General features: G+C 70.6%; 49 protein-coding genes, 5 tRNA genes and 2 pseudogenes (2 of these 56 running past the window's edge). 34 read left to right on the top strand and 22 right to left on the bottom strand.

Annotated features, from left to right (window positions below; translation table 11 throughout):
* Both ACZ5AJ_RS04130 and tdh read right to left on the bottom strand, forming a co-directional pair.
* On the bottom strand, positions 1-156 hold the 5' portion of the coding sequence (locus ACZ5AJ_RS04130; RefSeq protein WP_464137346.1) for a glycine C-acetyltransferase. It extends 1,047 nt beyond the left edge of the window; 156 of the gene's 1,203 nt are visible here — the first part of the coding sequence; its start codon is at positions 154-156; its stop codon lies off the left edge, out of view.
* Positions 157-189: 33 nt separating this feature from the next.
* Entirely contained in the window at positions 190-1,254 is a 1,065-nt protein-coding gene (tdh, locus tag ACZ5AJ_RS04135; RefSeq protein ID WP_464138687.1) for an L-threonine 3-dehydrogenase, read from the bottom strand.
* Positions 1,255-1,425: 171 nt separating this feature from the next.
* On the opposite strand from tdh, the gene hrpA reads away from it, so the two are divergent.
* The 3 genes from hrpA (at position 1,426) to ACZ5AJ_RS04150 (ending at position 8,171) form a co-directional block, all read left to right on the top strand.
* Complete coding sequence (gene hrpA, locus ACZ5AJ_RS04140; protein WP_464137348.1) at positions 1,426-5,418, top strand: ATP-dependent RNA helicase HrpA; 3,993 nt, start codon at positions 1,426-1,428, stop codon at positions 5,416-5,418.
* A 386-nt stretch (positions 5,419-5,804) separates the two neighbouring features.
* The gene (locus ACZ5AJ_RS04145; protein ID WP_464137350.1) at positions 5,805-6,500 is read left to right on the top strand and encodes a hypothetical protein; all 696 of its coding nucleotides are present in this window, start codon (positions 5,805-5,807) and stop codon (positions 6,498-6,500) included.
* A 213-nt stretch (positions 6,501-6,713) separates the two neighbouring features.
* Complete coding sequence (locus ACZ5AJ_RS04150) at positions 6,714-8,171, top strand: NAD-dependent malic enzyme (RefSeq protein WP_464137352.1); 1,458 nt, start codon at positions 6,714-6,716, stop codon at positions 8,169-8,171.
* Here ACZ5AJ_RS04150 and ACZ5AJ_RS04155 read toward each other — a convergent pair.
* A complete protein-coding gene (locus ACZ5AJ_RS04155; protein ID WP_464137353.1) occupies positions 8,155-8,706 on the bottom strand; it encodes a VanZ family protein in 552 nt (183 codons plus the stop codon). The genes ACZ5AJ_RS04150 and ACZ5AJ_RS04155 overlap by 17 nt on opposite strands.
* A gap of 112 nt (positions 8,707-8,818) precedes the next feature.
* Here ACZ5AJ_RS04155 and ACZ5AJ_RS04160 point away from each other — a divergent pair, with 112 nt between their 5' ends.
* Both ACZ5AJ_RS04160 and ACZ5AJ_RS04165 read left to right on the top strand, forming a co-directional pair.
* Positions 8,819-9,196: a DUF3039 domain-containing protein gene (locus tag ACZ5AJ_RS04160; RefSeq protein WP_464137355.1), complete on the top strand. Its 378-nt coding sequence runs from the start codon at positions 8,819-8,821 to the stop codon at positions 9,194-9,196.
* Positions 9,197-9,269: 73 nt separating this feature from the next.
* On the top strand, positions 9,270-11,087 hold the full coding sequence (locus tag ACZ5AJ_RS04165) for a DEAD/DEAH box helicase (RefSeq protein ID WP_464137356.1): 1,818 nt from the start codon (positions 9,270-9,272) through the stop codon (positions 11,085-11,087).
* Between the two features lie 64 nt (positions 11,088-11,151).
* Here ACZ5AJ_RS04165 and ACZ5AJ_RS04170 read toward each other — a convergent pair whose 3' ends face one another.
* The gene (locus ACZ5AJ_RS04170) at positions 11,152-12,531 is read right to left on the bottom strand and encodes a nicotinate phosphoribosyltransferase (protein WP_464137358.1); all 1,380 of its coding nucleotides are present in this window, start codon (positions 12,529-12,531) and stop codon (positions 11,152-11,154) included.
* A gap of 159 nt (positions 12,532-12,690) precedes the next feature.
* On the opposite strand from ACZ5AJ_RS04170, the gene clpS reads away from it, so the two are divergent.
* From clpS to rdgB, 6 genes are all read left to right on the top strand, one after another.
* Positions 12,691-13,014 carry an ATP-dependent Clp protease adapter ClpS gene (clpS, locus tag ACZ5AJ_RS04175; protein WP_464137359.1) on the top strand — a complete coding sequence of 108 codons (324 nt, stop codon included), beginning with the start codon at positions 12,691-12,693 and terminating at the stop codon, positions 13,012-13,014.
* Positions 13,014-13,646, top strand: a complete 633-nt coding sequence (locus ACZ5AJ_RS04180) for a DUF2017 family protein (RefSeq protein WP_464137362.1) — start codon at positions 13,014-13,016, stop codon at positions 13,644-13,646. The genes clpS and ACZ5AJ_RS04180 overlap by 1 nt, the downstream gene beginning before the upstream one ends.
* Positions 13,647-13,745: 99 nt before the next feature.
* Positions 13,746-14,561, top strand: coding sequence for a glutamate racemase (gene murI, locus ACZ5AJ_RS04185; protein WP_464137363.1), 816 nt, complete (start codon positions 13,746-13,748; stop codon positions 14,559-14,561).
* Positions 14,558-15,355, top strand: coding sequence for an MBL fold metallo-hydrolase (locus ACZ5AJ_RS04190; RefSeq protein WP_464137364.1), 798 nt, complete (start codon positions 14,558-14,560; stop codon positions 15,353-15,355). The genes murI and ACZ5AJ_RS04190 overlap by 4 nt, the downstream gene beginning before the upstream one ends.
* Before the next feature lie 79 nt (positions 15,356-15,434).
* Positions 15,435-16,193, top strand: coding sequence for a ribonuclease PH (rph, locus tag ACZ5AJ_RS04195; protein ID WP_464137366.1), 759 nt, complete (start codon positions 15,435-15,437; stop codon positions 16,191-16,193).
* Positions 16,190-16,840 (top strand): RdgB/HAM1 family non-canonical purine NTP pyrophosphatase, encoded by a 651-nt coding sequence (gene rdgB, locus ACZ5AJ_RS04200; RefSeq protein WP_464137368.1) that lies wholly within the window; start codon positions 16,190-16,192, stop codon positions 16,838-16,840. Before rph ends, rdgB begins: the two co-directional genes overlap by 4 nt.
* Positions 16,841-16,906: 66 nt before the next feature.
* Here the strand turns inward: rdgB and ACZ5AJ_RS04205 are convergent, their stop codons facing one another.
* The 4 genes from ACZ5AJ_RS04205 to ACZ5AJ_RS04220 all read right to left on the bottom strand — a co-directional run bounded on the left by ACZ5AJ_RS04205 (position 16,907) and on the right by ACZ5AJ_RS04220 (position 19,468).
* On the bottom strand, positions 16,907-17,443 hold the full coding sequence (locus ACZ5AJ_RS04205) for an NUDIX hydrolase family protein (protein ID WP_464137369.1): 537 nt from the start codon (positions 17,441-17,443) through the stop codon (positions 16,907-16,909).
* 62 nt (positions 17,444-17,505) lie between these two features.
* Positions 17,506-18,162, bottom strand: a complete 657-nt coding sequence (locus tag ACZ5AJ_RS04210; RefSeq protein ID WP_464137370.1) for a histidine phosphatase family protein — start codon at positions 18,160-18,162, stop codon at positions 17,506-17,508.
* A 159-nt stretch (positions 18,163-18,321) separates the two neighbouring features.
* Entirely contained in the window at positions 18,322-19,227 is a 906-nt protein-coding gene (locus ACZ5AJ_RS04215) for an SDR family NAD(P)-dependent oxidoreductase (RefSeq protein ID WP_464137372.1), read from the bottom strand.
* Between the two features lie 159 nt (positions 19,228-19,386).
* Positions 19,387-19,468 (bottom strand) — tRNA-Leu (locus ACZ5AJ_RS04220).
* An 86-nt stretch (positions 19,469-19,554) separates the two neighbouring features.
* On the opposite strand from ACZ5AJ_RS04220, the gene ACZ5AJ_RS04225 reads away from it, so the two are divergent.
* Both ACZ5AJ_RS04225 and ACZ5AJ_RS04230 read left to right on the top strand, forming a co-directional pair.
* Positions 19,555-20,319, top strand: coding sequence for an SDR family oxidoreductase (locus tag ACZ5AJ_RS04225; RefSeq protein ID WP_464137373.1), 765 nt, complete (start codon positions 19,555-19,557; stop codon positions 20,317-20,319).
* Positions 20,320-20,433: 114 nt separating this feature from the next.
* The gene (locus tag ACZ5AJ_RS04230; protein ID WP_464137375.1) at positions 20,434-20,799 is read left to right on the top strand and encodes a hypothetical protein; all 366 of its coding nucleotides are present in this window, start codon (positions 20,434-20,436) and stop codon (positions 20,797-20,799) included.
* A 166-nt stretch (positions 20,800-20,965) separates the two neighbouring features.
* Here ACZ5AJ_RS04230 and ACZ5AJ_RS04235 read toward each other — a convergent pair whose 3' ends face one another.
* The gene (locus ACZ5AJ_RS04235; protein WP_464137377.1) at positions 20,966-21,403 is read right to left on the bottom strand and encodes a YchJ family protein; all 438 of its coding nucleotides are present in this window, start codon (positions 21,401-21,403) and stop codon (positions 20,966-20,968) included.
* A gap of 43 nt (positions 21,404-21,446) precedes the next feature.
* Here ACZ5AJ_RS04235 and ACZ5AJ_RS04240 point away from each other — a divergent pair, with 43 nt between their 5' ends.
* Together ACZ5AJ_RS04240 and ACZ5AJ_RS04245 are read left to right on the top strand one after the other, a co-directional pair.
* Positions 21,447-21,899 carry a GNAT family N-acetyltransferase gene (locus tag ACZ5AJ_RS04240; RefSeq protein WP_464137380.1) on the top strand — a complete coding sequence of 151 codons (453 nt, stop codon included), beginning with the start codon at positions 21,447-21,449 and terminating at the stop codon, positions 21,897-21,899.
* Between the two features lie 124 nt (positions 21,900-22,023).
* On the top strand, positions 22,024-22,611 hold the full coding sequence (locus ACZ5AJ_RS04245; RefSeq protein WP_464137382.1) for a sugar O-acetyltransferase: 588 nt from the start codon (positions 22,024-22,026) through the stop codon (positions 22,609-22,611).
* A 7-nt stretch (positions 22,612-22,618) separates the two neighbouring features.
* On the opposite strand, the gene ACZ5AJ_RS04250 is transcribed toward ACZ5AJ_RS04245, so the two are convergent.
* Complete coding sequence (locus tag ACZ5AJ_RS04250; protein WP_464137385.1) at positions 22,619-23,515, bottom strand: NAD-dependent epimerase/dehydratase family protein; 897 nt, start codon at positions 23,513-23,515, stop codon at positions 22,619-22,621.
* 222 nt (positions 23,516-23,737) lie between these two features.
* Here ACZ5AJ_RS04250 and ACZ5AJ_RS04255 point away from each other — a divergent pair.
* From ACZ5AJ_RS04255 to ACZ5AJ_RS04300, 10 genes are all read left to right on the top strand, one after another.
* Positions 23,738-23,811, top strand: a tRNA-Lys gene (locus tag ACZ5AJ_RS04255).
* Between the two features lie 205 nt (positions 23,812-24,016).
* Positions 24,017-24,991, top strand: a complete 975-nt coding sequence (locus ACZ5AJ_RS04260) for an endonuclease/exonuclease/phosphatase family protein (protein WP_464137386.1) — start codon at positions 24,017-24,019, stop codon at positions 24,989-24,991.
* A gap of 329 nt (positions 24,992-25,320) precedes the next feature.
* A complete protein-coding gene (locus tag ACZ5AJ_RS04265; RefSeq protein ID WP_464137388.1) occupies positions 25,321-26,373 on the top strand; it encodes an extracellular solute-binding protein in 1,053 nt (350 codons plus the stop codon).
* A 43-nt stretch (positions 26,374-26,416) separates the two neighbouring features.
* Positions 26,417-27,619, top strand: coding sequence for an ABC transporter ATP-binding protein (locus ACZ5AJ_RS04270; RefSeq protein WP_464137391.1), 1,203 nt, complete (start codon positions 26,417-26,419; stop codon positions 27,617-27,619).
* On the top strand, positions 27,616-29,436 hold the full coding sequence (locus ACZ5AJ_RS04275) for an ABC transporter permease (RefSeq protein WP_464137392.1): 1,821 nt from the start codon (positions 27,616-27,618) through the stop codon (positions 29,434-29,436). The genes ACZ5AJ_RS04270 and ACZ5AJ_RS04275 overlap by 4 nt, the downstream gene beginning before the upstream one ends.
* A gap of 65 nt (positions 29,437-29,501) precedes the next feature.
* Positions 29,502-30,434 (top strand): glycerophosphodiester phosphodiesterase family protein, encoded by a 933-nt coding sequence (locus tag ACZ5AJ_RS04280; RefSeq protein WP_464137394.1) that lies wholly within the window; start codon positions 29,502-29,504, stop codon positions 30,432-30,434.
* Positions 30,431-31,585, top strand: a complete 1,155-nt coding sequence (locus tag ACZ5AJ_RS04285) for a LacI family DNA-binding transcriptional regulator (protein WP_464137397.1) — start codon at positions 30,431-30,433, stop codon at positions 31,583-31,585. Before ACZ5AJ_RS04280 ends, ACZ5AJ_RS04285 begins: the two co-directional genes overlap by 4 nt.
* On the top strand, positions 31,582-32,514 hold the full coding sequence (locus ACZ5AJ_RS04290) for a phosphodiesterase (protein WP_464137399.1): 933 nt from the start codon (positions 31,582-31,584) through the stop codon (positions 32,512-32,514). The genes ACZ5AJ_RS04285 and ACZ5AJ_RS04290 overlap by 4 nt, the downstream gene beginning before the upstream one ends.
* Positions 32,511-33,422: a Cof-type HAD-IIB family hydrolase gene (locus ACZ5AJ_RS04295; protein ID WP_464137401.1), complete on the top strand. Its 912-nt coding sequence runs from the start codon at positions 32,511-32,513 to the stop codon at positions 33,420-33,422. Before ACZ5AJ_RS04290 ends, ACZ5AJ_RS04295 begins: the two co-directional genes overlap by 4 nt.
* A 58-nt stretch (positions 33,423-33,480) precedes the next feature.
* Positions 33,481-33,554, top strand: a tRNA-Lys gene (locus ACZ5AJ_RS04300).
* Positions 33,555-34,130: 576 nt separating this feature from the next.
* Here the strand turns inward: ACZ5AJ_RS04300 and ACZ5AJ_RS04305 are convergent.
* Both ACZ5AJ_RS04305 and ACZ5AJ_RS04310 read right to left on the bottom strand, forming a co-directional pair.
* Positions 34,131-34,640, bottom strand: a complete 510-nt coding sequence (locus ACZ5AJ_RS04305; protein WP_464137403.1) for a GNAT family N-acetyltransferase — start codon at positions 34,638-34,640, stop codon at positions 34,131-34,133.
* Positions 34,641-34,695: 55 nt separating this feature from the next.
* On the bottom strand, positions 34,696-35,442 hold the full coding sequence (locus tag ACZ5AJ_RS04310) for a TetR/AcrR family transcriptional regulator C-terminal domain-containing protein (protein WP_464137405.1): 747 nt from the start codon (positions 35,440-35,442) through the stop codon (positions 34,696-34,698).
* Positions 35,443-35,578: 136 nt separating this feature from the next.
* On the opposite strand from ACZ5AJ_RS04310, the gene ACZ5AJ_RS04315 reads away from it, so the two are divergent.
* Both ACZ5AJ_RS04315 and ACZ5AJ_RS04320 read left to right on the top strand, forming a co-directional pair.
* Positions 35,579-36,082, top strand: coding sequence for a hypothetical protein (locus ACZ5AJ_RS04315; protein ID WP_464137407.1), 504 nt, complete (start codon positions 35,579-35,581; stop codon positions 36,080-36,082).
* Positions 36,079-37,206, top strand: coding sequence for a serine hydrolase domain-containing protein (locus tag ACZ5AJ_RS04320; protein ID WP_464137409.1), 1,128 nt, complete (start codon positions 36,079-36,081; stop codon positions 37,204-37,206). Before ACZ5AJ_RS04315 ends, ACZ5AJ_RS04320 begins: the two co-directional genes overlap by 4 nt.
* Positions 37,207-37,262: 56 nt before the next feature.
* On the opposite strand, the gene ACZ5AJ_RS04325 is transcribed toward ACZ5AJ_RS04320, so the two are convergent.
* Entirely contained in the window at positions 37,263-38,036 is a 774-nt protein-coding gene (locus ACZ5AJ_RS04325) for an ABC transporter ATP-binding protein (RefSeq protein WP_464137411.1), read from the bottom strand.
* 228 nt (positions 38,037-38,264) lie between these two features.
* Here ACZ5AJ_RS04325 and ACZ5AJ_RS04330 point away from each other — a divergent pair, with 228 nt between their 5' ends.
* Positions 38,265-38,549, top strand: coding sequence for an antibiotic biosynthesis monooxygenase family protein (locus ACZ5AJ_RS04330; protein WP_464137414.1), 285 nt, complete (start codon positions 38,265-38,267; stop codon positions 38,547-38,549).
* A 115-nt stretch (positions 38,550-38,664) separates the two neighbouring features.
* On the opposite strand, the gene ACZ5AJ_RS04335 is transcribed toward ACZ5AJ_RS04330, so the two are convergent.
* The 3 genes from ACZ5AJ_RS04335 to ACZ5AJ_RS04345 form a co-directional block, all read right to left on the bottom strand.
* Positions 38,665-39,849, bottom strand: coding sequence for a cytochrome P450 (locus ACZ5AJ_RS04335; RefSeq protein WP_464137416.1), 1,185 nt, complete (start codon positions 39,847-39,849; stop codon positions 38,665-38,667).
* Positions 39,850-39,973: 124 nt separating this feature from the next.
* Complete coding sequence (locus ACZ5AJ_RS04340) at positions 39,974-40,933, bottom strand: GTP pyrophosphokinase (RefSeq protein WP_464137418.1); 960 nt, start codon at positions 40,931-40,933, stop codon at positions 39,974-39,976.
* A gap of 96 nt (positions 40,934-41,029) precedes the next feature.
* Positions 41,030-41,929, bottom strand: coding sequence for an NAD-dependent epimerase/dehydratase family protein (locus ACZ5AJ_RS04345; RefSeq protein WP_464137419.1), 900 nt, complete (start codon positions 41,927-41,929; stop codon positions 41,030-41,032).
* 165 nt (positions 41,930-42,094) lie between these two features.
* Between ACZ5AJ_RS04345 and ACZ5AJ_RS04350 the strand changes: the two genes are divergently transcribed.
* The 3 genes from ACZ5AJ_RS04350 (at position 42,095) to ACZ5AJ_RS04360 (ending at position 43,672) form a co-directional block, all read left to right on the top strand.
* Positions 42,095-42,167 (top strand) — tRNA-His (locus tag ACZ5AJ_RS04350).
* A 480-nt stretch (positions 42,168-42,647) separates the two neighbouring features.
* Positions 42,648-43,037, top strand: a complete 390-nt coding sequence (locus tag ACZ5AJ_RS04355) for a thiamine-binding protein (RefSeq protein ID WP_464137421.1) — start codon at positions 42,648-42,650, stop codon at positions 43,035-43,037.
* Positions 43,034-43,672: a DUF6630 family protein gene (locus tag ACZ5AJ_RS04360; protein WP_464137422.1), complete on the top strand. Its 639-nt coding sequence runs from the start codon at positions 43,034-43,036 to the stop codon at positions 43,670-43,672. The genes ACZ5AJ_RS04355 and ACZ5AJ_RS04360 overlap by 4 nt, the downstream gene beginning before the upstream one ends.
* Before the next feature lie 133 nt (positions 43,673-43,805).
* Here the strand turns inward: ACZ5AJ_RS04360 and orn are convergent, their stop codons facing one another.
* A complete protein-coding gene (gene orn, locus ACZ5AJ_RS04365) occupies positions 43,806-45,707 on the bottom strand; it encodes an oligoribonuclease (RefSeq protein WP_464137424.1) in 1,902 nt (633 codons plus the stop codon).
* A 175-nt stretch (positions 45,708-45,882) separates the two neighbouring features.
* On the opposite strand from orn, the gene ACZ5AJ_RS04370 reads away from it, so the two are divergent.
* Entirely contained in the window at positions 45,883-46,410 is a 528-nt protein-coding gene (locus ACZ5AJ_RS04370) for an acyl-CoA thioesterase (protein ID WP_464137426.1), read from the top strand.
* Between the two features lie 87 nt (positions 46,411-46,497).
* Here the strand turns inward: ACZ5AJ_RS04370 and ACZ5AJ_RS04375 are convergent, their stop codons facing one another.
* The gene (locus ACZ5AJ_RS04375; RefSeq protein ID WP_464137428.1) at positions 46,498-47,103 is read right to left on the bottom strand and encodes a TetR/AcrR family transcriptional regulator C-terminal domain-containing protein; all 606 of its coding nucleotides are present in this window, start codon (positions 47,101-47,103) and stop codon (positions 46,498-46,500) included.
* Positions 47,104-47,220: 117 nt separating this feature from the next.
* Between ACZ5AJ_RS04375 and ACZ5AJ_RS04380 the strand changes: the two genes are divergently transcribed.
* Both ACZ5AJ_RS04380 and bioB read left to right on the top strand, forming a co-directional pair.
* Positions 47,221-47,895: a biotin transporter BioY gene (locus tag ACZ5AJ_RS04380; protein WP_464137429.1), complete on the top strand. Its 675-nt coding sequence runs from the start codon at positions 47,221-47,223 to the stop codon at positions 47,893-47,895.
* A complete protein-coding gene (bioB, locus tag ACZ5AJ_RS04385) occupies positions 47,895-49,055 on the top strand; it encodes a biotin synthase BioB (RefSeq protein ID WP_464137430.1) in 1,161 nt (386 codons plus the stop codon). The genes ACZ5AJ_RS04380 and bioB overlap by 1 nt, the downstream gene beginning before the upstream one ends.
* A 401-nt stretch (positions 49,056-49,456) precedes the next feature.
* Here the strand turns inward: bioB and ACZ5AJ_RS04390 are convergent.
* From ACZ5AJ_RS04390 to ACZ5AJ_RS04405, 4 genes and pseudogenes are all read right to left on the bottom strand, one after another.
* Positions 49,457-50,017: pseudogene (locus ACZ5AJ_RS04390) on the bottom strand (alkyl sulfatase dimerization domain-containing protein); the annotation flags it as partial.
* Between the two features lie 250 nt (positions 50,018-50,267).
* A pseudogene (locus ACZ5AJ_RS04395) lies at positions 50,268-51,185 on the bottom strand (MBL fold metallo-hydrolase); the annotation flags it as partial.
* A 304-nt stretch (positions 51,186-51,489) separates the two neighbouring features.
* Positions 51,490-51,562, bottom strand: a tRNA-Arg gene (locus tag ACZ5AJ_RS04400).
* 120 nt (positions 51,563-51,682) lie between these two features.
* Positions 51,683-55,558, bottom strand: partial view of an Lhr family helicase gene (locus ACZ5AJ_RS04405; protein ID WP_464137431.1) — the 3' portion only. Its footprint extends 1,041 nt past the window's final position; 3,876 of the gene's 4,917 nt are visible here — the last part of the coding sequence; its start codon lies off the right edge, out of view; the stop codon is at positions 51,683-51,685.

Raw genomic sequence — 55,558 nt, forward strand, 5'->3', positions numbered from 1 at the left:
ATAGTCGTTGGCGCAGAAGTTCAGCACCTCGTCGCCGCCGACGGTCGCGACGACCGCGCCCTGGGGAGTGGCGAGGGCGCGCTCCTTCTTGTAGGTCCCGCTGCGCCTGATGCTGTCGAGCTCGGCGGCCAGCTGCTCCTTGAGGTGCGTGTACATGGGGTTCCTTCCGCTCGGGATGGTGGTCGCCGCTCAGCCGAGGTGCTCCCAGTCCAGCAGCACCTTGCCGCCGCTGCCGGAGCGCGCGATCTCGAACGCCTCCTCCCAGCGGTCGGCAGGCAGGACGTCGGTGACGGTCGCGAGGATGCGGTCGCGCAGCACCGGGCTGGTGGAGATCATCGCGCTCATCGCGTTCCAGGTCTCGTACATCTCCCGGCCATAGATGCCCTGCAGGGTGAGCATGTGAGTGATGACGGTGGTCCAGTCCAGCTCGAAGTGCCGGGACGGCAGGCCCAGCAACGCGATGCGTCCGCCGTGGTTCATGTTCGCGATCATCTCCTGCAGCGCGCTGGCCTGCCCGGAGATCTCCAGGCCCACGTCGAATCCCTCCTTGAGGCCGAGCTCGCGCTGAGCATCGGCGATCGAGGTGGCTGAGACGTCCAGGGCCAGGTCGGCGCCGCCCCGACGAGCCATCTGCAGACGATGCTCATGCACATCGGTGATCGCGATGTGCCGCGCACCTGCGTGACGGGCCACGGCGGCGGCCATGAGCCCTATCGGCCCGGCCCCGGTGATCAGCACGTCCTCTCCGACGAGCGGGAACCTCAGCGCCGTGTGGACAGCATTCCCGAAGGGGTCGAACAGGGCCCCCAGCTCGGGGGAGATCATCGCGGTGCGTCCGTCGTGCTCGTGGACCCACACGTTCAGATAGGGGATGACGACCTGCTCGGCGAAGGCGCCGTCCCGCTGGACGCCCACGCTGCGGGTGCGGATGCACAGCTGCTTGCGGCCCGCCCGGCAGTTGCGGCACGTCCCGCAGACGACGTGGCCCTCCCCGGAGACCCTGTCGCCGACCCGGATGTCGGGCACCTCGACTCCGACCTCCAGCACCTCGCCGTAGAACTCATGGCCGGGCGTGAACGGGACCGTGTCGCACATCGCGCGCGCCGTCTCGTCCCAGGACCGGATGTGCAGATCGGTCCCGCAGATCCCTGTGCGCAGCACGCGGATGCGCACGTTCCAGGGGCCGCAGCCGGGCTGGGGCAGCTCGATCAGCTCCAGTCCGGGGCTGGGGCCCGTCTTGCGCAGTGCTCGCATCAGGGGCGCAGACATGGTTCCGTCTCCGTCGATCGGAGGCCCGGGATCTCCGGGCCGCGCCTGAAGTCTAGGACCGGCGCCGGGCGCTCCGCGGGCCGTTCGGCGAAGCCCGGCCGACGGTCCTCGAATGCAGGCGACGAGCGCGGCGTGCCCGCGTAGCATGGAGCGGTCATGACCACGCCCTCCTCCGACACCGCAGCCTCTTCGTCCGACGCCGCCGACTCCTCGTCGGACGCCGCAGCCTCCGCCAGCACGGCCTCCTCCGAGAGCGGCACCTCCGGCACCGCCCCGTCGGGCGGTGCGTCGGCGGGACTGCGCATCTCCTATCCGTCGGACCTGCCGGTCTCGCAGCGACGCGAGGACATCCAGGCGGCGATCCGCGAGAACCAGGTCGTCGTGATCGCGGGCGAGACGGGGTCGGGCAAGACCACGCAGATCCCGAAGATGCTGCTGGAGATGGGCTTCGGTGCGAAGGGCCGGCTGATCGGGCACACCCAGCCCCGCCGGATCGCTGCGCGCTCCGTCGCCCAGCGCATCGCCTCAGAGCTGGGGCAGAAGCTCGGTGAGGGAGCAGTCGGCTTCCAGGTCCGATTCACCCGCGAGACCTCGCGGGATGCGCGGCTGAAGCTGATGACCGACGGCATCCTCCTGGCGGAGATCGGCCGGGACCGTCTGCTGAAGCGCTATGACGCGATCATCATCGACGAGGCTCACGAGCGATCGCTGACGATCGACGTCATCCTGGGCTACCTGCGTCAGATCCTGCCCGAGCGGCCGGACCTGAAGGTCATCATCACCTCCGCGACGATCGATCCGGAGCGCTTCGCCGAGCACTTCGGCACTCGTCTGCCGTCCGGGGAGGTCGAGCCGGCGCCGATCATCGAGGTCTCCGGGCGCACCTATCCGGTGGAGATCAGGTATCGGCCCCTCGTGCTCGAGTCCGCTGTCGAGCCCGGCGAGGAGGACGATGAGCTCGAGGACATCCACTCCGTCGAGCGCGATCTCACCCAGGCGATCACCGATGCCGTCGACGAGCTCGCCGCCGAGGGCCCCGGTGACATGCTCGTCTTCCTCCCTGGTGAGAGGGAGATCCGCGAGATCTCCGATGCCCTGTCCGCACATCTCTCCCGCGGGACGACGGGCCGCGGCGCGCTGCCGGTGGAGGTGCTGCCGCTGTTCGGGCGGCTGTCCGCCCAGGACCAGCAGAAGATCTTCTCGCCCCCGCCGTCCGGCACCTACCGTCGGATCATCCTGTCGACCAACGTCGCCGAGACGTCCCTGACGGTCCCCGGCATCACCTATGTGATCGATTCCGGGCTGGCCCGCATCTCGCGATACTCGCAGCGCACGAAGGTGCAGCGCCTGCCCATCGAGCCCATATCGCAGGCGAGTGCGAACCAGCGCTCGGGCCGCTCGGGCCGCACCGCCCCGGGCATCGCGATCCGCCTGTACTCCGAGCAGGACTTCGAGGGCCGCCCCGAGTTCACCGAGCCGGAGATCCTGCGCACCTCGCTGGCCTCCGTGGTGCTGCTGATGACCTCCCTGGGACTCGGCGACGTCGAGTCCTTCCCCTTCGTGGAGCCGCCGGCGAACCGGGCCATCGCCGACGGCGTCCGCCTGCTCGAGGAGCTCGGTGCCATCGAGGATGCTCCGCGATCCCCGGGCAGCCGCCGACTCACCCGCATCGGACGGACTCTCGCACGCTTCCCCCTGGACCCGCGGATGGCCCGCATGCTCATCGAGGCGGACAGGCTCGGGGCGCTGCGCGAGACGCTCATCATCGTCGCCGCGCTGTCGATCCAGGATCCCCGTGAGCGGCCCCTCGGACAGGAGGAGCAGGCCAAGCAGAAGCACAGGCGCTTCGAGGACGAGACCAGCGACTTCCTGACCTACCTGAACCTGTGGAACCACCTCCAGCAGCGGCGCAAGGACCTCTCCTCCTCCGCGTTCCGTCGTGAGGTGCGCGGAGATCACCTGCATTACCTGCGGATCCGCGAGTGGTGGGACCTGCATGCGCAGCTCAAGGACATGGCCAAGGACGTGGGCCTGCATGCGAACGACACCCCGGCGAGCCCGCTCGCGATCCACCAGGCGCTGCTGGCAGGTCTGCTCTCGCACGTCGGTCTCTATGACGAGCGCACTCGCGAGTACGCGGGCGCTCGAGGCGCCCGCTTCGCTCTCTGGCCGGGTTCCGTGCTCGCGAAGAGGCGGCCGGACTACGTGATGACCGCCGAGCTCGTGGAGACCTCCCGTCTGTGGGGCCGCACCGCGGCGCGCATCGATCCGGCCTGGGCGGAGGAGATCGGCGCGCACGTGGTCAAGCGCAGCCACTCCGCTCCGCACTGGTCCTCGAAGCAGGCGTCCGCCATGGCCCACCAGAAGGTGACCCTGTACGGGGTCCCGATCGTGGCCGACCGCGTCGTCGGATACGGCAGGGTCGACCCCGAGGCCGCGCGCGAGATCTTCATCCAGAACGCCCTGATCGAGGGCGACTGGCGCACCCGCCACCACTTCTTCCGCGACAACCGGGCGCTCGTCGAGCGGCTCGAGGAGATGGAGGCCAAGACCCGTCGGCGCGATCTGCTGGTCTCCGACGAGCAGATCTTCCGCTTCTACGACCAGCGGATCCCGCGGAACGTGGTCTCCGGTCGTCACTTCGACACCTGGTGGAAGAAGCAGCGTCACGAGACTCCCGATCTGCTCACCCTCACCGAGCATGACCTGCTGGCTCCCGACGCCGACGTCGCCCACCTCGCGCAGGAGTTCCCCGATGCGTGGGTGCAGGGCGACATCACCCTTCCTCTGAGCTACAGCTTCGGCGAGGTCGGCGGCAGCGGCGCCGACGGCGTCACCGCGACCGTCCCGCTCGCGATCCTGAACCGGCTGCAGCCGCGCGGGTTCGACTGGCTGGTCCCGGGCATGCGCGAGGAGCTGGTCACCGAGCTGATCCGTTCCCTGCCCAAGCCGATCCGCCGCCATCTCGTGCCTGCGCCGGAGCGTGCCAGGGCCGTCGCCTCGACCCTCCACGACGACGACCCCGACAGCGGCGAGGCCTTCGTCGAGGCCGTGGCCGACGAGCTGGTCGCCCTGCCGGGGGTCCCTGAGGACCTCCCGCTGTACGGGCCCGAGTTCGACCTGTCCAAGCTGCCCGGTCATCTGCGCATGCACTTCCGGGTCGTCGACGCCAGAGGCCGGCAGATCGGCGCAGGCGACGACCTCGAGCAGCTGAAGACGAAGCTCAAGCGGCGCGTCGACGCCTCCGTCTCCTCCCAGGGGGACGACCTCGCCCGCAAGGATCTGCCCGGCTTCCCCGAGCAGGGCGTCCCCCGCGTCCACGAGTCCAGGGTCGGAGGGCTGAAGGTCACCGGCTACCCGGCACTGGTGGCGCGCCGAGGGAAGGACGGACGGCTCGAGAGGGTCGATCTCGCGGTTCTCGCGACCGCCGACGAACAGGCCCTCGCACACCGCGAGGGCGTCATCGCGCTGCTGGACCGCGCCCTCGGCACCGACCTGTCCGCGGTCCTGAACGCGCTGCCCAATCCCACCAAGCTCGCCGTGGCGGGCTCCAGCTACGGGTCCACGGCAGCGCTGCTCGCCGACGCCTCGCGCGCCGCGACCGAGCACCTCGCCGGAGAGGCCGACGTGCGCACGCGCGCCGACTTCGACGCCCTGCTGGAGACGGTCCGCGCCCACCACGACGAGCTCGCCGCGCAGGCCGTGAAGGACGCCGCCGCCGCGCTCGCGGTCAGCGCGCGCCTGCACAAGGAGCTCTCCCGAGGCACCTCCCTCGCGGTGCTGTCCCAGCAGACGGCGATCCGCGAGCACGCCGACTCGCTGCTGGGCGACGGCTTCATCTCCCGCACCGGACCCGAGCATCTCGCGGACCTGCGCCGCTACCTCGAGGCCGACCGCATCCGTCTGGACAAGCTCGCCGAGAACCCGTCCCGTGACGCGCAGCTCGCCTGGCAGATCGAGGACCTCACGAGCTACTGGCGCACGCAGCAGGCGAAGCTCACCCCGCGCCAGCGGACCCAGCCGGATGCACGCGAGATCGACTGGCTGCTCGAGGAGCTGCGCGTGAGCCTGTTCGCCCAGACCCTCGGGACACGGCAGACCGTCTCGGACAAGCGCGTGCGCAAGGCGATCGCTGCGCTCACCGCCTGAGCGACGCCTGTCGTCGCATCGGAGACGCAGTCCTCCCGTGCGCGGAGGATGAACAGCGGCGTGGCGTGGCGCACGCCCGCGCTGTGAAGGGCCTGTGGATCCCGAACCTTTACCTGACCTGCACGGCAGCCGTCTGCGGCAGGGTGGTGTCGCTGTGCATCCGCCGCGCAGCGGCAGTGCATTCGCGCATGACCGGCCACGACGTCCCGCCTCCGCCCCTGCGCGGAGCATCCCGATCCGGTCATGTCGAGGAAAAGTCGAGCGGAGGCGGTGCGACGCGGGGTATCGCAGGTCATATGCACTGCGTGATCGTCCCGTTACCTTTGCCGGGCTCGGGGCGCCCTGCGGCGTCCCTCCACGATCCCGCACCATGGAAGACCTTCCGCATGACGCTGTCCTCACCAGCCCGCGCCGATTCGTCGGCCCCCGCCCGCCGCACCACCGGGCCGACCCGCCGCAGGCTGCTCGCCGCCGGCACCGCTTCCCTGGGGGCGCTCGCCGCCGCCGTCATCGGCTCCACGTCTCCCGCCTCCGCCGAGGAGCTCACCGAGCAGGAGCAGTGGGCGCTCGCACGTCGCGCCGCCGCCCAGGAGACGCAGTGGGACGAGGAGTTCATGACGCGCGCGGAGAACCGTGAGGGCTTCGCGGTCGACGAGATGGACGAGTGGCAGATCCAGAACGCCAAGCTCATCCTCGCGGTGTGCAAGGCGAACGGCCTGGGGGAGGCCGGCTCGGTGGTCACCCTCATCACCGCCATCGTCGAGGCCTGGCTGTACAACTATGAGCCGGAGGTCGACGCCGACTCCGGCGGCATGTTCCAGCAGCGCCCCTCGGCCGGCTGGGGCACCTATGAGGAGGTCCGACACAAGCGGAAGGCGATCGAGGCCTTCCTCGGGGTCTCCGAGCACAGCGAGAACGCGGGGCTGACCCAGCTCGTCGGCGACCTCGACGCCTGGGACCCGGGAACGGCCGCGCAGGCCGTACAGGGCTCCGCCTTCCCGGACCGCTACGGCGAGCAGGTCGCCGCCGCTCAGGAGATCTGGCGGCGCTACGCCGAGGAGGTCGTGGCGCTCGCCGCCTGACATGCAGGTGCTCCTGCGAGTGCGAGCGCCCCATGCCCCGACCGCCGGCGGCACCGTCGAGCGGCATCGATCAGCGCCGTGGAATCCGCCCCCAGAGGTCCATGGCTCACGGTCCCACAGGGAGCGTGAGGCGGGCGACTCCGGGATGGGTGCTGCGGATGACCCGGGTCGTGTCGTCCGCCGCGCGCCCTCCGCCTCGCTAGGCTGTGTCCCATGTCACCGTCGCCATCCGTCAGCTACTCCATCACCATCCGCCTGGAGTTCGAGGCCCGCTCCGCCGCGGTCAGCGACATCACCAGTCGCATCGAGAATCGCGGTGCGACCGTCACCGCGCTGGACGTCTCCGCGTCGGGCCCTGAGCGCCTGAGAGCGGACATCACCGTCCTCACCACCGGGCACGACCATGCCATGGAGGTCGTCGAGGATCTCAAGGCGGTCCCCGGGGCCGAGATCGGCAAGGTCTCCGATCGCACGTTCCTCGCCCATCTCGGCGGCAAGCTGACGATCGAGTCGAAGGTCCCCATCCGCCACCGCGATGACCTCTCGATGGTGTACACGCCCGGCGTCGCCCGCGTCGTCAAGGCGATCGCCGAGAACCCCGACGACGCCCGACGGCTGACCATCAAGCGCAACACCATCGCCGTCGTCTCCGACGGATCGGCGATCCTCGGCCTCGGCGATCTCGGCCCGCTCGCGGCGATGCCCGTCATGGAGGGCAAGGCGGCGCTGTTCAAGCGCTTCGCGAACATCGACGCGTTCCCCATCTGCCTGGACGCGCACTCGGTCGACGAGATCGTCGCGCACGTCAAAGCCATCGCCCCCGTCTTCGCGGGCATCAACCTCGAGGACATCTCCGCGCCCCGATGCTTCGAGATCGAGGACCGGCTGCGTGCCGAGCTGGACATCCCCGTCTTCCACGACGACCAGCACGGCACCGCGATCGTCGTCGTCGCCGCGCTGCGCAATGCGCTGCGCGTGGTCGAGAAGGACATCGCCACCGCACGCATCGTGCTGTCCGGCGCAGGCGCGGCGGGGACGGCGATCCTGAGGCTGCTGCGGGCCGCGGGAGCCCGCGACATCGTCGTCACCGACATCGACGGCATCGTCCACGAGGCGCGTCCGCAGCTCGAGGGCCGCCTGCCATGGATCGCCGAGGTCACCAACCCGCGCGGGCTGACCGGCACGCTCCACGACGCGATCGCCGGGGCGGACGTCTTCATCGGCGTCAGCGCCGGCGACATCCTCTCGGCCGACGACGTCGCGACGATGGCGGATCGGTCGGTCGTCTTCGCGATGGCGAACCCGACCCCGGAGATCGACCCGGCCGAGGCGTCGAAGCACGCCGAGGTGGTCGCGACCGGACGCAGCGACTTCGCCAACCAGATCAACAACGTCCTCGCCTTCCCCGGGGTCTTCCGCGGCCTGCTGGATGCGCACGCCACCAAGGTCAGCGACCGCATGCTGCTGGCGGCGGCGAAAGCCCTGGCCGACGTCGTCACCTCCGAGGAGCTGAACCCGACCTACATCGTCCCCTCGGTGTTCAACGAGGCCGCCACCAGGGCCGTGGCGCGGGCCGTCGAGCAGGTCGCCCGCGAGGAGGCGGGGACCGTCGACACCATCACGGGTGCCATGCCGGCCGTGTACGCCGACGAGATCACTCTCGAGAGCTGAGGTCCGCTCCTGCGGTCCCTGCGGCTGATCGAGCGCCGGCCCGGCCGAGCTCGTCGTCGGCGCCGACGGGACCGGGTCCGGGGTCGTCCGGACCGACAGCGTCGTCGACGGCGCCGGGGACGGGTCGCAGGCGCCGCTCGAGCACCCAGGCACCCACGCCGAGGGCGATGCCGAGCGCACCCGCGAGCAGATCGCCGCCGTCGGCCGAGCGCTGCGGCAGGGCGAGTCCCTGGACGGTCTCGACCAGCCCGATGTGCACGAGCCCGACGATCACCACCCAGCCGATCGGGAACCGCCGGACCGGGGCGAGCAGTCGTCCGAAGGTCCAGACCGTCAGCGCCAGCACCAGCAGGTGATAGGCCTTGTCGGATCCCGGGATCCCCGTCCCGGGCACGCCTGCGGGCACGGAGGGCAGATAGAACCCGATGTTCAGCACGAGCGCGACGGCGGCGACGATGAGCCTCGCGGGCAGCGAGCCACCCGCACGACGGACCTCGTCGGGAAGTCGGGACATGTACAGGGCCGCAGCGTCCATGGGCGGCATTGTTGCAGTCCCCGGCCTCGCAGCGGGGGAGGCGTGGCCGCGCGAGGTCGACTACCCTCGGAGCATGCATGTCCATGGGCACCGATCCACCGAGGGAGCCGTCATGTCCTCCACCTCCGACCCGTCGCACACCGACCCGTACCGGGAGCAGCCCGGCTCCGCCCCCGGGTCCACCGCCGTCCTGGACCGCCAGGTCCAGGAGCAGGAGCAGCGCACGGACGACGGCGACCATGACCGCTTCGCGCACTACGTGCGCAAGGACCGGATCACTCAGGCCGCTCTCGACGGCACCCCCGTGATCGCCCTGTGCGGCAAGGTGTGGGTGCCCGGGCGCGACCCGAAGAAGTACCCCGTCTGCCCGGCCTGCAAGGAGATCTACGACGGCATCCGGGAGCCGAACGACGGCGGGGACGGCGACGGGAAGGGCGGCAGGAGCGGTCGGGGCGGCGGCTTCCGGGGTCTGTTCGGCGGGCGCCGCTGAGAAGTCGGCGCGACTTCCTCACATCGGACCTGTCCGCGAGGCGTCGCATCACGGCGGTACGGTGGAGCACGCTGTGAACACCACACCGTCGCTCTTCTCCACCAACGATCCCCGTCAGCCCTCCGAGGCGGCCGCGCGATCGCTGTCTCCCGCATACCCCGAGCGCGCGGCATGGGGGACCGTCCCCAAGCTGCGCGCCTGGCAGGCGGAGGCGCTCGAGCTGTATCGCCGCACCGCGCCCAAGGACTTCCTCGCGGTCGCGACCCCGGGGGCCGGCAAGACCACCTTCGCGCTCCAGATCGCCGCCGGTCTGCTCGCCGAGGGCAGCGTCCGCCGCATCACGGTGGTGGCGCCCACCGAGCATCTGAAGACCCAGTGGGCCGACGCCGCCGCACGCGTGGGCATCTCCCTGGATCCGAACTTCTCGAACGCCCAGGGATCCCACGGCTCCCACTATCAGGGCGTCGCGGTCACCTACGCGCAGATCGGCATGCATCCCGCGCTCCACCGGGCCCGCACCGAGGCCGAGCGGACGCTCGTCATCCTCGACGAGATCCACCATGCCGGTGACGCGCTGACCTGGGGGGACGGGGTTCGTGAAGCCTTCGATCCGGCGACCCGCCGGCTCGCGCTGACAGGAACCCCGTTCCGTTCCGATGACTCGCAGATCCCCTTCGTGACCTACGAGGAGGACGGCGAGGGCTTCCTGCGCTCGAAGGCCGACTACACCTACGGCTACGGCGAGGCGCTGAAGGACCACGTCGTGCGGCCGGTGCTGTTCATGACCTACTCGGGTCGCATGCACTGGCGCACGAAGACCGGTGACGAGGTGTCCGCTCAGCTCGGAGCGCTCGAGACCAAGGACATCACCCAGCAGGCGTGGCGGACCGCGCTCGACCCCGACGGCGAATGGATCCAGTCGGTCCTCGCCGCCGCGGACCGTCGGCTGACCGAGGTCCGCCGTCATGTGCCCGACGCCGGCGGGCTGGTCATTGCGAGCGACCAGAAGGCCGCCCGCGCCTATGCGGCGACGCTCGAGGCGATCTGCGGGCAGAAGCCGACGGTCGTGCTGTCCGACGACGCCGGCGCGGGCCGACGCATCGAGGAGTTCTCCGACTCCCAGGACCGATGGATGGTCGCTGTGCGCATGGTCTCCGAGGGCGTGGACGTCCCGCGCCTCGCGGTCGGCGTGTACGCCACCTCGACGGCGACCCCCATGTTCTTCGCGCAGGCCGTCGGCCGCTTCGTGCGCTCGCGCACCCGCGGCGAGACCGCGAGCGTGTTCCTGCCGTCCGTGCCGATCCTCATGGCGCATGCCGCGGCGATGGAGGCCGAGCGCGACCATGTGCTGGATCGCCGCCCGGATGCGGGCGACGCCGAGACGGGGCTGGACGACGCCCTGATCGAGCAGGCCAACCGCTCCGAGCGCGCCTCGGATCAGCTGGAGATGTCCTTCGAGGCGCTCGAGTCCGAGGCCTCCTTCGACCGGGTGCTCTTCGACGGCGGCGAGTACGGCTCCGGGGGCGTCGTCGGCAGCGATGACGAGCAGGACTTCCTGGGCATCCCGGGCCTGCTGGACGCCGATCAGATGCGCACCGTGCTCCAGCAGCATCAGGCGACCCAGCAGGAGCGGCTGCGTCGTGCGAAGGGGACGTCGGCGGAGGCGTCCGAGCAGCGGCCCTCCGTCGTCGACCACCGCCGGCTGATGGAGCTGCGCAAGGAGCTGTCGACGCTGGTGGCGTCGTGGGCGCGCAAGTCGGGGACGCCGCACGGGTCGGTCCACAGCACGCTGCGATCGCGCTGCGGAGGTCCAGCGGTCGCCCAGGCCAGCGCCGAGCAGATCCAGGCCCGCATCGATATGGTGCGCGGCTGGTTCGTCGGCCGCCGCTGATCGGCCGTCGCTCATCAGCCGCCGGGCCTGCGGGGGTCCGGCCCGACGGGTCGGTCCGGAGCACTCAGCTCAGCACACGGGCGGCCTCGACGCCGTCGGTGACGGTGGCGATCGCGACGGGTCCGTCCGGACCGTCGTCGGCACTGATTCCGAGCTCCGCGAGGGAAGCCGCATGGCGCTCTCGCGCGCGCCGGACGGCCGAGGCGGGATCCAGCGGCTCGAGGCGCTCGCCGCCGGCCATCAGCTGCGCCTGCAGCGGTCGCAGCATGGTGCGCTGCCAGTCGGGGGAGGCGTCCACGCTGGTGAGCTCGGCCAGCAGCTCGCGCTCGAACTCGGCGATCTCCGCCTCGCCGGGCAGCACCAGCTCGGCATGGGCCCGTCCGCCCACGAGCATGCGGAAGGCGCGCTTGCCGGCGCCGAGAGTGGCCTTGTCCTCGGACTGCTTGCCCACCGGATGCATGCGGCCGTCCCCGCCCTCGCGCTCGACGAGCTTGTAGACGAAGCCGGGTGCGGGATGGCCGCCCCCCGTGACCAGACGGGTGCCGATGCCGTAGCCGTCGACCGGTGCGGGGGCGAGCTCCTCGATCCGGTGCTCGTCCAGATCCGAGGTCGCGATGATGCGTGTGGAGGTCGCGCCGAGCGCATCCAGCTGCGCGCGCACCGCACCCGCCTGCTCGAGCAGGTTCCCGGAGTCCAGCCGCACCGCGCCGAGCCGCCCGCCGGACAGCTCCACCCCGGCGGCGACCGCCGCAGGGATGTCGTAGGTGTCCACGAGCAGCGTGGTGCCCTCGCCCTGCGAGGCGAGCTGAGCGCGGAAGGCGCCCTCCTCGGTGTCGAACAGCAGGGTGAAGGCGTGAGCGGCCGTGCCGGCGACGGGGATGCTGTAGCGGGATCCGGCGGCGAGATTGGAGGTGTGCTCGAAGCCGACGACGTAGGCGGCGCGGGCCGCCGCGACCGCCGCCTCCTCATGCACCCGGCGCCCGCCCATCTCGATGCAGGGGCGGCCGCGAGCGGCGGTGATCATGCGGGACCCGGCCGACGCCACGCCGCTGTCATGGTTCAGGATCGACAGCACGACGGTCTCGAGCACGACCGCGTCGGCGAAGGTGCCTTCGATGCGCAGCACGGGGGAGCCGGCGAAGAACAGCTCGCCCTCGGCGTACCCGTGCACGTCCCCCCGGAAGCGGTAGTCGGCGAGATGGTCCAGGGTCTCCTCGTCGAACAGCCCGGTGCCCCGCAGGAAGGCGAGGTCCTGTCCGTCGAAGCGGAAGTCTCCGATCGCGCGGAGCGCCCGGTCCGTCCCGGCGAGCACTCCGTAGCGGCGGCCTGCGGGGAGGGAGCGGGTGAAGACCTCGAAGACGCAGCGGCGATCCGCGATGCCCGCCTCGCGGGAGGCCCGCAGCATCGTCAGCTCGTAGAGATCGGTCAGCAGGGCTGTGGTCACCCGTCCACCGTACTGGGTGGGGGCTCCGTTCCCTGCGCCGCGACCCGTAGAATCGTCGCCACCGCGCCGCGGATCACGATCGTGCGGCCGGAGCCGCACGGGGACCCCGACAGGGCCCGTGCGAGGAGCGTCCACCCGAACCCCACCCCAGGAGCATGCATGTCGGTCGAGCTGTCGCAGGCGGCCCCCGGGACGGGCGGCGCCACCGGCACCTCCCCGAGCGCGCTGGCCACCAGCGAGGCGGTCGGGCCATGGTGCACGGTGGTGCACAACGACCCCGTGAACCTGATGAGCTACGTCGTCTACGTCTTCCGCAGCCACTTCGGCTACTCCCGGGCGGTCGCGGAGCGGCTGATGATGCAGGTGCATCAGGAAGGGCGGGCCGTCGTCTCGCGCGGTTCGCGCGAGCGCATGGAGATCGACGTGCAGGCGATGCACAGCTACGGCCTGCGGGCCACCATCGAGAGAGCGGACGAGGACTGATGGCGCACGCGTTCCGACGTCGGGCGGACGGCACCCTGGCATGCCGCCTGGACGGCGAGGAGAAGGCGATCCTCGCCCAGGTCGCGCAGGAGACCGCGGACCTGATACGCGCGGATCTCGGCATCGAGCAGGGGTCGACGGCGCTGCGCGCGGCCGCCGACAGCGAGGACCCGCTGCGGCGGCTGGAGGCGGAGTTCGCGGCCCGGGAGGCCCGGGAGCCGTCGGACACGGCGGTGCGCAAGCTGTTCCCCGCCGCGAGCGACGACGACCAGGAGGCCCAGGAGATGCGGCGGCTCGGCCAGCAGCAGCTCGCCGACGGCAAGCTCGAGGACCTGCGCCGGGTGATCGCGGTCCTCGACGGCTCGGGCCCCGATCACAGCGAGGTCGTGCTCGAGGACGAGGAGGCGGTGGTCTTCCTCCGCGCGGTCAACGACGTGCGCATCGTGCTGGCGGACCGCCTCGGGCTGCAGCGCGACGGGGACTTCGACACCGTGCGCATGCTCCAGCAGATCGGCGAGCGGGTCGAGGAGGCGGGCCCGGTCGACGACGAGCAGGTGGGCGGTGACATCGTCATCGCGGTCTACGAGCTGCTCAGCTGGCTCCAGGAGAGTCTGCTGCGCGCACTGGACTGATGCCCCAGGACCCGGTCCACCTGGACGCATGCTGTGATGCTCGCCCCAGTGAGCGTGCCGTCACTGCCCGCCCGCGGGTTCGCGTCTAGCCTCAGGGAGATGAACAACGCGCCGATCGGGATCTTCGACTCCGGCGTCGGGGGCCTGACGGTCGCCCGCGCAGTCCTGGACCAGCTTCCGCGCGAGGAGCTCCTCTACATCGGCGACACGGCGCACACGCCGTACGGCCCGCGCCCCATCGCCGAGGTCCGGTCCCTCGCGCTCGACATCATGGACAGCCTGGTCGCGCGCGGCGTCAAGATGCTGGTCATCGCCTGCAACTCGGCGAGCTCCGCGGTCCTCCGCGATGCCCGTGAGCGCTACGACGTGCCCGTGGTCGAGGTCATCCAGCCGGCCGTGCGCCGCGCCGTCGCGGCGACCCGCAACGGGCATATCGGCGTGATCGGCACCGAGGCGACCGTCTCGTCGGGCGCGTACGGGGACGCCTTCGCGGCGGCGCCCTCCCTCGAGATCACCTCCGCCGCATGCCCCCGGTTCGTGGAGTTCGTCGAGCGCGGAGAGATCCAGGGCGACGAGATCATCGAGGTCGCCGAGCGGTATCTCGCGCCGGTGAAGGCGGCGGGCGTGGACACCCTCGTCCTCGGCTGCACCCACTACCCGATGCTCGCCGGCCCGATCAGCTACGTGATGGGGCCCGAGGTCACCCTGGTCTCCTCCGCTGAGGAGACCGCCCTGGACGTGTATCGGATCCTGCGTGCGCGCGGCATCGAGCGCACGGACCCGGAGCCGCCTCGGCACGTCTTCTCCGAGACCTCGCCCCACCTCGGCGAGCCCTCGATGTTCGCCCGCCTCTCGCGCCGGTTCCTCGGCCCGTCGGTGACCATGACCGCGACGCTCCCGGTGGTGACGCCATGAAGCTCCATGTGATCGGCTGCTCCGGCAGCTTCGCGGGCCCACGGGGTGCTGCCTCCAGCTATCTCCTCGAGAAGACCGACGATGCGGGGCGCACCTGGCGCGTCCTCGTCGACCTCGGCAGCGGGGCCTTCGGTCCCCTCCAGTCGGTGATCGATCCGGCGGAGCTCGATGCGGTGATCATCTCCCATCTGCATCCCGATCACTTCCTCGACATCACCGGGCTCGAGGTGTTCTGGGCCTACCACGAGCGCACCGACCTCCCGAAGCTCCCCATCCACGGTCCTGCGGCGCTGCCCTCCCGGATGCGCGCCGTGATGGACCGCGCCGACGACATCCCGGACGGCGTCGCCTGCGCCCCCTTCTCCTTCCACCCGCTGGCCGACGGCGACGTCTTCGAGATCGGTCCGCTGCGCATCGAGGTGGGCGAGGTCGTCCACCCTGTGCAGTCCTTCGGGTTCCGCATCTCCGACGGCGAGAGCGTCATCACCTACTCGGGCGATACCGACGCCTGCGACCGGCTCGTCGAGCTCGCTCGCGATGCCGATCTCTTCCTGTGCGAGGCCGGCTACATCGAGGGTCGGGACGACCGCTTCTCCGGTGTGCATCTCACCGGTCGTCGAGCGGGCGAGGCGGCGGTCGCTGCCGGCGCCCGTCGGGTCGTGCTCACCCATGTCGCCGCCTGGACCGATCCGGCTATCCCGCTCGCCGAGGCGGCCTCCGTCTATGCGGGGCCGCTGGAGCTGGCGGAGCCGTCGGCGACCTATCAGCTGGACCCCTCGGACCTGCTCCGCTGAGCGCCGCGGGCACGCTCCGCCGACCGGGGACGACTATCCTCGATCTGTCCGCTGGAGAGATCTGAGGAGAACCCGCTCGATGAGCAATCCGAACACCGTCCCGGCCGGCGACCGCGTCGACGGCCGCACCCCCGACCAGCTCCGCGAGGTGCGCATCAGCCGTGGCTGGCTCGACCACGCCGAGGGCAGCGCCCTGATCGAGTTCGGCCGCACCCGTGTGCTGTGCGCGGCCTCGTTCACCGAGGGCGTCCCGCGCTGGAAGAAGGGGACCGGCTCCGGCTGGGTCACCGCCGAGTACGCGATGCTGCCGCGCGCGACCTCCACCCGCTCGTCCCGGGAGAGCGTGAAGGGGAGGATCGGCGGCCGCACGCACGAGATCTCCCGTCTGATCGGCCGCTCGCTGCGCGCGGTCGTGGACATGGAGGCGCTGGGCGAGAACACCATCCAGATCGACTGCGACGTCCTGCAGGCCGACGGCGGGACGCGCACTGCGGCGATCACCGGTGCCTATGTAGCCCTCGCCGATGCGATCTCCTGGGGAAAGCGGCACACGGATCTGCCGGTGACCAGGGAGGTCCTGACCGACTCCGTCAGCGCCATCAGCGTCGGGATCGTCGACGGCCGTCCGCTGCTGGACCTCGAGTACCGGGAGGACGTCGTGGCCGAGACCGACATGAACGTCGTCGTCACCGGGTCCGGCTCCTTCGTGGAGGTGCAGGGGACGGCCGAGGGTGCGCCCTTCGACCGTGAGGAGCTCAACTCGCTGCTCGACCTCGCCGTCGGCGGATGCGCGAGCCTGCAGCAGATCCAGCGCGACGTGCTCGCGCAGCAGCGATGAGCGCGGGCGGGCAGATCGAGCGCGTCGAGGTGCCCGAGGGCGCGCGCGTCATCCTCGCCACCCACAATCCCGGCAAGCTCGGCGAGCTGAGGCGGATCCTCATCGACGCGGTCCCCGGGCTGCCGGAGGCGGCGATCATCTCCTCGGCCGGCATCGCTCTGCCGGACGTCGTCGAGGATCAGATCACGTTCGCAGGGAATGCGCTCGTCAAAGCGCGATCGGCGGCCGACGCGACCGGTCTGATCGCCATCGCCGACGACTCAGGACTGGCCGTCGACGTCCTCAACGGTGCGCCGGGGATCTTCTCCGCGCGCTGGTGCGGCCGTCACGGGGACGACGAGGCGAACAACGACCTGCTGCTCGCCCAGCTCTCCGACATCGCCGACGAGCATCGCGGTGCACGCTTCCTGTGCGCGGCGGCGCTCGTGGCACCCGACGGCGCCGAGACGGTCGAGGTGGGTGAGATGACCGGTCGTCTGCTGCGCGAGCGGCGCGGCGACGGCGGCTTCGGCTACGACCCGCTGTTCCTGCCCGACGGGCAGCAGCGGACCTCCGCGGAGCTCACCGCCGAGGAGAAGGACGCCATCTCCCACCGCGGACGGGCCTTCCGCGCGCTCGCCCCGCACGTGGCGGAGCTGCTCGGCTGAACCCCGGCTGAGCCGCCGTCGCTCCTCGGCCGCGACCGCTGCCGGGGAGCGACGGCGCCCGTCCGCTCAGAGCAGTCCGGCGTGGGCGAGGGCGCGGCGCACGATGATGTCGTGCCCGCCCTCCATCTCGTCGAGGATCGTGGAGTCCAGCAGCTCGGCCACGGGCATCCACACCAGTTCGAGGGCATCCTCCTGGGGCGCCGCCTCACCGTCGATCGGCACGATGTACGCCAGCGAGATCGCATGCTGGCGAGCATCGGTGAACAGCGACTGCCCCGGAGTGGGGAAGTACTCGGCGACCGTGAAGGGCTGGGGGGACAGCGGCACCCTCGGCATCGCCATCGGACCGAGATCCTTCTCGATGTGCCGCGTGATCGCCTCGCGCAGGGTCTCGTGCACGAGCACCCGTCCGGAGATGATCGTGCGCACGATCCGACCGACTCCGGAGGCCCGCAGCAGCAGGCCCACCTCGCTGATGGAGCCGTCGACATCGGTGCGCACCGGCACCACGTCGATGTAGGGGATCGGCAGGCGGCGCCGCAGCGCGGCGATCTCGTCGGGCTCGAACCAGGCGCCTTCGGCGTCCACGGCGGTCGGTGTCACAGGGGCCTCCTCGGAGACGGGATCGCGGAACGGGCGGAATCGGGAGCGTGAACGCCGGAAGGTCAGTGCGTGTTCTCGCGCACGGGCACGGCCCGCGGTCGCAGGTGCTCCGGCTCGAAGGCGAACCGCGGGCTGCGGTCGCGGGGGACCGTGACCGCAGGGTCTGCGATCCGCTCGCCGGCCGCCTGGGTCACGGTCCAGGACTCGCCCTCGATCTCCAGGAGGGACAGCGTCCCGTTCGGGATGGAGGGCAGATGCCCGCCGAGGACGCCGGACAAGACGAGGCGGATCAGGGTGCCGTGGGCGACGATGAGCAGGCTGCGCCCGGGGTGGGCGTCCGCCAGGTCCTCGAGGGCGGCACAGGCGCGCTCGACCACGGAGCCGAGGTCCTCACGGCCCGGGAAGGACCTGTCGGGGAAGGCGGCCTCCATCTCGGCGACGGGCCTGCCCTCCGCCTCGCCCCAGTCGATCTCGACCAGGCGCGGCTCGGTTCCCTCGAAGGGGATGCCGTGGTCGGCGGCGATGATCTCGCCGGTCTCCTTGGCGCGCAGCAGCGGGGAGCTGATGACGCCGTCCCAGGCGATCGCCGGTGCGTCGTCGAGCGCATGGTGCGCCTGCTCGCGGCCGGTGTCGTTCAGCGGTATGTCACTGGATCCCTGGAAGAGGTCGTTCAGGTTGTAGTCCGTCTGTCCGTGGCGGACGAGTCCGAACAGGGTCATAGGTGCTCCTCGGGATCGCGGCGCATGTCGGTGCGCAGGTCAGCGACGACCAGATTACAGGTGTCGGACCAAGGCGCCGACGCCGACGGGCCCGCACCGGCGTGACGTGCTGCAGCCTCTTCGGTGGAGGGCCAGCCGAGTCTGCTGCTGGGCCTGCTGCTACGAGCCCTGCTGCGCGGGCGGGGGGAAGTCCGTGAAGACGCCGGTGCTCGAGATGAGGGCCTCGGTGAGGGTCCAGAGCCGTTCAGCGTCCGCCGAGCTCCGAGCGGCGGCGGAGGGCTTCGCGGGCTTGGAGTCCGCCCAGTAGCCGCCGTTGCTGCGGAGGGCGTCGTCCGAGGTCGCGAGGTGCACGGAGGTCTCCGCGCCGCGCTTCGGGGTCTTCGCGGTCAGACGTACGAACGCCTGCAGCGCCCTCGCGGCGATCCCGGTGCCGTCGTAGAAGCTCGAGTTCACTAACCCGGGATGCACGGCATGCGCATGCACTCCGATGCTGCCGCACCGGGAGGCGAGCTCGCGGGTGAACAGGATCTCTGCGAGCTTCGCCTGCCCATAGGCGGTCGCTGCCCCGTACCCCCTGGTGAAGGTGAGGTCGTCCCATCTCATGCCCCGGACGAGCTTGTGCCCGTCGGAGCTGACCGTGATGACCCGCGACGATCCTCGCCGCAGGTTCTGCAGGAGGAGCCGGGTGAGGGCGTAGTGGCCGACATAGTTCACCGCGAACGTCCGCTCGATCCCCTGAGGGGTGAGCTCCCGAGCTGTGAACGTGGCCCCGGCGTTGTTGATGATCGTGTCGATGACGGGAGCCGCCCTCGTGATCGTCTCCGCGCTGTCCCTGACACTGCGCAGATCGGCGAGATCCAGCGGCACCAGGGTCACAGCGCCCGAGGCCGCTGCCGCCGTCACCTGCTGCTCCAGTGCACGGCATGCCGGTGCGGCGGGATCGCGGACGGTGAGGACCAGGGATGCCCCGGTGCGGGCGAGGGCGAGCGCGGTCTGCTTCCCGATGCCCCCGTTCGCACCGGTGATCAGGATCGTGGACCCGGACAAGTCAGCAGTCGTCGTCATGCTGGTGCTCCTCTCGGTCGAGGGACTCGAGGGACTCGGGGGACCCGGCGTCCTCGGCTCGGCATCCTCGATGGCTCATCCGGTCGGTGAGCGGGGTGCGATCGTCGTGACGATGCGGTGGGAGAGGGCTGCGGACGAAGTCCCGCGGGACGACCAGGGTGCGCGAAGGGGGACTCGAACCCCCACGCCCGAAGGCACTGGAACCTAAATCCAGCGCGTCTGCCGATTCCGCCACTCGCGCGCGGCGGCCAGGATATCGGCTCCGGCGGTCAGGCGCCGACGGGTATCCTGTCGGGCGTTCCCGAAGTCGTACCCCCAGGAGTCTCCATGAGCGCCCTCGCAGGCAAGACCGCCGTCGTCACCGGTTCGTCCCGAGGAGTCGGGGCCTCGACCGCGAAGCAGCTGGCGGCGCTCGGTGCGAATGTCGTCGTGAACTACCGCCAGAAGGCTCCGCGGGCCAACAAGGTCGTCACGGAGATCGAGGCGGCGGGCGGCAGGGCGATCGCCGTCGGCGCCGATCTCACCGATCCTGCGGGCGTGCGCAGCCTCATGCAGGCCGCCGTCGACACCTTCGGGAGCCTCGATCTGCTGGTCCTCAACGCCTCCGGCGGTATGGAGTCCGACCTCGGCGATGACTATGCGATGCGCCTGAACCGCGACGCGCAGTCCGATGCCCTGAGCGCCGGCCTCGAGCACCTCTCGGAGGGAGGGCGCGTCGTCTTCGTCACCAGCCACCAGGCCCACTTCATCAACGAGGTGGAGACCATGCCCGAGTACGAGGCGGTCGCACGCTCCAAGCGCGCCGGGGAGGACGCTCTCACCGCTCGCCTTCCCGAGCTCAGCGCCAAGGGAGTCTCCTTCGTCGTCGTCTCGGGCGACATGATCGAGGGGACGGTCACGGCGACGCTCCTCAACCGCGCCCGTCCGGGAGCCCTCGAGGCTCGCCGCGAGGCCGCCGGCCGCCTCTACTCGGTGGACGAGTTCGCCACCGAGATCGTGAGGATGGCCACCGCCGACGTCGTGACCGGCCACATCGAGCTGGTCGGCGGCGCCGACGACTTCCTCGCCGGGGCCGGCGGCGCCGACGCCTGAGCACCTCGGTCGGACCTCCGCGTCGACGACCGTCCTGCTGCGTCGCACCAGCACGGCCGGTCGTCGCCGCGATACGATCGCCCAAGTTCACCCGTACGAGACCCGGAGGCACAGGTGGCCAAGAACAAGAGCCTGGACGAGATGCGCGACGAGGCATATCGCCGGCAGGACAACCTCGCCGCCGACATCGATGAGCTGATCGACCGCGTCAACCCCAAGAACGCGGCGCTGCGCTGGAAGAACGAGCTCGTCGGATCGGTGAAGGGTTTTTCCGACGCCGGTGACGGCAAGAGCTCCGCGACCCTGGCGGTCGCCGGAGGCGTCATCGGCGTGATCGTGCTGGGGGCGGGGGTCGCCGCGGCCGTGCTCCTGTCCGGCGGCTCGGAGGGGAAGAAGCCCTCGAAGTCGGCGAAGAGGTCTGCGAAGGCCTCGTCGGCGAAGACGCCTGCGAAGACCTCGAAGAAGGCTGCGAAGGCCTAGCGGCCCGCGAGGCTGTCGGACACGGCGGAGGGCGAGGCTTCCTCCGTCTCCTGACGGCATCGGGCCACGACGACCGGCCACGACGACGCCGAGTCGAGCCCCGTTCCGGGGCGCCGTTCAAGGTGAGGGGCACGACCTGAGGGTCGTGCCCCTCACCATGAACGGTTCAGTGACGACCGGGCGCGTTGGTGAGTTCGCCGGAGACGTACAGCCAGCTGCCTTCCTCGCGCACGAAGGCCGACAGCTCCCGCAGCTCGCGCCGTCCCTTGTCGGTCCTCGCGATCGCGACGAAGTCGACCGTCCCCTCGGAGTCGAAGGGGCCGCCGCCGGTGGTCGCCTGGATCTGCAGGCGCAGCCAGCGCATGTCCTCGGCGAGCGACTGCGTGAGGTCGCCGAAGCTGGGGCTCGTGCTCGGATGCCAGGAGCGCAGCAGATGGTCGGCGTCCTTCACCGCGTACGCGGTGTAGCGCGAGCGCATGAGCGCCTCCGCGGTCGCCGCCTTCCGCTCGCCGCGCAGCAGCGGCCCGCAGCAGGAGCCGAAGGTGTCGCCGGTGCCGCAGGGGCAGCGCTGGTCGTCCTCGGGATAGGTGGGTTGGATCCGCATCCCCCGATTATCCGTCCCCGACGGCGACTGGCAGAATCGGGGCGTGACCGCGTCCGACGCTCCCGCTCCGCACCCCACCGGTCTGCCGGAGGGGTATCGCCTCCTCCGCGGGGCCCCGGCGGCCCAGGAGTACATGGATCTGCGCGCCGATGCCGGTCTCACGCCCCGCAGTCCCGATCAGGCCGTCGGCGCGCTGCGTGCCAGCTGGGCGTGGACGACGATCCGCTGGACGCCCGACGGCTCCCTCGCCGCGATGGGCCGCGTGATCGGGGACGGCACCTGGTACTTCCATATCGCCGATGTGGCCACAGCCCCGCAGCATCGTCGGCGCGGCCTCGGCCGGACGGTCATGGAGGACCTCGTCTCGCGCATCGATGCGGCAGCCCCTCCGCATCCGTACATCACCCTCATGGCGGACCCGCCAGGACAGAGCCTCTACCGGTCGCTCGGGTTCGTGGACGCGGCGCCCACTCTCGGGATGCGTCTTCCCCGCTGAGGACCGGTCCCCTCGGAGCGCCGCCGCACCACCGGCATCCGTGCTGCGGCGGGTGCACGGCACCGGGGGAGAAGATCACACAGCGTACGAATGTACGCATCGGTCCCTGTCGCTCTACGCTGACATGGTGAAGCCCTTCTCGACAGACCCCGATGACTCCCGCACCGCCCTCGAACGGATGCGAGCGGGGGACTGGTACATCGCCGACGACCCCGGGATCCAGAGTGCCTATCGGGCATGCCTCGAGGCCACGGCCCGATTCGATGCCGCCTACCCGAGTGATCCCGATGGAGCCCAGCAGATCCTGCGGGACCTCCTGGGCGAGCTCGGCGAGGGTGCCCATCTGCGGGCGCCTCTGCGACTGGACTACGGGACGAACCTCTTCGTCGGGCCCGGTACCTTCGCGAACTACGGGCTGACGGCCCTCGACGTCGTCGACATCCGCATCGGGGCGAACTGCCAGATCGGACCGAATGTCCAGCTGCTCACGCCCATCCATCCGATGGAGCCGGAGCCCCGCCGTGCGGGATGGGAGGCCGCTGAGCCCATCACGATCGGCGACAACGTCTGGCTGGGTGGGGGAGCGACCGTCATCGGCGGAGTGAGCATCGGCGAGAACAGCGTGATCGGGGCCGGAGCGGTCGTCTCGCGAGACATCCCCGCGAACAGCGTCGCCGTCGGCAGCCCGGCTCGCGTGATCCGCAGCCTCTGATCCCGGCTCAGCGGCGGGACCAGCCCGGCGTGGACGGGCCGATCGTCGGCCACCAGCCGGTCTCGGACATGAAGCGCACCGAGGAGACCCGCAGCGAACGGCGCTGCACCTCCAGGCGGGTGCCGAGCATCGCCTGGGTGATCTCGGGATAGAACTTCGCGGGCTTGTCGGCACCGGCCTCCATGGCGAGGTCCTTGGCCCAGCGTCCGCGCGTGATCGGCTCCCCGCCGACGTTGTAGAAGCCGCTGCCCGCACGCAGAGCCGCGACGAAGGCGCGACCCGCATCGGTGTGGTGCAGCAGGGTGATGTAGTTCTGCGGCGTGCCCAGGAGGATCGGATCCCCGCTGCGGACGGCCTTGAGAGCATGCGTGGTCTGAGGGTCGCGTCCGAACAGCTGGCCGAGGCGCAGGATCACCGCGCTGCGGCCCGCGGTCGCGAAGTCCACGGCGGCGCGCATCTCCCGCACCCGCGGGCGGAACGCCTGGTTGCGGACGTTCAGGGGGACGTCCTCGCTGATCCAGTCCGAGCCGTTGTCGGGGTAGAGGAAGACGGAGGACTCCTGGATGAGCCTCTTCACGCCGGCCCGCGCGGCCGCGGAGGCGATCGCGACGGAGGCCTCCGAATGCAGCCTGTCGTCCTCGCGCCAGGCCAGAGGACGCAGCCCGGCCATGCCGACGGGAACATGGGCGAGCGCGTTGATGACGACATCATGGCCGCGGAGTGCGCGGGTGAGGTCCTCGACATCGAAGACGTCGGCGATGACCGCGGACGCACCGCGCCCCTCGACGATCGGCACGCCGGAGTCGCGGCGCGTGACGCCCGTGACCTCGTGGCCGGCGGCGACGAGCGCCTCGACGGCCTCCTGTCCGAGCACTCCGGTGGCACCTGTGACGGCGATCCTCACCCTGACCTCCTTCGCCGACGTGCGCGGGCCCATGAGGGAGAGGGGCGGGCCCGGGTGTTCGAGTCTAGGGGATCCGGCGAGCGACCCCTCACGTCGAGGGTCCTCCCCGGCGACGTCCAGGTGTGCAGGTCGTGCGATGGAGGGCGCCCCTGTCTGCTCCCTCACAGCGGGTCCGGACGATTTGGATCGGAGGCGCGAGGTGCATAGAGTTGCTCCTCGTCGGCGCCATTAGCTCAGTTGGTTAGAGCAGCTGACTCTTAATCAGCGGGTCCGGGGTTCGAGTCCCTGATGGCGCACCCGAGATGGAAGCCCCCGTCGCAGTCGCGGCGGGGGCTTCGTCGTGTCTGCGTCTGCGTCCGCATCCGGGGTGACCGCAGATGGCGATCAGGCGAACACCTCTGCCGGGGTCTCGCCAGTGGGGGAGCGCTCTCCCCAGGATGGCGACGCACGTCCGCCCATCCCGGGCGTGCGGCACCGATCCCCGACTCCCAGGAGCGCAGCATGTCCCTCTCCCTCCACCGCCGCACCGTGATGACCGGAATGGTGACCGGGCTCGGCGCGGCCGCCGCAGGCCTCGGGACCGCAGTGCTGGCTGCACCGGCGTCCGCCGACCAGGACCCGGGCGGTCGCCCGCAGCACGGTCGTGACGACGTCCTGATCGGGCGGGCCCCGCAGGAGAGCCTCCATGTCATGAGCTTCAACATCCGTATGGAGAACACGGCGGAGACGGAGCCCGGGGAGGATGACCACTGGCCCGATCGGGAGCCGATCCTGGTCGATCTCCTCGAGCGCGAGCAGCCCACCCTGCTCGGAGTCCAGGAGGCCAAGTACGGTCAGCTCCCCGCGATCGAGAGGGCTCTGCCCGAGCACCGGATGCTCGGCTACGGCCGCCAGGGCGGCAGCGAGGACGAGCACTCGGCCATCTTCTTCGACCCCGGGCGGGTGCTGCCCCTGGCCTGGGATCAGTTCTGGCTCTCGGACACGCCGGACGTCATCGGATCGACCACCTGGGGGAACCGCGTGACCCGCATCGTCGTGTGGGCGAGGTTCCGCGACCAGGGGAGCGGCGCGGAGTTCGCCATGGTCAACACGCACTTCGATCATGAGTCCGAGCGGGCCCGGATCAGCAGTGCCCAGGCGGTGGCGGACCTGGTCGACGGGGGACCCCTCGATGGGCTGCCTGTCATCGTCACCGGTGACTTCAACTCGCCCGCACCCGATGCCGGCGCGTATGAGCACCTGGTGGTCGAGGGGCCGATGATCGATGCCTGGGACGGCGCGCAGGAGCAGCTGACCCCGGCCTGGGGCACGTGCCCCGGGTACGGGGAGCCCGTCGAGGGCGGTGATCGCATCGACTTCGTGCTGAGCACGGAGGGAGTGGACGTCCAGCGGGCCGCGATCAACGGTTTCACGAGCGCCGAGGGTCGCTACCCGTCCGATCACCTGCCGATGCAGGCCCTGCTCCGTCTGCCCTGACGGAGAGGTCGTGGTGCGGGATCCTCGGCGTCGTCGGTGATCCCGCACCCCTTGCAGCGTGGTGATCAGTGGCACCTCGTGTCCGATCATCGCGAGGGGGAGCGCTCCCCCTGTTCTGCGGCTGTTCATCTCCCCCTGCGGTCGGCGACGCTTCGGCGTCACTCTCGACGACGAGAGTCCTTCTGTGAGGGGGAGCGCTCCCCCTCACGGTCGGAGGCCGCGTCGGCACCGACGCCCCACCGACGCCCCGCACCATGCACCGCACGACCATCGCCCTTCCACCGTCCTGGGAGCCGCACCGCGGCTCCGCGCACAGAAAGCGACCTGCCATGCGACAGCTCCTCAAGGCATCCGCGGTCCTCGCCGCAGGCGTCCTCGCCCTGACCGCCTGCGGCAGCGCCGGCGGCTCGTCCGGCTCCGACGACCCCCTGATCGTCTACACGAACTCCAACTCCGACGGCCGCGCCGAATGGCTCACCGAGCAGGCGTCCGAGGCCGGCTTCGAGATCGAGGTCGTCGGCCAGGGAGGCGGCGACACCACCAACAAGATCCTCGCCGAGGCCGGAAATCCGGTGGCCGACGTCGTCTTCGGCCTGAACACGATGTACTTCAACCAGCTCGTCGACGCCGAGACCATCGAGCCCTACACCCCGGAATGGTCGGACGAGATCGACCCTGAGCTCGGAGACTCCTCCGGTGACGGCAACTACTGGCCGATCGTGCAGCAGGCCATCCTGTTCGTCTACGACGCCGACCGCACCTCCGCCGAGGACGCGCCCTCGGACATCATCGACCTGTGGAACGACCCGACCTACGAGGGCCGCTACCAGTCCGAGGTCAGCACCGGGACGGCGACCACGCAGGTCGTCATGGCCGGCATCCTGAGCCGATACCAGGATCCGTCCGGAGAGCTCGGGATCTCCGACGAGGGATGGCAGCAGGTCGAGGCCTACTTCGCGAACGGCAGCCCTGCTGTCGAGGACGTCGACCTCTTCCAGCGTCTGGCCGACGACGAGGTGGACTACGGGCAGATGGCGTCCTCGGGCATCCCCGCCCGTGAGGATTCCTACGGCTTCCAGGCCGGGTACGTGCAGCCGGAGGTCGGAGTGCCGTTCGTCGTCGAGCAGGTCGGCATCATCAAGGGCACCGACCAGCTCGAGGAGTCCCAGGAGTTCGTCGACTGGTTCGGCAGCGACGAGGTGCAGGCCGCCTGGTCCGCGGAGTTCGACTCGATGCCTGTGAACGAGGGAGCGATCGAGCAGGCCGATCCGGAGATCGTCGACTTCCACGAGAGCCTCGTGCGGCAGGACATCGACTGGGAGTTCGTCACCGAGAACCTCGGCAGCTGGGTCGAGAAGATCGAGCTCGAGTACGTCGGCTGACATCCCTCGCACACCACCGTTCCGCCTCGAGGAAGGCAGCTCGATGATCCGCTTCGACGGAATCCGGGTCGACTACGGCGACTTCACCGCGATCCCCCATCTCGACCTCCATGTCCGCGAGGGCGAGTTCTTCACCCTGCTCGGCCCGTCGGGCTGCGGGAAGACGACGGCCCTGCGCACCCTCGCGGGCTTCATCGCTCCGCACTCCGGGGACGTCCACGTCGCCGGGCGCCGCGTCACCCATCTCCCGAGCGACAGGCGTCGCATCGGCATGGTGTTCCAGAACTACGCGCTGTTCCCCTCCCTCGACGTGTACGAGAACATCGCCTTCGGGCTGAGGGTCCGCAAGGAGCCTCGCGCCGTGATCGACCAGAAGGTCCGCGAGATCGCCGAGCAGGTGGATCTGGCGCCATCCCAGCTCTCGAAGAACCTCGCGGACCTCTCGGGCGGGCAGCAGCAGCGGGTGGCGATCGCCCGTGCGCTCGTACTCCGCCCGGAGATCCTGCTGCTCGACGAGCCGCTCTCGAACCTCGATGCGAAGCTCCGGGCGCAGCTGCGCGTCCAGCTCAAGGACCTCCAGGAGCGGTTCGGGATCACCACTGTCTACGTCACCCATGACCAGGACGAGGCGCTGTCGATGAGCGATCGCATCGCCGTGTTCCATGACGGCAGGGTGGAGCAGGTGGGCACTCCCGAGGAGATCTACGACGCCTCGGCCACGGAGTTCGTCTGCCACTTCATCGGTGACGCCAGTCGGCTCGGACCCGAGCTGGTGGGGGAGATCGCCCGACGATCCGGCGCGCCGCTCGACCCGACGCGGGTGGCGTACGTGCGCGAGGAGAAGGTGCATCTGGGCGTCGCCCCGCCGTCGGCCCGCACCGTCGGCCTGCCCGGCATCGTCCGACGTCGGCGCTACCACGGGGTGCGCTCGAGCTACGACGTCGAGGTGCTCGGCAGCCTGGTCAAGGTCATGCAGAGCGAGGACGGCTCCGCGCGCCGTGAGGCGGGCGAGGAGGTCACCGTGCACCTGGATCCGTCGTCCGTGCTCCAGTACGACCGGGAGGTCGAGGCGCCGCGGACCGCGAGCGGCGCCGCAGGGGAGTCCATCGGAGGACCTGCCGCCCTGGGGCGGGCCGCCGGGGATCCTGCAGTCGCAGGTCCAGCCGCAGCGACCGCGATGCCCGCTGCGACCGCGGCACCTGCAGCGTCCGCAGCATCGCCCGCGTCGATCGGGACGGTGCGATGAAGGGTCGTGCCACCTATGCGTCGATGGCGCGATCCCCGCTCGTGTGGGTCGTGGGGATCGTGCTGGCCTGGTTCATCATCGCCTTCCTGATCTGGCCCAACGCCAACCTGCTGGTGCAGACCTTCGCGCCGGACGGCTCCCCGTCCCTGCGGGCGGTGGAGAAGCTGGCCTCCTCCGAGCGCGCCATGACCTCGCTGGCGCACTCCTTCCTGCTGGCCGTCGTGCTGTCGGTGACCGTGAACGTGGTCGGGGTGTTCATCGTCCTGGTGACCCGCTACTACGACATCCGCGGAGCGAGGTTCCTCTACCTCGGCTATGCGACCACCCTCATCTACGGCGGCATCGTGCTCGCCGCAGGCTGGCGCTTCGTCTACGGCTCCGACGGCATCGTCACAGGGATGCTCCAGAGCCTCTTCCCGAGCATCGAGGACGACTGGTTCAGCGGCTTCCCCGCGGTCGTCATCGTCATGACGTTCGCGACGACGACCAACCATCTGCTGTTCGTCTCCGGGGCGCTCGCGAAGGTCGACCATCAGACCATCGAGGCCGCACGCACCATGGGTGCGTCCGAGTGGACGATCCTGCGCCGCATCGTGCTCCCGATGCTGCGCCCGGTGCTGTTCGCCGTCACCATCCTGACCTTCCTCGGCGGCCTCGGCGCCCTCTCGGCCCCGCAGGTGCTGGGCGGTCGCGAGTTCCAGACCATCGCGCCGATGATCCTCACCTTCGCGTCGACCCCGAGCTCCCGCGACATCGCCGCCCTGCTCGCGCTCGTGCTGGGAGTCGCGACCGTCGTGCTGCTGGTGGTCCTGACCCGCGTGGAGAAGGGAGGCACCTACTTCTCGATCTCCAAGGTGTCCTCCGCGCTCGTCAAGCAGCGGATCGCCAACCCGGTCCTGAACGTCGTCGTGCACATCGCCGCCTTCGCCCTGTGCGCGGTCTACCTGGTGCCGGTGATCGTGATCGTGCTGTACTCGTTCGTCGACTCCCGGGCGATCCAGGCCTCCGAGCTGAGCCTCGGTGCGATGAGCCTGGACAACTATGTGCGGGTCCTCGGCGACGGACGCACTCTGCACCCCTTCGTGATCAGTGTGGTCTATGCCGCGCTCACGGCCGTGATCAGCGTCCTCGGCCTGCTGTTCGTGGCGCGCATCCTCACCCGGTTCCGCAGCGCGCTGACCGTCGCGACGGAGTACCTGCTGCACATCCCGTGGATCCTGCCCACCACCCTCATCGCCCTGGGGCTGATCATCAGCTACGACCATCCCAGCCTGCTCGTGGGGCGGCAGGTGCTCACCGGCACCGCGGTGATCCTGCTGATCGCCTACGTGATCGGCGAGATCCCCTTCACGCTCCGCCTGCTGAAGGCCGCGTTCGCCGGGATCGACGACCGCCTCGAGGAGGCCGCCTCGCTGATGGGAGCCCGTTCCCTCTACGTCTTCCGACGGATCCTCCTGCCGGCCGTGGCGCCCACGGCGCTCGCGATCGGAGCTCTGAACTTCAACAGCCTGCTGGACGACTACGACACTGCGGTGTTCCTCGCCCATCCGCTCTACCAGCCGCTGGGACTCGCGATCAAGGCGGCCACGGAGGGGGAGGCGAACCTCGACGGGCGCGCCGACACCTTCGTGTACACGGTCCTGCTGATGATCATCACCGGCACCACCATGTACCTGGTCTACGGCCGAGGCGCCCGCGGGCGATCGAGGAGGCACCGCAAGGAGACGACCGCCCCGTCGGCCTCGTCGGCCCCGTCGGCCTCTTCGGCCGCAGACGCGGAGGAGTCCTCGGCTCCTCTGATCGGGAGCGGACGATGACGGGGGCCGGGGGGCGACGGACGATCGGCAGGCCGCGGACGATCGGCAGGCCCCAGCACGCTGAGATGAACCGGCTGCTCGGCGAGCGGCTCACGGGGCTCGCGCCCCTGGTGGTCGCCCATCGCGGCACTGCGATCGGCTCGATCGCGGAGAACACCCTCGCCGCGGCGCGGGCGGCGATCACCTCCGGCGCGGACGTCGTCGAGATCGATGCGACCATGTCGGCCGACGGACGCTTCTTCGCCTTCCACGACGGCACCGAGCCCGAGAACCTCGGAACCGGCACGAACCTGCGTGGCCTGACGTCCGAGCAGATCGGGTCGCTGCGCTACCGGCGCACCGACCGCCCCGACCGACCGGCCCGCGTCGAGCACCTCCTGCCTCTGCTGGAGCAGCTGCGGGACGCACGCACCGTCTCTGGTGAGGAGGTGCTCGTGAACCTGGATCGCTCGTGGAAGCACTGGGACCGTCTGCTTCCCGCCCTCGACGAGATCGGGATGAGCGGCCGTCTGCTGCTGAAGTGCCCCGCCTCGGCGTCGGACTCCCTCGAGATGCTCCGCGCCCATCCCGTCAAGCATGCCTTCCTGCCGATCTGCACGGAGCCCGGGCAGCTGGACGGCCTCCTCGCGGACCCGGAGATCAACGTGGTGGGCGTCGAGCTGCTCGCCGAGGTCGTCGACCACCCCTTCGTCGACGCCGCTCTGATCGCCGAGCTGCGGACGCGCGGGCTGTGCGTGATGGTCAACGCCGAGGTCCTCACCACCGGGCGGAGGCTGTTCGCCGGATTCGACGACGAGCGGGCGCTCGCCGAGGGGCCCGATGCAGGATGGGGTCCGCTGTTCGACCTGGGGACGGATCTGATCCAGACGGACTGGCCATGGCTGCTGCACGCCTATCGTGAGCAGCGAACGGTCCGCGAGACCCGGGAGCCCGCGATCGGTGCGGCCCACGGCCTTCGACCGGGCGCCCGAGCCGGAGAGAGGAACGCGCCCCAGTGAGCACCGCAGACCGCCCTGCCGCCCGTCGGCCCGAGCTGCGGACGGCCAGCAGGGTCCGACTCGAGGACGTCGCCGCCGCCGCCGGGGTGTCCCGCACCTCCGCCTCCCGGGCCATGCTCGGACAGGGGAAGATCTCCGAGGAGACCCGGCGACGGGTGCTCGCGGCCGCCGAGGAGCTGGGCTACGTCGCCAACGTCGCCGCCAGCGAGCTCGCCTCCGGCGGATCCCGCACGGTGGGCCTGCTCCTGCGCGACGCCTCCAACCCGGCCTACGGACTGCTGTTCACCGAGCTGCAGAAGGCGGCGGCCGAGGCAGGCATCACCCTGGTGTCGATGACGATCCTCCACGACGAGCACGGCCGACGCCAGGTCGCGAGCCTGCACCGGCTGATGGGCATGCGCGTCGCGGGCCTGATCGTCGCGACCGGCGGGGTCACGACCGCGCAGCTCGAGCCGTTCCGCGACCGCATCCCGATCATCCGCGCCGGCCGACCGGAGAGCAGCGGACGCATCCACGCCGTCTCCTACGACGAGGAGGACGCCGCCCGTCGCCTCGCCCAGCACCTCCTGGAGCTCGGACACCGCCGCATCGCCGTGCAGGTCGCCAGACCGGAGGACTCCTATCCCGAGTTCGTCCGCGGCACCGTCACCGCACAGGCCCTCGAAGAGGGCGGAGCCATCGTGCACCGTCAGGAGTACCGGCCCGGCGAGGACAGGATCGATGAGGCGATCGACCTTGTCCGCACCGGCCGCATCAGCGCCATCACCGTCCCCAACGACCTGCGTCAGCTCGCTCTGATCCGCCGCCTGCACGAGGCCGGACTGCGCACCCCGGAGGACGTCTCCACCACCGGCTGCGACGGAATCCTGCCCGGTGTCGACCTGCTTGGCCTGACGACCGTGCGGATCGCGGTGGAGGACGTCGCCGCACGCACCATCGGGCACATCGCCCGCATGATCGGGCTCTCCGACCCCGACCCCGCGTCGCCCGGCGGCTCGCCGGCGGCAGCCGGATCAGCGACCGCCGACGACCCCGCCGGCGGAGACCACCCCGCCGGCGGACCGCTGGTCCACGAACGCATCCCCGGACGCTTCCTGCCGGGCCGCACCGTCGGCCCCGCCCCGACCACCACCGGAAGGACATCCTCATGAGCGACCCTGCTCCCCGGACGCTCCGCGCCGCCGAGCACCCGCGAGCCCACCGCACCCTGGTGCATCTCTCCGACACGCACTTCGTGCCCCCGGGACAGCTGCTCGCCGGCGTCGCACCCGTCCGCGACCACCTCGAGGAGCTGCTCGAGGACCTCGTCGCCACGAACCTCCGGCCCGATGCGCTCATCGTCACCGGCGATCTCGCCGACGCCGGCGAGGCGCTCGCCTACCGTGACCTGCGCGCGCTCGTCGAGCCGGTCGTCGACCGGCTCGGCGCGGAGCTTATCTGGGTGATGGGCAACCACGACCACCGTGCGACCATGCGCACCGAGCTGCTGGACCTTCCCGCCGACGACGCCCCCTACGACCGCGTCGTCCAGCTGGGCGGCCTGCGCATCGTCGTCCTCGACACGACCGTCCCGGGGCGCGCCCACGGAGAGATCCGCGCCTCCCAGTACGCATGGCTGCGGGAGGTGCTCTCCGCACCGGCACCCGAGGGGACGATCCTGGCCCTGCACCATCCGCCCATCCCGTGCGTGCAGGACCTCGCGGTCACCGTCGAGCTGCGCGACCAGGGCCCCTTCGCGGATGTCCTCGAGGGCACCGACGTCCGCGCGATCATCGGCGGGCACTTCCACTACTCGACGTTCGCGACCTTCGCGGGCATCCCCGTCTCGGTGGCCTCCGCGACCTGCTACACCCAGGACCTCCAGACCCCCGACCGCGGCACCCGCGGCAGGGACGAGGCGCAGGCCTTCAACCTGGTGCACGTGCACGAGGACACGATCATGCACACGGTGGTCCCGCGCGGGGGCGGTGCCACCGTGGGACGCCACGTGGACGGACCCACCACGGCCCGCATGCTCGCCGAGGAGGGCCTGTTCATCCCCGATGCGCCGGTCCCCGCACGCTGGTCAGGTCGCCGATGAGCGCCGAGCGCACCACGGACCCCGCACCGATGCTGCAGCTGGATCCCGGCCGACGGATCGTCTTCCTCGACGTCGACGGCACGATCGTCGCCCACGACGGCACGATCCCCGACTCGGCCGTGGACGCGATCCGCACCGCCCGCGCCCTCGGGCATCGGGTGCTCCTGAGCACCGGCCGGTCCCCGCAGGAGCTGGACCCGCGCCTGGACGCCATCGGCTTCGACGGAGCTGTCCTCAGCGCCGGCGCCTTCGTGCAGGTCGACGGCCGATGGCTCACCGAGCGCACCATGCCCGAGCCGATGGTCCGGCGCATGGTCGAGGTCTTCGACGAGTTCGGTCTCGACTACGCGCTGCAGGGGAGGGACGGCGTCCATCCCACGGCGGCTCGACGCGACGAGGTGCGCCAGCTGCTCTCGCTGACGGAGGAGCGGCTGGCAGGCGACGCCGCACAGGCTCCGAAGGACCGGATCGCCAAGGCGGTCTTCCTCGGCCGCGGCCCCGACGCCTTCGAACGGGTCAGCGCCGCGCTCGCCGGAGAGGGGTTCACCGTGATCACCGGCACCATGCCGAGCATCGGCACGGGCGGGGGAGAGGTGTCCCTCAGCGGGGTCAGCAAGGGCGGAGCCATCCTCGACCTCCTCGAGCGGGCCGGGATCGACCGCTCCTGTGCGATCGGCATCGGCGACAACAACAACGACCTCGAGATGCTCGAGGTCTGCGGGGTCGGCATCGCCATGGGGAACGCGACCGAGCAGGCCCGTGCCGCGGCCGACGAGATCACCGGCACCGTGCTGGAGGACGGGATCGCCACCGCCTTCGCCCGGCACGGTCTGCTCGGACAGGACTCTGCCCGCTCGGACAGGAGGCGATCCCAGGCCGAGCCCCGTCCGTGCAGGGTGCGGCAGTAATCTGCGTCATCCCGACTTGGCATCCAGCGGTGGCATCGCCTAGAGTCTTCCCCTGTCGGCGCCATTAGCTCAGTTGGTTAGAGCAGCTGACTCTTAATCAGCGGGTCCGGGGTTCGAGTCCCTGATGGCGCACCCGAGATCGAAGCCCCTGTCGCAGTCGCGGCGGGGGCTTCGACGTGTCTCGGGCAGAGCCTCACGCGGGTTGCCGGTCATGGCCTCATGCGCGATAGCGGACAATAGGCCGGACTATAGGCCGGATCGTGTCTGTGGATCCGGCAGATTCTGCGGTCTGACCAGGAGGTTCACAGGAGGTTCAGTAGTGTTGACACGCTTTGGGGGCATGTCGGGAGCCGCCTGCCCCTGCCCCTGCCCCAAGCAGTCTGCCCCATGCCGTTAGCCCCAAGCCGTCTGCCGTCTGCCGTCTGCCGCATGCCGTCGTCGTGGTGCAGTGTCCGTCTACCGCCGCTTGAACGCGGATTGAACGGCGGTAGACGGACACTGCTCGATGGCGCTCGAGGGCGCTCGATGGCGCTCGAGGGCGCTCGAGGGCGCTCGATGGCGCTCGAAGGCGGGGCTCGGCAGGGGGCGCTTGGCCAGCAGGGAGGTCAGGAATCGGGCCCTCTGCACGCATTCCAGACCAGAACTCTGGTCGGACCGAGATGGGTGTCGGACTGAGCAGTCGGCCTGATCGTGCGCAGGGCGTCGGCATCAAGCTGGTCCCGTGCCCTGGTCAGCACGGTCTGCACCGTCCTCTGCGTCGACGGACACGGTCAGCTCGAACGTCGGAAGCATGCGACCCGGTACGGATCCGCTGGGAGTCGCTCTCGTCGGCTGCGCACCGATGTGGCGATAGAAGCCCGTGGCATGCGGATCGGCCTCGATGAAGAGGCGGAAGAGGCCGAGCCTCCGCGCGCGGGCCTGCGCATCCTCGATCAGCGCCCGTCCCACGCCTCTTCCGATGGAGTCCGTGTCGACGAACAGGTCGGCGAGCTCTCCCTGGGGCGGCGTGCCGGCGAGGCGATGGAATCCCACGACCTCGCCCGCGATCTCGGCCACGATCAGGTGGATGCCGTCGCAGTCGGTCGGATCGAGGGTCAGCGCGTCCTGACAGGCATCCATGAACGCGTCGTCGTACCCCCAGTGACGCTTGCTGCGCATCGCGAGATCAGACAGCTCGGCGGCCTCATCGGGTCGCGCGGGCCGCAGCGAGATGTCCATGGTCACTCTCCTCGAGGTGTGCGGGCGTGAAGGGGCATGGATTCGGAGTGTGCGCTCACCGGACCTCCGCGAACCCTGCCATGAGGACGTCCAGGGCGAAGTCGAACCGTGACGTCGATCCGCCGGCACGGCCGCTCCGGGCGGCCTCGGCGAGGTGCGGATAGGCGTCCACGGGGAGCTCTGAGAGTCGCGTCTCCTGTCCATGCTCGCCATGCGGCGGTCGGGCCCCGCCGACACCGACATCGAGCGCCCCATGGACCAGGACCACCTCATGGACCGTGTACATCATGTCCAGGGCGCGCCTCGCCGAGAACCCCTCGCGGCAGAGGAAGGCGACGAGCTCCTCGAGCATGACGAGGTTCCCGGTGGTCACGGCCGGCCGGGACATGACCAGCTCCACCAGGTGCGGATGTCGGGCGAGGGCGGCAAGCTGGGCGTGCGCATATCTGCGCAGACCGTCCTCCCAGCCCGATCCGACCAGGTCCTCGATCGGCGCAGTCGTCACGATCTCCTCGACGACGGCGTCGAGGAGGGCGGCCTTGCTGGGGAAGTAGTGGTAGAGCGCCATCGCCTCGACCCCGAGCCTCGCGGCGAGCCGCCGCATCGACAGGGCGGACAGCCCGTCCTCGTCGGCGATAGCGATGGCGACCCGGACGACGGACTCGGCGGAGAGTCCAGCATGCCGGCCCCGCGGCCGGCCCGATCCCGCCGATGCCCCGTCCTGACCTGGAGATGCGTCGTCCCCGTCTGCGGATGTGCCATCCGTGTCCGCTGGTGCGGTGTCCGCCCTCTTCGCCGTCATCTCCGCCCTCCCTCTTGACTGTTCTACAGCGTACAGATTAGCGTCGCCGCTCTGATATACGCCGTAAAGCAGCGCCTCGGTGTGATGACTCGGTGGAGGATGCCGGGGCTGCTACAGACTCCAGGAAGGCACCACCATGACCATGACCATGGGCCATTCAGCCCGGACCATGCGCTATTCGCCCTGGGCGACCGGCGCCGTCGCCGTCGGCCTCGCCCTGTCCGCTCTCGCCGCGCTCAGCGCCCACCCCGGCCGCAGCGCGATCGCCTCGCACATCCGCGCCGGATATCCGTCGTACGGCGACGGGGAGATCTCCTCCGCAGCCTCCGTCTACGTCACCTGCCTCTCCGTCCTGGGAGCCCTCGCCGTGCTGGGGTGGTCGGTGACCTGGTGGGCGATGCGACGAGGGCACCCCGGGGCACGCTGGATCGGCAGCGTGCTCTTCCTGGTCGGCACCGCGCTGTCGACGTTCAGCCTGCTCGTGCGTGACACGTCCGGGGATACCGGGCTGTCTCCGCTGATCGGAGGAGCCGGGATGCTTCCGTGCGTCGTCGGCCTCCTGGCGGTCGCCCTGATGTGGACCCGGTCGACCAGCACTCACCGGTCGGGATCAGAGCATCGGCTCACGGACGCACGATGACGCGCGCAGGCACGACGCCGCAGACGCTCCAGGCGGCGATGGAGCGACTCCATCAGTCCGGCATGCCAGGCGTCATCGTCGATGTGGACTGCGTCGATGACGCGCACAGCCGATGGCGAGGCGCCGCAGGGCTGGCGGACCTCGACCGGGGGATCCCGATGGAGGTCGACCTCGACCATCGCGTCGGCAGCATCGCGAAGACCTTCACCGCCGTCGCCCTGCTCCGTCTGGTCGAGATGGGGCAGGTCGACCTCGATGCGGCGATCGGCCGGTACCTGCCGGATCTCGTGACGGGAGCTCGCGGCGATGCGATCACGGTGCGGATGCTGGCCCAGCACACGAGCGGGCTCGCCGAGAACCTGCCGATCATCTACAGCTCGCTGCGGAGCTTCCCCGACCTCTCCAGGACCAGCCCGCACAGCCTGGAGGAGCACCGGCTCACGCACTTCGACCGGCGCTGTCTCATCCGGACGGGGACGGAAGCGCGGGAGACGGGACGACCGGGCTCCCTCCCGGGCGCGTACTCGAACACCAACTACCTGCTGCTCGCGGAGCTCATCGAGAGGATCACCGGCATCGCGGCCGAGGAGTGGATCACGAAGGAGGTCATCGAACGGGCTCAGCTGTCCGGCACGTTCTTCCCTCCGGGCACGAGACTGGAGGTGCCCCATGCGCGGCTGTACGGATCGTGGTTCACGATGCTCGATCCGCCGCGCGACCTGAGCGAGTTCGACATGTCCTGGGTCGGGACGGCGGCGTCGCTCGTCTCGACCGCCGAGGACCTGCAGCGGTTCTTCGGCATGCTGATCGACGGCGAGCTCGTCCGGCCGGAGTCGCTCCGGGCGATGCAGAGCACCGTCCCCGTCATCACCTTCGAGCGCACGAAGATCGAGTACGGTCTGGGGCTGCATCGTCAGAGGACGCCCGACGGCACCGTGTTCTGGGGTCATGACGGGTCAGTGTGGGGCGGGGGTGCTATCACCCTTGTCCGAGCCGATGGTCGGCGCCGCCTGACCGTCCTCACCAATCGGCAGCGATGGAACCGACTGGATGAGCGTGGTCGTCCCGTCCCTCATGCGATCGATGAGGCGATGAGCGGTCTTCTGGACGTGGCCCGGGGATGATCCGCGCCTCGGGGGAGGAGCGCCCGGCGCCCCGGGCCTCGGCGCCCCAGGGTCGATCAGAAGAACCGCTGGATGGCCTGCGGCACCGACTCGGCGAACTCCTTGATCTCCTCGTGCTCGGTGTGCGCGAGGACCTCCTCGAAGGAGCCCGAGGCGAGGATCCGCCCCGAGCCGAGGAAGTGGACGGTCGGGCACATGCGCTGCAGCAGCTCGACGTCGTGCGAGGCGATCAGCACCCCGATGCCGAGCCGGTCGATGGTGGCGCGCAGGGCCAGGGTGATCTCGCCGCGCATGTTCGGGTCCACCGCGGTCAGCGGCTCGTCGAGGACCAGGATCTCGGGACGGGTGGCGAGGGCGGTGGCCAGGGCGACGCGCTGCTTCTCCCCGCCGGAGAGGGTCATCATCCGTCGCGGCAGGAAGTGCTCGGCGAGCCCCACCGTCGCGACCATCTCCTGCGGGGTGACCGAGTGGGTGCGCCCGCCCTTGCGCGCCTCCTTCGCCGCGAGCTTGAGACGGGACTCGACGGTCTCGCGAGGATCGTCGATCGTCATCGCGTACTGGGAGACGAATCGGACGGCCGCGGTGAAGCGCTTCTTGTCCTTGCCGCGCATCCGGGCGACGCTGCGCCCGTCGAAGGTGACCTTTCCCGAGGTCGGGGTGATCCGGCCGGCGAGAGTCCGCACGAGGGTCGTCTTGCCGGTGCCCGAGGGGCCGAGGATGCCGACGGGTGCCTCGCCCGCACGGATCGTCAGGTCGATCCCCTCGAGGATCGGCTCGCCGGGGTACCCGGCGTGCAGGGCGGTGGCGGTCAGGGCGGACGAAGCAGGCATCGGTTCTTCTCTCGGGGCTCGGAGGACAGGGGCACGATATCCGCCCGGGCTGAGGCCCGACTGCGTGCGGTCCCGGTCAGACAGCGTGCGGTCCCGGTCCGGCGGTGCCCGCGCACACTGAACGGGTCTGGTCGTCGCGGAACGTCCTCGCCGGTGCACGGTCGCGAGGCCGATGATGGTCGGTGCCGTGGCTCCGCACGGCGACCCGGACCCAGGAGGAATCTCGAGATGACCGTCGTGAAGATCAACCGACTCGCCGTTCCCGCCGGCCAGGAGGCCGAGCTCGAGAAGCGTTTCGCCGCCCGCAGGCACTCTGTGGACCAGGCGCCCGGGTTCGAGGGCTTCGAGCTGCTGCGCCCGGTCGCGGGGGAGGACCACTACTTCGTCATCACCCGCTGGGCCGACGACGAGAGCTTCCAGGCATGGGCGTCCCAGCGCCAGCCCCGCGACCCCTCGACCACGGTCTCCCGAGCCGAGGGCGTCCTCGAGTTCGAGGTCGTCGAGCTCGACTGATCCGGTCGAAGCGCCGACGCGGCAGACGCGGGCCGGCGTGGGCCGACGGGCGGGCGCGGGGCAACGGGGCAGGCGCGGGCCGACGGGCGGGCGCCGGCCACGGGTCAGGCGCGGATCAGGTGAGGGGCAGGAGGACGACCGGTGCATGGGCCCAGCCGCCGACGGGGGCGATCTCCCGGTCGCCCGGCTCGTCGGCCGCATGCAGATCGCAGCGCTTCAGCAGCGCCTTCAGCAGCACGACGAGCTCCATGGTCGCCAGGCCGCGACCCGGGCAGACATGCTTCCCCGTCCCGTAGACAAGGTTCCGCGGTGCGCTGCCCACCGGATCGACGTCGTCGGGAGCGGGGAACGCCCGCTCATCGCGATTGGCGGAGGTCCAGTGGATCATCACCTTCTCGCCAACGCCGATCTCCTGGCCGCCGAGGACGACCGGGCACGTCGTCACGCGACGGTTGGAGTCGAAGGGGTCGTCGATGCGCAGCAGCTCATCGATGATCGCGCCCGCCTCCGCCGCTGATCCGTCGCGCACGCGAGCGGCGAGGCCGGGCATTCCCGCGAGCGCCGTCAGCAGGACCCCCGTGCACAGGGCGAGGGAGCCGAGGTCCCCGCCGGTCCAGTTGCGCAGGATCGAGACGATCTCCTCATCGGTCAGCGCACGGTCGACGGAGCCCGGGCTGCTGGCATCCGGCAGGGCGACCCGGTCGCGGACCAGGGCGGTGGTGACGTCGTCGGGGGCCTGTTCGCCCGCCTCGCCGCGCGGTCGGACGATCGAGCGGACGATCGCATCGAACCGCTCCGCGACCTCGCTGGTCCGAGCGAGATCCCCGGACCGGGAGGCCTCATGGTTGTCGACCATCCATCGCAGCAGCTCGGACTCCAAGGAGCGAGGCCAGCCCAGCCACTCCGTCTGCGCCCGGACCGCGAACACGGCGCCGATCTCGGCGACGGCGTCGACCTGCACGCCTCCCGCTCCGACGTCGGCGACCAGCTCGTCGATCAGGACCTCGGCGATCCGTCGGACCCGCGGCTCCAGGTCCGCCATCGGCCCAGGACCCAGGTAGCGGTCGATGAGCTCGCGGAAGGCGGTGTGCTCCGCACCGTCGAGGCCATTGGGCACCTGCAGGAACCGCGATACCGCGGAGGAGAAGCGATCATGATCGGAGGCGACCTCGATCGCCTCCGCATGCCCGAGCACGGCCCAGGTCCCGTCGGGAGTGCGGGCGAGCGGACCGCTCGCCCTCTGATCGTCGGTCGCGGAACGGGGCTCGAGGCCGACGGGGTCGAAGACGGGAGTGCTCATGAAGCTCACCCTAGGCATGCTCCGGCGCTGATCGGCAGGACCTTGCGACGATCGGACGGATCTCTGACCGAGCCCCGACGGAGATCCACGGCCTGATCCCGGTCGGTTCTATCTCGGCCCTCTCTCAGCCCTCCGACGGTCCTCGCTCGACCGAGGAGGGGTTCTCGTCCGTGGAGGGGTTCTCTGCACGAGCCGTGTCTGCATGAGCCGAGTCCGCATGAGCCGAGTCTGCACGAGCCTCGTCGTCGGGCGCCTCCTCCGTCGCGTCGGCGGGGGCTCCGCCCTCGTGACCTCCGTCGTCGGAGGCGGCCCAGGGCGCGTTGGCGCTGAACGGGCCCTGACCCGTCCGAGGCATCGGGCGGATCTCCTCCCGCAGACGACCCATGCGCTCGTCGAGCTCGTGGGCGAGGCGAGCGACATCGTCGAGCTCCGCGGACAGGCGCGGGGGCAGGTTCCGGTCGTACTTGTAGGAGAGCTTGTGCTCGGTGCTCGCCCAGAAGTCCATGGCGATCGTGCGGATCTGCAGCTCGACCGGCACGTGCTCGGTGCGGTCCGAGAGGAACACCGGAACCCGCACGATCAGGTGCAGGGAGCGGTAGCCGTTGGGCTTGGGGCGGGCGATGTAGTCCTTGACCTTGAGCACCTCGAGATCCGCCTGCGAGGCCAGCATGTCCGCCACCCAGTAGGCATCCGAGACGAAGCTGCAGGTTATCCGCATACCGGCGATGTCGAGGATGCGGTCCCTGATCGCCTGCACAGTCATCTCGCCACCCGTCCGCAGCGCCTTCTCCACGAGCGACTCCACCGACTTCAGCCGCGAGCGCACATGCTCGATCGGGCTGTACTCATGGATCTGCTCGAACTCCCGGCGCAGGATGTTGACCTTCGTCGTCATCTCCTCGATGGCGAACTGGTAGTGCAGCCGCAGTGCTGTGAACTCGTCGTACACCTGCCTCAGCTGGTCGGCGACCTGTTCAGCATTCGTGCCGAGCTGCATCAGCTCATCCCTGCGGGTGGAGACGATCCCCTGGATGGGATCACCGCCCCCCGCTCCGAGCACAGGACCGCGGGGACTGTCGACCATGGGAGCTCCTCTGCAACCGACAACCGGAGAGAAGGATCTTCTCAGATCGACCTCGACACCGGGTCCAGGTTCCGCGCCGAACGGGGGAGGGCGGGCTCAGGAGCCGGCCGGCCAGCTGTCGCGGACGGGGGCTCCTCCCTCGACGACATGCTCGGGCTCCGTGCTGAGCGACGTCCAGGAGTCGCGGGGGCGATACCCGAGCTCGAGCATCGTGTTGGTCATCGACCAGCGCCGGTTGGGGTTGTCGGAGATCGCGTAGAACAGCCCGAAGCGGGTCTCGGCCTCGATCGCGCAGCGCACCACGCGCACGCAGTCACCCGGGCTCAGCCACATCGCCCGCAGCACGTCCTCTTCCGCCTCCAGAGGATCGTCGGCGACCCAGCCGATGCGCAGGGCGATCACGTCGAGGCCGAACTGGTCGTGATAGAAGCGGCCCAGGGCCTCGCCGAAGATCTTCGAGACGCCGTACAGGGAATCCCCGCGCGGAAGGTCGGACGGATAGACCGGCCACTCCTCCTTGCGGTCGTACATCCCCATCGCATGATTGGAGGACGCGAGCACGACCCGCCGCACCCCCGCCTCCCGCGCCGCCTCGAGGACGTTGCGCTGGCCGACGATGTTCGACCCGAGCACGTCCTCCCAGGTGGACTCCGGGGACGCCGCACCCGCGAGATGCACGACGGTGTCCACCCCCTCCATCAGCGCGAGCACCTCGCCGTAGATCTCGATGTCAGCGCGGCGCAGCACCTCCTCCTGCTCGGGAGTGCGCGGCGTGCGCCCCTGCTGGATCAGCTCGTACTCGTCGCCGAGCCCTGCGACCAGGTGCAGGCCCACGCCGCCGGTCGCTCCCGTGATCAGGACTCTGCGACGCCGCACCGGATCCTGCTGGTCCTGCTGGTGCTGCTTGTGCTTGTCCAACTGGAGCGAGTGCTCCTGCCCCGGCGAGGAGCGAGGGTTGGGTCCCGTCGGGGGAGCGGAGTCGTCGTCGGCGTCCATGTCACGGACGGTACGCCCCGCCGCAGCACACGTCGAGGGCTGCGGTCGAAGGTGCCCACCCCGACGGTGCAACGCGTCTCACACTCCTTGCAGGCCTCTCGAGGAGACGAAACCGCAGGAGAGAGGGTAAGGTTAGTTCTCGTTGCGGTCCCCGGATCGCACATGGTGGTCGTAGCTCAGTTGGTAGAGCTCCTGGTTGTGGTCCAGGCGGTCGCGGGTTCAAATCCCGTCGATCACCCCCTGTGATGTCTCAGGACATCGTTCGCAGATGTCTTGGGACGTCGTTCGCGAGATGAAGGCCCCGGTGAGTGATCACCGGGGCCTTCGTCGTTCGTGCATCCCGACGGTCCTCGGATCGAGAGGCGTCCGTGCGGAGCGATGAGCCTGAGCGTGATCCCGAGGGCCGTCCTCGCTGCAGAAGAGCACCCCGATCGAGAACCATCGACCAGGGACTTGACCCCAGGGCCCGCAGCCTCCTCCGTCATCCGGTAGGGGCAGTGTCCGTGGCATCTGGTAGGGGCAGTGTCCGTCTACCGCCGCTTGAACGCCGTTTGAACGGCGGTAGACGGACACTGCTCCTCAGTGCGGGCACTCAGATGCGGGTTGGCAGGGCATGCCGGGAGCGGCGAGGGCTCGTTCTGCGCCGGAACCGGGGTGGAGATGCGGGGATGCTCCCGTGATGTTGTCGGGAAGCGCGATGGCGGCGCAGGATGTGGGCATGATCGTCGCATTCTCCGTCCAGCCCACCGGTGAGCCCTCCGACCCGAGCATCCGGCGACGCCTCGCCGACGGCTCCGACAGCGCGAGCGTCCACGACGCCGTCGCCGCCGCCGTCAAGGTCGTGCGCGACTCCGGACTGCCCACCCGCACCTCCTCCATGTTCACGGAGGTCGAGGGTGAATGGGATGAGGTGATGGAGGTTGTCAAGCGCGCAAGCTTCGAGGCGGGGCGCTTCGGCTCCCGCCTCTCCCTCGTGCTCAAGGCCGATATCCGGCCCGGTCACGAAGGCGAGCTCCAAGGGAAGATCGAACGGCTCGAGGCGGCGCTCGGCAACGGCAGCGACACCGGCGGAGCGGGAGCGGACGGGCAGGCTGGAGCCGGGGCATGAGCGCCCCGGCGCCGGGCCGAGATCACGGCGGTCAATGGGTCCGGGACCACGATGGTCGACAGGGCCGTGACGCGGATCGGCCGACGGGCGGAGCTCATGACTGGTTGCGCCTGGCCTCCCTGCTCGATGAGGACCCCGAGCTGCAGGCGTCGATCCGTCTCGCACTCGAAGACCCCGGCGCCTACCGCGATCTCCACGCCGATGACCTGCACGTCGGCTCGGCCGGTGAGGAGACCGCCGGTGAGCAGACCACGGGTGAGGAGACCGCCGGCGAGGAGGGCGACATCACCCCGACGCAGGATCTGTGGACCGTGCTTCTCGATGGCCTCGACGAGTCCTCGGCGCTCGCCTATCTCGACGTCGAGGACACCGGTTGCGAGCTGGTCGATGCGCTCGTCGGCGTCCGCAGAGCAGTCGACTGCGGTGCGTGCTTCGAGGATGTCTCTGACGTGGACGACCTGTTCTCAGCGATCCATCGGGCGGAGCAGCTGCTGGGCGAGCACGGTCTGCGTCTGCTGCAGCTCGAGGAGGACGACGACGAGGCGATCCCCCTGGTCGTGGTCCCGCAGGAGTCCGTGCCCGACATCCTCGCCCTCGCGGGGCGACTCGGGCACGACGTGACGGTCTTCGCGTGAGAATCCCGAGGGACCGCCGCTCGCCGTGATGGCCGCTCGCCGTGATGGCCGCTCGCCGTGATGGCCGCTCGCCGAGGGCTCGCGTCCGGACTCAGCTCTCCGTGGTCTCGGCTCAGCTCTCCGCGGTCCCGGCTCAGCCCTCCGTGTCGAGCAGGCCGTCGCGCAGCGCGGCCGCCATCGTCGGGGTCACCGGCAGACGGGGGATGATCGTCGCCTGGAAGGCGTGGTAGATGTCGGGCTTGCCCGGCCAGGTGACCCCCTGGGGCTCGTTGTCGGCATCGAGCTCGTGGAACCAGGATCCGCCGTCGGCATCGAGAAGGTAGGTGGAGATGTACTCCCACCACTGCTCGTAGCGCTCGGCCCACACGCGATCGCCGGTCGCACGGTAGATCACGGCGGCAGCGCCCACGGCCTCGGCCGCGACCCAGTGCATGCGCTCCTGGGCGACCGGCTGGCCGTTCCAGTCGACGGTGTAGACGAACCCGGGCGCGCCATCGATGCCGAAGGTGGCCGCGGACTTCTCCATCAGCGCGGTCGCCGCCTCGAGCATCCACTCCGGTGCCTCGCCGTCGAGGACGATCAGGGCGCCGCGGGCGTGCAGAACGAGGCGCGCCCACTCGATCCAGTGCCCGATCGTCGCGCCGTAGGGCCGGAACGGGTGGTTGGGCTCATCGCGGTTGTACTCGAGCAGGGGAGTCCAGTCGGTGTCGTAGTGCTCGGGCAGCGACCAGTCGTTGGCCCGGGCGAACTCGTCGATCGCCCGGGTGAGGATGCCGACCGCCCGATCCAGCCAGCGGCGCTCACCGGTGACGTCGGCCGCGGCGAGCAGCGCCTCGACCGTGTGCATGTTCGCGTTGATGCCGCGGTACTCCTCGCAGTCGGAGAAGGTGCGGTCGAAGGTGTCCACGCTCATGCGGGAGTCCTCGTCGAAGAACCTCTGGTCGAGGACCGTGAGCGCCTCGTCCAGCAGCTCGGCGGCGCCCGGTCGGCCGGCCGCGGTCGCGGAGGCCGCGGCGAGCACCACGAAGGCGTGGGCGTAGGCCTGCTTGGTGTCGTCGACCGGCTTGCCGTCGGCGACGGAGGCGAACCAGCCGCCGTGCTCGTCGTCGTGGAAGACGCCGCGCAGGGAGGCGATGCCGTGGTCGGCGAAGCGACCGAAGTCGGGTCGGCCCAGGAGATGGCCGAGCGCGAAGCAGTGAGTCATCCGGCAGGTGATCCAGAGCTCCGCGGGGCGGTCGAGGTCGGGCTCGCCCTCCTCGTCGAGCCAGGCGAAGCCGCCGTCCTCGCGGACCGACTCGGAGCCGAACACGAGCAGGTCGTCGCCCTCGCCCTCGAGCCAGGTGCGGTGGGAGGGCAGATCCAGCCAGGCGGTGCGGGATGCGGCGGGCTTCACGGCGGTCACGGGGGCGTCCTCATCGGTGATCTCGTAGGTGCGGGCGGCCGACTGGGCCTCGGCGGTGGTGGGCCCGGGCTCGTCGACCAGGAGCACCTCGCGGTAGTACTTCAGCTCCTGGATGGACTCACGGATGTCCGCGAGGGCGCGGTGGCCGCCATGCTTCGCGGGGATGTTGTAGTAGACCCGCGGGAACCAGCGCTTGGCGAGCTCCTTGAGACTCGAGACGTCGATGGTGCGGTAGGACAGCCAGTCCGCGAACTCGGGGACGTCCCGGTCGAGGAACACGCGATCGGTGCCGACGGAGTTCCCTGCGAGCGGCGCCTTCCCCGGCTCCGGGCAGTAGCGCGTGACATAGGCGAGGCACTCGGCCTCCGCCTCGGCGAGCGTCATCCCGCCGTCGAGCTCGTCGAGGAGCCCGGAGGTGGTGTGCATGGTGACCACGAACGGATCCATGCCCTCGAGGGCCTCGGCCGGGGGCTTGATGACGACGTCGACGCCGTCCCCCAGGATGTTCAGATCGGCGTCGGTCACGAGGACGGCGATCTCGATGAGCGCGTCGCGCTGCTTGTCGAGGCCGGTCATCTCGCAGTCGACCCAGATGATGCGGTCGTTGATCGCGCGGGAGGAGCTGGAAGTCACCGGCACAGACTATCGCGCAGGGAGGGACGCGATCCGGTCCGCGCATCGCTGCCTGCACAGCGCCGCCGCAACGGTCGTCCCCTGAGCCGTTACCATCGGGTCAGTCCGGTCGCCGCCGACCCTTCGGGCGGAGGCTGCTGCGATCGGTCCGATGGTGCGTCGAAGGAGCCCCGCCGTGAACCTGTACCTCCGTCTGCTCCTGCTCATGATCCGTGTGAGATCCGGGCGTCGGCTGAGCCTGTGGGGGACCTCCCGGGTGCGCTTCCGCGTCCATCCCGGGGATCTCGACGTCCTGCGCCACATGAACAACGGCCGATATCTCACCCTCCTCGACCTCGGGCGCATGGACCTGATGCTGCGCTCCGGATTCTGGAAGAGGATCACCGAGGCCGGCTGGTATCCGGTGGTCGCTGGCCAGACGATCACCTACCGGCGCTCCCTAGAGCTGTGGCAGCGCTTCGAGCTGTCCACCCGGGTGCTCGGCTACGACGACCGCTGGATCTACATGGAGCAGATCTTCCGGGTCGGCGAGACCGTCCATGCCGACGCGATCGTCAGGGCCCGGTTCCTGCGACGCGGAGGCGGTTCCGTCGAGATCGACGAGGTGCTCGGCCTCGCCGGCCCGGTGCCCGAGGACCTCGAGGTCCCGGAATGGGTCCTTGCCTGGAATCGGGAGTCCTCCCGCCACAGCCGGGAGCTGTAGTCCGCAGCGTCCTCAGGGGCGCCTCCCCGCTCCCGCGGATCAGTGCCCAGCGAGGTCAGTGCCCAGCGAGGTCAGTGCTCCAGGAGGTCATTGCTCCGGGAGGAGAGCGCGGAGCCCGACGATCAGCGCATCGACTCCGAAGCGGAAGTCGTCCTCGTCCGACGCGGGACGGCCCGGCGCCGCCTCCTCGGCGCGCACTCCCAGCCGCTCGTACTGCAGGCGCTGCTGCTCGAGGGACACGTGGCCGAGCACGAGATGCAGCATGCTCGAGGCCGCGCGGTCCGCGGTGAGGTCGTCGAGGGGGCTGTCCTCCAGCGCGCGCCGGAGACGCGCGAGCGACGGGTTCGCGCCGAGTCCCAGGGCGATGGTGCTCGAGACGACCTCGGCGCTGTCGCGATGGGCGAGGAGGGAGCTGCGCAGTGCGGAGGCCTCCGCACGCAGGCGCTCGTCCCATGCCGGGGCCGCGGAGGGGAGGTCTCCTGCGGCGGGGGCGAGCGGGACGATGAGATCGGCGACGCCCGCCAGCAGCGTCTGCTTGTCGGGGACGTGCCAGTACAGGGCGCTGGGCTGCACCGCGAGCTCGGAGGCCAGGCGTCGCATGGTGAGGTCCGCGAGCCCCAGCTCGTCGAGGATCCTCAGCGCGGTCCGGACGACATCGTCCTGCGAGAGCTTCGCGAGCTTCCTGGGGTGCACCCGGCCGAGTCTAGAGCGTCCGCCTGAACAGGTCCGACGGAGGGCTGCGGGCCGGAATCCCCTCCCTCTGCTACTCTCCTGAACGCCGTTCAATGAACACCGTTCAGGAGGAATCCGATGACCACCTTCGCCCTCGCCCCGGACCGCCCCCGTCCCCATCTCGCCGATGCGCTGCCCGGAGGCATGGCCCGCGACATCGCTCTCGTGCTCACCGGATCCGCACTGATCGCGGTGGCGGCGCGCATCGTCATCCCGCTGCCCTTCACCCCGGTGCCCATCGCTCTGGCCACGCTGGCCGTGCTCATCGTCGGCGCGTCGCTGGGTCCAGTCCGCGGTTCCCTCAGCGCCCTGATCTACCTGCTGGCGGGAGCGGCCGGTGCACCGGTCTTCTCCGACGGTCAGAGCGGCCTCATGCTTCCGACCTTCGGCTACATCGTCGGATACGTGTTCGCCGCGGCGCTCGTCGGTCGGCTGGCCGGGCTGGGTGCTGATCGCAGGTGGTCGACCACGCTCGGGCTCGGTGCGCTGGGCACGATCGCGATGTACGTCTGCGGGGTGCCGTGGCTCGCCCTCTCCCTGGACATCGGCGTCGGCCGTGCGATCCTGCTCGGTGTCATCCCCTTCCTGATCGGCGACTTCCTCAAGCTGCTCATCCTGGGCGCTCTCCTGCCGTCGGCCTGGAAGCTGCTCGGCACCACGGGGATCGCCGCCGCCGACGCCACCGCCGGCTCCGACGACACCACCCGCCCCGACGCCACCGCCTGCCCGGACGATGCGGAGGGCGGGCGCTGATGCGCTGGAGCGCGCTGGTCGACCGGATCGCCGATGGGCATCGGATCCAGGAGGCGGAGGCGCTCGAGGTCCTCCGTGTCCCCGACGAAGAGCTGCTGGACCTGGTCGCAGCCGCCTCGCGCCTGCGCCGGGCCGCCTTCTCGAACCGGGTGAAGCTGAACTATCTGGTCAGCCTCAGGAGCGGGCTGTGCCCCGAGGACTGCGGCTACTGCTCGCAGGCGCTGGGATCCGCGGCGCCGATCCTCAAGTACAGCTGGCTCGACCCTGAGGAGGCTGTCCGTCAGGCGCAGGCAGGCATCGGCGGTGGCGCCGCCCGCGTGTGCCTCGTCGCGAGCGGTCGCGGCCCCATGGATCGCGACGTGGAGCGCGTCGCCGGCATCGCCTCCGCCCTCAAGCGCGAGCATCCCGGGGTCGAGGTCTGCGCCTGTCTCGGACTGCTGGAGGACGGCCAGGCGGAGCGGCTGGTGGATGCCGGCGTGGACGCCTACAACCACAACATCAACACCGCCGAGTCCCACCATGAGCAGATTGTGCGCACCCACACCTATGCCGACCGCATCGCCACGATCGGCAGGGCGAAGCAGGCGGGGGCATCACCCTGCAGCGGTCTGATCGTGGGGATGGGGGAGAGCGACGAGCAGATCGTCGAGGCGCTCATGGCCCTGCGGGAGCTGCAGGTGGAGTCGCTGCCGATCAACTTCCTGGTGCCCTTCGACGGCACGCCGATGCAGGGGCGATGGACGCTGACCCCGGGGCAGTGCCTGAGGATCGTCGCGCTCGCCCGCCTGATGCATCCGCGCACCGAGATCCGGCTCGCGGGCGGACGGGAGATGCATCTGCGCGGGATGCAGGGCCTGGCGCTGCACCTGGCGAACTCGATCTTCCTGGGCGACTATCTCACCGCGGAGGGGCAGGCCGCGTCGGCAGATCTCGAACTGATCCGCGATGCGGGCTTCGTGCCCGAGGAGCCGTCCGCCGCCGACGACGCCGCTTCGCCCGCTATCGGCCCGGAGCGCGGTCCGGGCAGCAGGACGACGGGCAGGGCTGCCGGCAGTGCGGCCAGCGGTGCAGCGGCTGGCAGTGCGGCCGACGGCGGAACGGCAGCAGGTCCGACGGTGCGCCGTCGCGGCGCAGGAACGGACACGGCGGCGAATGCGTGAGCGCTGCTCCCTGGAGGGGCACGGGAGATACGTGGGGATGCGGAAGGACGCGGTGGGATGCCGCGCAGGTGCGCGGCCTCGGAGGTGGTCCGTGCCTCCGGGGTCTGCGTCTTCGGACTCCGCGCCTCTCGGTTCTGCTCCTCCGGGCCTGGCGCCGGATCATCCGTCGCGGGGGCCCGTTCGCGGAAGCGCATGGGAGGCAGGGGCGGTGCCTCCCTCAGGCCGTACGACGCGCGTAGTGTCGCCGCATGGGAGACATTCGGCGAGAGGCACGGGAGTTCCTGAGGTCCCGGCGGGCGCGCATCACGCCTGATCAGGCAGGGTTGCCCGCATACGGAGGCAATCGCCGCGTCCCCGGCCAGCAGGCGGAGCAGACGCGACTTGGCCAGACGCAACGTCGTCCCCGCAGCCTCGATCTCCTCGCCGACCGTTCGGTGGATGAGGACTCCGTTGCGCAGCGTCACCCTGTGCCGCTCGTCCAGATCGACGATGACCAGATCGAGCTCGAGGTCGAGGTCCCACGCCTTCGGTGCCTCGATCGCGATCGCCAGCACATCCAGGATCTGGCTGACGCGGATGTATCGGGAGAGCGAGCTCTTCCCCGTCCTCGTCGGCGTGCCGAAGGCGCCTTCGCGCAGCTCGAGCGCACCGGCGAGGTAGAAGCTGCGCCAGGTCACGTTCTCGCTGCCGAAGCCGAGCTGCTCGAGCACGTCGGCGAGCTGAGCCTTCGCCTCCTCATCGGCATCATCGGCGAACACCGCATGGCCGAGCAGCGTCGCCGCCCAGCACAGGTCGCCGTCCTCGGCCGCGCGGGCCGCGATCTCCCGGACCCGCGGGATGCCTCCGATGACGTCGACGTACCGGGTGGCGAGAGCCTGCGGCGGATGGGCCCAGAGGCTGACGGGATTGCCGTCGAACCAGCCCATGTATCGCTGGTAGATCGCCTTGACGTTGTGGCTCACCGACCCGTAGTTGCCGCGCGTGCTCCACTCCTCCTCGAGCGCCGGGGGGCAGCTGGATCATCTCGGCGATCTCCGACCCCTGGTAGCCGAGGTTGATGTGGCGGAGGGTCTCGTCATGCAGATAGGCGTAGATGTCGCGCTGGCGTCCCAGGAACTCCCGGATGCGCTCACGACCCCAGGTCGGCCAGTGATGGGAGGCGAACAGGACGTCCGAGCGCGACGCATACCTGTCGATCGCCTCGGTCAGGTATCCGGACCATGAGCGGGCGTCCCGCACCGGAGCGCCACGGAGCGTGAGGATGTTGTGCAGCGTGTGGGTCGCGTTCTCCGCGATGCACATCGCCGCGAACTGCGGGAGATGGAAGTGGAACTCCGCCGGGGCCTCCGAGTCCGGAGCCATCTGGCACTCGGAGTCCACGCCGTCGATGCTCAGCCTCTCTCCGGTGGAGGCGATCTCCCTCGTCGGAGGGATGACGCCGACCTCCCCGGTCGAGGTGGTGTGCCCCAGCCCGGCGCCGACGCTTCCGCGCGGTCCCCGGGGAAGAGCGGCGCCGTACATGTACCCGGAGCGGCGAGCCATCGCCACGCCTGCGTACACGTTCTCCGAGACCGCATGGTCGAGGAAGCCTGCCGGCGCGATCACCTCGATATCACCGCGCTCGACTGCCTCCGCTGACGCCACCCCGTGGACGCCGCCGAAATGGTCGACATGCGAGTGGGTGTAGATGACCGCGCGGACCTCCCGCGGTCCGCGATGCTCCCGGTGCAGCGAGAGCGCCGCCGCAGCGGTCTCCGTGGAGATCAGCGGGTCCGCCACGATCACTCCGGTGTCGCTCTCGGTGAAGGTGATGTTCGACAGGTCGAATCCTCGCACCTGGTAGATGCCCTCGACCACCTCGAACTGGCCGTGGACTGCGACGAGCCGACCCTGTCGCCACAGGCTCGGATGGACGGTCTCCGGCGCATCTCCGGTGAGGAACGAGAAGCTGTCGCCATCCCAGACCACCTCCTCGGACGCGTTCCGGATCACGCAGGGTTCGATGGTCCCCAGGAAGCCGCGGGTGGCATCGGCGTCTTCGGAGTGCTCAGGAGGTGAGACGGAGGTGGAGGACATGCGGGCGCCTTTCCCGATGGCCCATGGTGGGGCGAGCCGTTGCTCGGCGGTCATCGTCGAGGGGTTCTCGGAGGGGGTCCTGACGCACGGGGGTGCTCCTGACCTCCGTGATCATCGTCCATGCGGGACGTGCTGCAAGGGGCCGGGATGCACCGTCGGAGGGGAGGCTACCGGAAGGTCTCGGCAGGATCCGCCAGAAGTCTGCAGCAGTCGCCAGAAGTCTGCAGCAGTCGCCCGGAGTCGGCAGGTGTCGGCTGGTGTCGGCAGGAGCGAGGTCGTCGCGGCGCGCGAGGCGGCCGCGACGGCGCGCGGCCGATCGCCATCGACCGGCAGGTGGGTGAGCGCATCCGCGAGTGGGCGCCCCCAGCAGGACTCGAACCTGCAACCTACGGATTAGAAGGCCGTTGCTCTATCCATTGAGCTATGGAGGCATGCGGTCCCCTGCGCGTCCCGGACGAGCCGGTGACGAGGGCGGGGGAGCCGACCGCGGACCAGTCTAGACGGTCCCGTGCCACAGCCCCTCGCGGCCGCTCCCGTGACGATCCGCCTTCTCAGCGACCATGGTGGCGGAGGCTCCGCGGGGAGCGCGAGAAGCCCGCGTCGCTCAGCGCGTCGATCGCAGCTCGCACCGATGCCGGCTGCTCGCGCTGGGATGCGGTCACAGGGATCCCATCGATCCGTTCGATGCTCACGCGTCCGAGCCTGCCGGCGCCTGCTGCGTCGGCGAGGGAGCGGGCCGCGGCGGCGGAGGCGCGCGGGTCCGAGCCGGCCCACCAGGAGAGCGACCGGCCCCCGCGCTCGAGATGGGCCAGGGCGCGACCGTCGCCGATGACCACGTGGGCACCGGCGCGACGCTGCGGGCGCGGTGCCTCCTCGCCCGCCGGGGCGGGCCACGGCAGGACGGTCCCGAAGGGTGAGGCGGGATCGACGGCGGACAGGACCAGGGGCGCCTCCTGCGGGAGTCGGTCGTTCTCTTCCTCCGCCCCGCCAGATCGATCCGGGCGGTCCCCGCGGATACTGCGATCCGGGCGATCCGGGCGATCCGGGCGATCCGGGGTGCTCGAGCGGAGGCGATCGACCGCCGCGGCCTGGGCGAACTGGGAGGCCCCGAGCCCCTCGACGAAGTATCCGCGGCGCACGGACCCGGCATCCTCGAGGTCCGCGAGATCACGGAACACCGAGGACCAGCCGCCCGGAAGCCCTTCCGCCGCGACAGCGCCGCGGGTGAGGAGCCCGTGCCGGTCGACCATCAGCGCGACGCGCGCTGCGCGCCGCACCGCCGGGTCCACCGGCTCGATCCGGACGGCCCGCCAGCGGCCGTTCGCCGTCGGCCCCGCCACCGCGGCGGAGACGTCGCCGGTCTCGTCGGCTCGCAGCAGCGCGGCGGAGAGCCGCGCCGCGCCCCGTCGGCCGCGCCCTGCCCGTGCCGACGAGCGGCGCCGCGGAGCCCGGACCGGTGAGGCGGCTCCGGGTGCCATGAGGACGGAAGCGGTGTCCACGGCGGCGAGGCCAGCCAGAGCCAGCTCAGACAGCGCATCGGCGACCTCGGCGAGGGAGATCTGCCCGCCGGACCCGCGCAGAGCGGCCGCGAGGTCCGTCGGCCTCACCGGCCCGGGCGACTCCCGGAGCAGGGCGAGCACCTCATGCGCGGTGGATCCCGGGTCGAGGCCGGCCGCCGCACCGGACAGCGACTCGGCATCGAGCCCCAGGGCGAGCGCGTCCGCGAGATGCAGACGGACCGCGGCGTCGGAGAGCGCGCTGCCGGGCGATCCGCGCAGGGTCATGAGGACGTCCCCGCGGGAGAGCGCCTCCTCCAGCAGCCGCGGCGCCGTCCTGCCCAGACGCACCGGCAGCAGGTCCTGGAGCCATACGCCGATCGGGGCCTCGATGCCTGTGAGCTGGTCGACGACGTCCGCCAGGGCGTCAAGGTCGGCGTCATCGTCGTCGGCGCCCCGGCTCGCGTCGATCCTGTGAGCCGCGTCGATCCCGTGCCACGACAGCGTGAAGCGGACGAAGGACTCCGCCGGGACCGGCGCGATGTCCTTCCGCGCGGCGGAGAGGGAGACCCGTCGGATGCGGCGCAGCACCTCCGCATCGACCCATTCCTCCTCCTCGCGGCCCGGGAGAAAGGCGCCGCGGGCGAGCACGCGGCGGGCCGACAGCTCGGTCAGCGCCGCGCGGCAGGCCGACGGCGACAGCGGAAGCTCCGCGACGGGCTCCTCGGCGGTGAACGGTCCACGGGATCGGGCCCAGCGGGCGAGGACCTGCAGAGCGGCATCCTCCACCGGCTCCAGCAGCGCCGTGGAGATGGGGGACCCGGGATCGCCGGCACCCGGCGGCAGCACCTGGTCGCCCGCGGCATCGCGCCAGAGCCCCGCCTCCTCGACGAGCGCGAGATGCTCCTCGTCGTGCCAGAGCAGACGCACTACCCGGGCAGTCGTCTCGAGCTGCGCTACGGCGGACCGGGGATCCTCGGCCGACGACGCGGCGAAGCGCGCTCGGATCTGCCCCTCGGTCATCGGCCCGAGCCGGCGCAGCGCATCCGCGAGATCCTCGGCATCCCGGATGCCCCGCTCCGGGCTCAGCAGCTGCGCATCGGCGCAGACGCGGCTGATCGCCTCCGGCAGCAGCAGCTCCCGCAGCGAGACCGTGCCCAGGAGCTCCTGCAGGACGCTCTGGTCGAGGGTCAGCGCCGCGGTGCGGCGCTCGGCGAGCGGCGCGTCGCCGTCATAGATGAAGGTCCCTTCGAAGCCGAACATCACCGCCCGGGCGATCGGGGAGGGCTGGTCGACGTCGACCACCTCCACTCCCGTGCGGCCCTCCGAGAGGTCGGCCATGAGACCGCTCAGCGCCGACAGGTCGTACTCGTCCTGCAGGCATTCGCGGGCGGCCTCGAGCATCATCGGGAAGTCCGGGTGCTCGCGCGCCGCGTCCAGCAGCGTCGCCGCCCGCTGCCGCTGCTGCCACAGCGGAGCCCGCGCGGTGGGGATGCGCCGCGGCAGCAGCAGTGCCCGGGCCGAGCATTCGCGGAATCGTGCCGCGAACAGCGCCGAGGCACCCACCAGCTGCCTCACCTGGTCCTCGATCGCCTCCGGCGCGAACAGCACCAGCGAGGCGTCCGGTGCCTCGCCGCCCTGCGGGACGCGCAGCACGATCCCGTCGTCGGACGCGACCACCTGGACCTGCGCGCCCATGCCCTCGCGCAGCCGGTCCGCGATCGCGAGCGCCCACGGACCGGTCACCCGACGCCCCAGCGGGCAGTGCACCACGATGCGCCAGTCGCCCAGATCGTCGATGAACCGCTCGATGAGCAGACGGGCGGCACCGGGCAGAGCCCCGGTCGCCATCGTCTGGCGTTCGATCAGCAGGTGCACCTGCGCCCGTGCGTTCTCGTCCAGCCCGAGGTCGACCAGGCCCTGCTCGCGCTCGCCGGGCTCCTGGGCGGAGAGCTCGTCGAGATAGCGGGCGATCGCGCGCCCCAGCTCCGCGGGCCGCGCTGCCGAGTCGCCGTGCCAGAAGGGGATGCGGCCGGCGAAGCCGGGAGCAGGGGAGACCGTGACCCTCTCATGGGTGATCTCCTCGATCCGCCAGCTCGAGGTGCCCAGCGTGATCACGTCACCGCGGCGGGACTCGTAGACCATCTCCTCATCGAGCTCGCCGACCCGCCGGGCCTGCTCCTCCCCGGCGGCCAGCATCACCGGGAACATCCCGCGATCGGGGATCGTGCCGGCATTGGTGACCACCAGGCGCTGGACGCCCGGTCGCGCCGACAGCGTCCCGGCGGTCCCGCGGGAGCGGTCCAGCACCAGGCGCGGACGGAGCTCGGCGAAGGACGTCGAGGGGTAGCGGCCGGTGAGCATGTCGATGACGGCGTCGAAGCCGCTGCGGGGGAGGTCCGCGCAGGGGCCGGCGGAGCGCACGAGAGCGAACCACTCCTCGACATCGAGATCCTCGAGGGCCGCCGCCGAGAGCGTGTGCTGGGCCAGCACGTCCAGTGCGTTCGCGGGGATGCGCAGCGGCTCCAGCCGTCCCGCCCGCGCCTCCCGGAGCATGAGAGCGCTGTGCACGACGTCGAGCGGATGCAGCGGATGGATGCGTCCGCGGGAGACATCGCCGACACCGTGGCCCGCGCGCCCCACCCGCTGCAGCAGGGAGGCGATGGTGAAGGGCGCGCTGATCTGCAGCACCTCGTCGACAGCTCCCATGTCGATGCCGAGCTCGAGGGTCGAGGTCGCGACGACGCATCGCAGCTCACCGGCCTTGAGCAGCGCCTCGGTCTCCAGCCGTCGCTCCTTGGACATGGAGCCGTGGTGGACGCGGGCGATGTCGGCGGCCGTCCCGCTGTCGGCGGGGGCGTCGTCGGGCGCATCGCGGATTCCGGCTCGGGCGGAGGGGTCCGTCCCCATGCGGCGGCGATGGAGATGGTT

This window comes from Brachybacterium zhongshanense, assembly GCF_055385755.1.

Excerpts from the sequence above, each read along its gene's own strand:
- tdh (WP_464138687.1), bottom strand. The coding sequence starts at position 1,254 with ATGCGAGCACTGCGCAAGACGGGCCCCAGCCCCGGACTGGAGCTGATC.
- hrpA (WP_464137348.1), top strand. The coding sequence starts at position 1,426 with ATGACCACGCCCTCCTCCGACACCGCAGCCTCTTCGTCCGACGCCGCC.
- ACZ5AJ_RS04145 (WP_464137350.1), top strand. The coding sequence starts at position 5,805 with ATGACGCTGTCCTCACCAGCCCGCGCCGATTCGTCGGCCCCCGCCCGC.
- ACZ5AJ_RS04150 (WP_464137352.1), top strand. The coding sequence starts at position 6,714 with ATGTCACCGTCGCCATCCGTCAGCTACTCCATCACCATCCGCCTGGAG.
- ACZ5AJ_RS04155 (WP_464137353.1), bottom strand. The coding sequence starts at position 8,706 with ATGGACGCTGCGGCCCTGTACATGTCCCGACTTCCCGACGAGGTCCGT.
- ACZ5AJ_RS04160 (WP_464137355.1), top strand. The coding sequence starts at position 8,819 with ATGTCCTCCACCTCCGACCCGTCGCACACCGACCCGTACCGGGAGCAG.
- clpS (WP_464137359.1), top strand. The coding sequence starts at position 12,691 with ATGTCGGTCGAGCTGTCGCAGGCGGCCCCCGGGACGGGCGGCGCCACC.
- ACZ5AJ_RS04180 (WP_464137362.1), top strand. The coding sequence starts at position 13,014 with ATGGCGCACGCGTTCCGACGTCGGGCGGACGGCACCCTGGCATGCCGC.
- murI (WP_464137363.1), top strand. The coding sequence starts at position 13,746 with ATGAACAACGCGCCGATCGGGATCTTCGACTCCGGCGTCGGGGGCCTG.
- ACZ5AJ_RS04190 (WP_464137364.1), top strand. The coding sequence starts at position 14,558 with ATGAAGCTCCATGTGATCGGCTGCTCCGGCAGCTTCGCGGGCCCACGG.
- rph (WP_464137366.1), top strand. The coding sequence starts at position 15,435 with ATGAGCAATCCGAACACCGTCCCGGCCGGCGACCGCGTCGACGGCCGC.
- rdgB (WP_464137368.1), top strand. The coding sequence starts at position 16,190 with ATGAGCGCGGGCGGGCAGATCGAGCGCGTCGAGGTGCCCGAGGGCGCG.
- ACZ5AJ_RS04210 (WP_464137370.1), bottom strand. The coding sequence starts at position 18,162 with ATGACCCTGTTCGGACTCGTCCGCCACGGACAGACGGACTACAACCTG.
- ACZ5AJ_RS04215 (WP_464137372.1), bottom strand. The coding sequence starts at position 19,227 with ATGACGACGACTGCTGACTTGTCCGGGTCCACGATCCTGATCACCGGT.
- ACZ5AJ_RS04225 (WP_464137373.1), top strand. The coding sequence starts at position 19,555 with ATGAGCGCCCTCGCAGGCAAGACCGCCGTCGTCACCGGTTCGTCCCGA.
- ACZ5AJ_RS04235 (WP_464137377.1), bottom strand. The coding sequence starts at position 21,403 with ATGCGGATCCAACCCACCTATCCCGAGGACGACCAGCGCTGCCCCTGC.
- ACZ5AJ_RS04245 (WP_464137382.1), top strand. The coding sequence starts at position 22,024 with ATGGTGAAGCCCTTCTCGACAGACCCCGATGACTCCCGCACCGCCCTC.
- ACZ5AJ_RS04260 (WP_464137386.1), top strand. The coding sequence starts at position 24,017 with ATGTCCCTCTCCCTCCACCGCCGCACCGTGATGACCGGAATGGTGACC.
- ACZ5AJ_RS04265 (WP_464137388.1), top strand. The coding sequence starts at position 25,321 with ATGCGACAGCTCCTCAAGGCATCCGCGGTCCTCGCCGCAGGCGTCCTC.
- ACZ5AJ_RS04270 (WP_464137391.1), top strand. The coding sequence starts at position 26,417 with ATGATCCGCTTCGACGGAATCCGGGTCGACTACGGCGACTTCACCGCG.
- ACZ5AJ_RS04275 (WP_464137392.1), top strand. The coding sequence starts at position 27,616 with ATGAAGGGTCGTGCCACCTATGCGTCGATGGCGCGATCCCCGCTCGTG.
- ACZ5AJ_RS04280 (WP_464137394.1), top strand. The coding sequence starts at position 29,502 with ATGAACCGGCTGCTCGGCGAGCGGCTCACGGGGCTCGCGCCCCTGGTG.
- ACZ5AJ_RS04290 (WP_464137399.1), top strand. The coding sequence starts at position 31,582 with ATGAGCGACCCTGCTCCCCGGACGCTCCGCGCCGCCGAGCACCCGCGA.
- ACZ5AJ_RS04295 (WP_464137401.1), top strand. The coding sequence starts at position 32,511 with ATGAGCGCCGAGCGCACCACGGACCCCGCACCGATGCTGCAGCTGGAT.
- ACZ5AJ_RS04305 (WP_464137403.1), bottom strand. The coding sequence starts at position 34,640 with ATGGACATCTCGCTGCGGCCCGCGCGACCCGATGAGGCCGCCGAGCTG.
- ACZ5AJ_RS04310 (WP_464137405.1), bottom strand. The coding sequence starts at position 35,442 with ATGACGGCGAAGAGGGCGGACACCGCACCAGCGGACACGGATGGCACA.
- ACZ5AJ_RS04315 (WP_464137407.1), top strand. The coding sequence starts at position 35,579 with ATGACCATGACCATGGGCCATTCAGCCCGGACCATGCGCTATTCGCCC.
- ACZ5AJ_RS04320 (WP_464137409.1), top strand. The coding sequence starts at position 36,079 with ATGACGCGCGCAGGCACGACGCCGCAGACGCTCCAGGCGGCGATGGAG.
- ACZ5AJ_RS04325 (WP_464137411.1), bottom strand. The coding sequence starts at position 38,036 with ATGCCTGCTTCGTCCGCCCTGACCGCCACCGCCCTGCACGCCGGGTAC.
- ACZ5AJ_RS04330 (WP_464137414.1), top strand. The coding sequence starts at position 38,265 with ATGACCGTCGTGAAGATCAACCGACTCGCCGTTCCCGCCGGCCAGGAG.
- ACZ5AJ_RS04335 (WP_464137416.1), bottom strand. The coding sequence starts at position 39,849 with ATGAGCACTCCCGTCTTCGACCCCGTCGGCCTCGAGCCCCGTTCCGCG.
- ACZ5AJ_RS04340 (WP_464137418.1), bottom strand. The coding sequence starts at position 40,933 with ATGGTCGACAGTCCCCGCGGTCCTGTGCTCGGAGCGGGGGGCGGTGAT.
- ACZ5AJ_RS04345 (WP_464137419.1), bottom strand. The coding sequence starts at position 41,929 with ATGGACGCCGACGACGACTCCGCTCCCCCGACGGGACCCAACCCTCGC.
- ACZ5AJ_RS04355 (WP_464137421.1), top strand. The coding sequence starts at position 42,648 with ATGATCGTCGCATTCTCCGTCCAGCCCACCGGTGAGCCCTCCGACCCG.
- ACZ5AJ_RS04360 (WP_464137422.1), top strand. The coding sequence starts at position 43,034 with ATGAGCGCCCCGGCGCCGGGCCGAGATCACGGCGGTCAATGGGTCCGG.
- ACZ5AJ_RS04380 (WP_464137429.1), top strand. The coding sequence starts at position 47,221 with ATGACCACCTTCGCCCTCGCCCCGGACCGCCCCCGTCCCCATCTCGCC.
- bioB (WP_464137430.1), top strand. The coding sequence starts at position 47,895 with ATGCGCTGGAGCGCGCTGGTCGACCGGATCGCCGATGGGCATCGGATC.